Raw genomic sequence first — 44,353 nt, 5'->3', positions numbered from 1 at the left:
TCGAATCGGATGGCCATCCGGTTCGAGGCTCAGTCGCTTCCATCGCACAAATCTCTGTCCGTGCAGATACAAGGGGTGTTCCAGCTTGGCGATAAGATTGAAATCGCCGCCGCCTCATTCCTTCCAGCACGCCTCATCCGACCTCGCTGCGCGAGGCCACCTTCTCCCGCAAGGGGAGAAGGGAAAGCCGGCGCCCACCCCGCAGGAATCGGGTGGCCGATGCTCATCCTTCGCCCCACTTTGACACCAAGCGAAGGAGCCAACCCATGACCATCCATTCCCTCAACACCAAACGCGCCAGCCGCTCCGCCGAATCCCGCGTCGCAGCACAAGATTGGCGCGCGCTGGTCTCTGAACTCAACGCCCATGGCTGTGCCGTCATGCCCGGCATGCTGTCGGCGGAAGAATGCGCCGATATCGCCGCGCTCTACCCGCATGAAGAGCATTTCCGCAGCCATGTCGTGATGGCGCGCCACGGCTTCGGCAAGGGCGAATATCGGTATTTCAAATATCCGCTGCCGGACCTGATCGAGGGCCTGCGCACCACGCTCTACCCGCGCCTCGCCACGGTCGCCAATGACTGGAACGAGAAGATGGGTGTTGCCCAGCGCTATCCGGCCGAGCACGCCGCCTTCCTGAAACGCTGCCACGATGAGGGCCAGGTAAAGCCGACGCCGCTTCTGCTGCAATACGGCCCCGGCGATTTCAACTGCCTGCACCAGGATCTCTACGGCGAGCTTGCCTTTCCGCTGCAGGTGGCGATCCTGCTGTCCGAGCCCGGCGAGGATTTCACCGGCGGCGAATTCGTGCTCACCGAGCAGCGCCCGCGCATGCAAAGCCGCGCCGAGGTGGTGCCGCTCAAGCGCGGCGATGCGGTAATCTTCGCCGTGCACAACCGGCCGGTGGAGGGCACGCGAGGTTACTATCGCGTCAACCTGCGCCACGGCGTTAGCCGCCTGCGCTCAGGCGGGCGACATACGCTCGGCATCATCTTCCATGACGCGAGGTGACACTCCCCGAGGCGGCGTTTTTTTCTACGCTCCCGGCCGCCGATAACGGATCGATTTCGCCCTGCCCAGCGCGTCCATCGTCTCCTCGACGCTGAGGAGGACGGTGGTCTCGCAGGAGCTGAGCGCCCCTCCGGCACCGATGGCGAGCACGACGGACGCCATCGAAACATTGTCCGGCGCCTCCCACAGGTTCCAGCCGTCGTGTTCGCCGAACGCGTACCAGAATCCGTGCAGCTTTCCGCCCACCGATTCTATGTATGAGCTGGCTGCCTTGCGGCGATCTTCGGGGTTTTCGATCATTCGCGCCCATGTCTCGGGCGTGTAGCTGAAGCGCGTCAGGTACATGGCCATGGTTGACCTCCCTTGCCAGAGCCCATCAAGTGGTTGGCTCCAGCACTAAGCGCTCGATCTGTCGGCGACGCGAATCAATTTTACCTCGGCTGGTTCTGCCTCAAAGGGAATACGCCGAGCGCGGCATGCGGCGCTTCTGCCTCTTCCCCTCGTGCCCGCATTCGCGTAATGCCCCGGGCAAATCCCCGCCACGTCAGCGCAGTTTCCCGGACCGTCCCATGATCCGTCTCGAAAATATCGGCAAGCAGAACGGCCGACAGATCGTCTTCATCGAAGCTTCCGCCGCGTTGCAGAAGGGCGAGAAGATCGGGCTGGTCGGCCCGAACGGCGCCGGCAAGACGACCCTGTTTCGCATGATCATTGGCCAGGAGCAGCCCGATGAAGGCCAGGTCTCGGTCGATCGCGGCGTCACCATCGGCTATTTCAGCCAGGATGTCGGCGATATGGGCGGCTTGAGCGCCGTCGCCGAAGTCATGGAAGGCGCCGGGCCGGTCAGCGCGGTCGCCGCCGAGATGCGCGAGCTCGAGCACGCCATGGGCGATCCCGACCGCGCCGACGACATGGATCAGATCATCGAGCGCTACGGCGAGTTGCAGCACCGCTTCGAGGAGCTTGACGGCTATGCGCTCGATGGCCGGGCGCGCGAGGTGTTGGACGGCCTCGGCTTCAGCCAGGAGATGATGGACGGCGACGTCTCAAAACTCTCCGGCGGCTGGAAGATGCGCGTCGCGCTTGCCCGCATCCTGTTGATGCGGCCCGACGTCATGCTGCTGGACGAGCCGTCGAACCATCTCGACCTCGAAAGCCTGATCTGGCTGGAGAAGTTCCTCAAGGATTATGACGGCGCGCTGCTAATGACCTCGCACGACCGCGAGTTCATGAACCGCATCGTCAACAAGATCATCGAGATCGATGCCGGCGCGCTCACCTCCTATTCCGGCAATTACGAATTCTACCAGGAGCAGCGCGCGCTGGCCGACAAGCAGCTGCAGGCGCAGTTCGAGCGCCAGCAGGCGATGCTGGCCAAGGAGATCGCCTTCATCGAGCGTTTCAAGGCGCGCGCTTCCCATGCGGCCCAGGTGCAGAGCCGCGTGAAGAAGCTCGACAAGATCGACCGTGTCGAACCGCCGAAGCGCCGCCAGACGGTGACTTTCGAATTCCAGCCGGCGCCGCGCTGCGGCGAGGACGTGGCGACGCTGAAGGGCATCCACAAGGCCTATGGCAGCCGCAATATCTATTCGGGCCTCGACTTCCAGATCCGCCGCCGCGAGCGCTGGTGCGTGATGGGCGTCAACGGCGCCGGCAAGTCGACGCTTCTGAAGCTGGTCGCCGGCGCCTCCGAGCCGGACGAGGGCTCCGTCGCGCGGGGCCCGAGCGTCAAGATGGGCTATTTCGCCCAGCACGCCATGGAACTGCTCGATGGCGAGCGCACCGTCTTCCAGACGCTGGAGGACTCGTTTCCGCAGGCAGGCCAGGCGCCGCTCAGGGCTTTGGCCGGCTGCTTCGGTTTTTCCGGCGACGAGATCGAAAAGAAGTGCCGCGTGCTTTCCGGAGGCGAGAAGGCCCGGCTGGTGATGGCGCTGATGCTGTTCGATCCGCCAAACCTGCTGGTGCTCGACGAGCCGACCAACCACCTCGACATAACCACCAAGCAGATGCTGATCGAGGCGCTGTCGCAATATGAAGGCACGATGCTGTTCGTCTCGCACGACCGCCATTTCCTGGCGGCGCTGTCGAACCGCGTGCTCGAGCTGACGCCCGACGGCGTCCACACCTATGGCGGCGGCTACACCGAATATGTCGCCCGCACCGGCCAGGAGGCGCCGGGACTGAGGGGGTAGGGCGAGACCCTACGCAATTGGCGGCGGCGCATTCCCCCTGTCGGGGCGAGCGCCGGCGCTTACCCCCTCGCCAGCCCGCGATCGATCAGCCGCGCAAGCCGCGCCGAGAACGCCTTGGCGTCGGCCGGCTTGTCGCCGTCGAGCACACGTGCCTCGTCGTAAAGCAGATGCGCGGCGTCTTCCTTGAACGCCTTCTCGTCGTCGCCGAGCTTTGCCAGCGCCGCCACGCGCTCGTGGCGCGGGTTGATCTCGAGGATTGGCTTGGCCGCCTTGTCGAGCCGGCCGGCGGCGTTGAGCAGGCGCTCGAACTGGCGGTCCGGGCCATGCTCCGGCGCGACAAGGCACACGGCGCTTTCGGTCAGCCGGTCCGAGGACTTCACGTCCGAAACCTCCTCGCCAAGCGTCGTTTTCACGAAAGCCAGGAAGGCGGCGATATCCGACGACGTCTCCGCGTCGGGCTTCGCCGCATCTTCGGGCAGCGCGATATCGGCGAGCTCGGCCGCGCCCTGCGTCACCGACTTGAACGGCTTGCCGTCGAATTCCGGCGCCATCGTCACCCAGAAGCTGTCGACGGGATCGGTGAGGAGCAGCACCTCGATGCCGCGTGCGCGAAAACCTTCGAGCTGGGGCGAGGCTTCGAGCCGGGCGCGATCGTCACCGGCCATGAAGAAGATCGCTTTCTGTCCTTCCTTCATCGCTGCGACATAGTCGGCAAGGCTGCGCCAGCCTTCGCCTGAGGTCGTCGAACGGAAGCGGGCAAGCTTCAGCAGCTGCTCGCGTCGCTCGTAATCCTCATAGAGACCTTCCTTGAGGACGACGCCGAAATTTTCCCAAATTTTGGCGTAGGCTTCGGCATCGTTTTCGGCCGTCTTGGCGAGGTCGCCGAGAACGCGGTTGGTCACGCCCTTGCGGATCGCTGCGAGCAACGGGCTTTCCTGGATCATCTCGCGCGAGACATTGAGCGGCAGGTCGGCGGAATCGACCAGGCCGCGCACGAAGCGCAGGTAGCGCGGCAGCAGATCGGCTTCGTCGGTGATGAAGACGCGCCGCACATAGAGCTTCATGCGGCCCTTGCGGTCCTGGTCGAACAGGTCGAACGGCCGCGATCCCGGGACGAAGGCGAGCACGCTGTATTCCTGCCGGCCCTCGGCGCGGAAATGGATGGTCGAGGCGGGCTCGTCATATTGGCCGGCGATGCTGCGGTAGAAGTCGGTATATTCCTCCGGCTTGATCTCGCTCTTTTGCCGCACCCAAAGCGCCGTGCCGTCGGCGATGTCGCGCGGTTCGGCGCCGGGCTTTTCGACAAATGTGATTGGCACCGGCACATGCCCGGACTGAGACTTCGCCAAACCCTCGAGCCGATAGGGCGTGGTGTAGGACGAGGCGTCCTCCATCAGATGCAGCACCACGCGCGTGCCGCGCTTGGGTGCTGCCTCGAGCGGCACCGGCGCGATCTCGTAGGTGCCCTTGCCGTCGGACGACCAGCGGAAGGCCTCGTCGCTGCCGGCCTGGCGGCTGATGACGTCGACACGGTCTGCGACCATGAAGGCCGAATAAAACCCGACGCCGAACTGGCCGATGAGCTGCGTGTCTTCCGCCGCCTTGCCGGCTTCGACGCGCTCCATGAAGGCGCGGGTGCCGGAGCGCGCGATCGTGCCCAGCGCCTCCGCCATCTCGTCGCGGCTCATGCCGATGCCGTTGTCCTCGACCGAAAGCTCCTTGTTGTCCGGATTGGCGGCAATCGTGATGCGCGGCTTGGCATCGTCGCCCAGAAGCTCTGGCCGGCTCACCGCCTCGAAGCGCAGCCTCTCGCAGGCATCCGCCGCATTGGAGATCAGCTCGCGCAGGAAAACGTCTCGGTCCGAATAGACCGAGTGCACCATCATGTGCAGCAGCCGCGAGACGTCCGCCTCGAATGTCCTGGTTTCCTTCGCCTTGGTGTCCGTCGTCATTCAGAATTCCTGCGCTCGTTGCGTTGTCCGCCGCGCCAGCACGCGCCGGGTTTCAAATTTTCAGCCATTGTTGCTTGTGGATGCGCGCCCTGCCAGCGCTGCGGGCGCCAGCGAAACTATGTCCGGCGCCAGGATATCGTGGCGGCGGGCGAAGGCAACAAGGGTTGTCCGCACCATTTCCGCGTCGATCTCGCCGGCAATGCCGGCTCTGCAGGCGTTGAGCGCGATCGCATATGCGCTGCTCCTGCTCGCAGCCGGCCAATCCTGCAGCAGGGCATAGGCTTCCATCATGGTCTCGAGCCGGACCGGCAACCCCATTGCGACAAGGATGGTGACAGGGTCTTCAAAGCGGTCGTGGCTCATGGTCAGAACCCTCATTCGGGTGGGTGCTCATGGCGCCCGGGCGAAGGCCGGTCGTCCCGGCCAGCACATGTCGACGCGGGTAGGGCGGTTGCAGGACGATGCCGTGCGGCCGCGGCTGGCCTATGCCGTTGAACGCCTGCACAACCACCGGGCCCGCCGGCGTGTGCGTCGCTGAATTCTGCCGGTTAAGGCGCGGCGGGGGCAGCGCCTTGTGTGCCTTGGCGAGGGCCTCGATCCAGGCGGCGACCGCCAGCGGCACCGGCGCGCGCCCCTCGAGCCAGCGTGTCACGTCGTTTCTGGGCCAGCCAAGTTCCTCGGCGACGTCGGCAGCTTCCCATCGCAAGATTCTCAGGCATTCGCGCAATCGTCCTGCAATCATGGCAATCCTCGTCCGTTCGCAGTCACATGGGCCCCGCCTTGGAGGCGGGGCCCGATTTTGCTAGCCGCCCCCGGATGTTTCGGTGGCCGACACGTGCTGTGCGGCAAGAAACATCAGCGTTGAGGCGACGGTCCGCCGGTTCCACCCGGCGGATTCGGCCGTGTCGAGCAAGCCTGCCAGCAGCGGCTTCAATGCGCTTCGGCATTCGGCTTCATAAGCGAGGAATTCGCTTGCCGGGCGCGTCGGCGCCGGAACCGAGCCATTGCCGCTCATCATATCCATAATGGCCTCCCATCGTGCATTTCGAAACGCCCGCTCCCGTTGCCGGAAGCGGGCTCCCGTCGGCGTCTCAGAAGTCCATGCCGGCGCCAGCCGGCATGGCCGGAGCGGCCTCCTTCTTCGGCTTCTCGGCCACCATGGCCTCGGTGGTGACGAGCAGTCCGGCAACCGAGGCCGCATCCTGCAGCGCGGTGCGCACGACCTTGGCGGGATCGATGACGCCCTGTTTGTAGAGGTCGCCATATTCGCCGGTCTGGGCGTTCCAGCCATAGGCGAATTCGGTCTTCTCGCGCAGCTTGCCGACGATGATCGAACCTTCCGACCCGCTGTTCTCGGCGATCTGGCGCGCCGGAGCCTCGATCGCGCGCCGCACGATATCGACGCCGTATCTCTGGTCCGGGTTGTCGACGGCGACTGTGTCGAGCGCCTTGGCCGCCCTGAGCAGGGCAACGCCGCCGCCGGGCAGGATACCTTCCTCGACCGCCGCGCGCGTGGCGTGCAGCGCGTCGTCGACGCGGTCCTTCTTCTCCTTGACCTCCACTTCCGTCGCGCCGCCGACGCGGATCACGGCAACGCCGCCGGCGAGCTTGGCCAGCCGCTCCTGCAGCTTCTCGCGATCATAGTCGGAGGTGGTCTCCTCGATCTGCGCCTTGATTTGCGTGATGCGGCCCTGGATCTCCTCCTTCTTGCCGGCACCATCGACGATGGTGGTGTTCTCCTTCTCGATCGCGACCTTCTTGGCGCGGCCGAGCATCTCCAGCGTGACGTTCTCCAGCTTGATGCCGAGATCCTCGCTAATGGCCGTGCCGCCGGTCAGGATGGCGATGTCCTCCAGCATGGCCTTGCGGCGGTCACCGAAGCCCGGAGCCTTGACGGCGGCGACCTTAAGCCCGCCGCGCAGCTTGTTGACGACGAGCGTGGCCAGAGCCTCGCCTTCGACATCCTCGGCGATGATCAGCAGCGGCTTGCCGGACTGCACCACGGCCTCGAGCACCGGCAGCAGCGCCTGCAGATTGCTGAGCTTCTTCTCGTGGATCAGCACATAGGGCTCTTCGAGCTCGACGCGCATCTTGTCCTGATTGGTGATGAAATAGGGCGAGAGATAGCCGCGATCGAACTGCATGCCTTCCACGACTTCCAGCTCGGTCTCGGCCGTCTTGGCTTCCTCGACGGTGATGACGCCTTCGTTGCCGACTTTTTCCATAGCCTCGGCCAGGAAGCGGCCGATCTCGGCATCGCCATTGGCCGAGATGGTGCCGACCTGTGCGATCTCGTCGTTGCTGGTGATCTTGCGGGCGTTGACCTTGAGTTCGGCGACGACAGCATCCACCGCCTTGTCGATACCGCGTTTCAGATCCATCGGGTTCATGCCCGAGGCAACGGCCTTAGCCCCTTCGCGAACGATCGCCTGGGCAAGCACGGTGGCAGTGGTGGTGCCGTCGCCGGCGATGTCGCTGGTCTTCGAAGCGACTTCGCGGACCATCTGGGCGCCCATGTTCTCGAACTTGTCCTCGAGCTCGATCTCCTTGGCGACGGTGACGCCGTCCTTGGTGATGCGGGGCGCGCCGAACGACTTGTCGATGACGACGTTGCGACCCTTCGGACCGAGCGTCACCTTCACCGCGTCGGCGAGGATGTTGACGCCGCGCAGCATGCGCTCGCGGGCGTCGGAATGGAATTTGACTTCCTTGGCAGCCATTGGATCACTCCTTGTTTAGGCAGCTTTCATTGACTGGGTTGCGGTTCTATCGAAGCCCCGGTCAGGCGGCTTTCTTCAGCGTCGCGGCCTGCTCGATCACGCCCATCACATCGCTTTCCTTCATGATGAGCAGATCCTCGCCGTTGAGCTTGATCTCGGTGCCGGACCACTTGCCGAACAAAATGCGGTCGCCGACCTTCACGTCGAGGGGCACGAGCTTGCCGCTCTCGTCGCGGGCCCCCGGGCCGACGGCGATGACTTCGCCTTCCTGCGGCTTTTCCTTGGCAGTGTCGGGGATGATGATACCGCCGGCCGTCTTCTCTTCGGCCTCGATGCGGCGCACGAGCACGCGGTCATGCAATGGACGGAACGTCATATCGTTCTCCTTCAGGACAAACAGATTGCGAGCAGTTCCTCCGCTCCGGACCGGCAGGACCGGAGCGGGGCTCGCGCGACCCTTTCGGCATCGCGCGCATGTCGAGCTAATTTTGCCTTCATCTACTTTCAAGGGGGTACCGCAAATTTTTTGGCACTCTCGACCGTTGAGTGCTAGCGCGCTGAAAACATGCGGTAAATTGGCCCGCTCCGATAACGGAGAGGCTTGAATTCGCGATTGAGTTGAACAAGATTATCGGTGCCCGGCAGCGCCGGGACCGGTGAGAAATTGGAACCCGAAGCAAGGAGTTTTTGGAGACGGAGGACAGAAATGGACCGACAGACGCTTTCGCCGATCATTCCTTCCCTAGCTCCCGAACTATCAGACCTTTCGCTCGACCGGCTGCTGTCGCCGGCCAGGCATTTTCAGCACCCGCGGGATGTGCTGGAGGACGGCTCGCTCGATATATGGGAAAAGCGGGCGATCCTTTCGTCCTGGGCGTCCGATGCTTGCGCCGTGGAATCGATGCCGGCGCTGCGCCAGCCGCCGGGCACCGAGCGGCCGGTCTCCTTCGACGACATCATGGATGCGCTGCGCCGGCTTGATGCGCTGGCTCCGCCGCCCAGCGGCCCTGCCGATGACGACCACCGGCAGGTGGTCGACCGGCTGAGCGCGTGAAGGCCCGAAGGCGATGGCGGTCAGCAAGGAATTCCGCTTGCAGATGAATGGGTATGGCTTGACCACTGCCGAGATCCATTATCATCTGCCCGACCATCCCAGCCTGCTCCAGCTTTACGTCTGGCAGGACTATGATCTTGCCCCGGATTTCCCGGCGCTGAGGGGCTTTCTGGGCTTTTGGCAGCGCGAGCTGGCTGGCGCCTTGCATTCTGTCCGTGTCGCTCACCATCGGCTCATCAGGGCGTCGGAGTGGCGGGCCGTCGACGGGATCATCGCGATCCATTGAAGATCAGCTCCCCGAGGCGGTCGTGGTTGTGCGGCCGCCTCCAACTCATGATTCGCCTGCCTGCATGCAGACGAAGGGACTGACTTTCACGACCTTGAAGGCGGCTTCGGAGCGGGGCCTTGACGTGCCCGTGTTGAATTCCCAGATCGATTACGCCGGTGCTTGAGAGACCGGCAAGGTCAAGGGGCGCCGCTTCCTTGGCGCCCCTCGTATCTATGTTGCTCAATGGAGGATGTAGCTATGAGAACCACGTTTGACTTCAGTCCCCTGTTCCGGTCGAGCATCGGCTTCGATCGAATGCTGAACGCGCTCGAGACGGCGAGCCGGATCGAGACCGTCGATAATTGGCCACCCTATGACATCGCCAAGACCGCAGACGACGACTACCGCATCAGTATGGCGGTGGCTGGGTTCTCGCAGGACGAACTGGCCATTACCCAGGAGCAGAACATGCTCATGGTCTCTGGCCAGAAAGCCGGCGAGGACAAGGGCGAGTACCTGCATCGTGGCATCGCCGGCCGTGCATTCCAGCGCCGCTTCGAGCTTGCCGACCACGTCAAGGTCGTTGGCGCCAGCTTGGTCAATGGGCTGCTGACGATCGATCTGAAGCGCGAAATTCCAGAAGAGATGAAACCGCGGCGGATCGAGATCGCGGCCGACAAGGCAACGCTCAAAGGCACGACAAAGAAGATCGAAGGCGAGAAGCACGCCGCCTGAGGGCTTCTGTGAGCGCATCCGCGCTACGCGCCGGGCACTGCGCGGCGCGTAGGAGCTTTTCGAGCCGATGAACAGAAAGGAGCAAACCATGAGTGTCCGTGATCTGATCCCCTGGGGCCGGAGCAACGGCAACCAGCTTCCAAGCATATTCCGCGACGGTGAGCGCGATCCGTTCCTGTCGCTGCATCGCGAGGTGAACCGCCTGTTTGACGACGTTTTCCGCGGCTTCGACAGTCGGTTGCCGTCACTTGGCGGTGTCTCCGCCCTCGGCGCCGGTTGGCCGAGCGTCGAGATCTCCAACGGCGAGAAGGAGATCAAGGTGATGGCCGAGGTGCCTGGCCTCGAACAGAGAGACATCGAGGTCCTGCTCGACGACGGCGTGCTGACGCTGAGAGGCGAGAAGCGCTCCGAGACGGAGGACAAGGATAGGCAGTTCTCCGAGCGCTATTACGGCCGCTTCGAGCGCCGCATCCCGGTCGGCTACGAGGTCAAGGAAGACGAGGTGGATGCCCGCTTCAAGAACGGCGTGCTGACCGTCACCTTGCCGAAGAGCGAGAAGGCGCAGTCGCAGGTCAAGCGCATCGACATCAAGAGTTGATGCACCGACGCGGGAGGTCGGCCCATCCGCCTCCCGCGTCGACTCCCATAGAGCCACGGCAACCGGATGCTCGCGCAAGCAACTCCACTCGATCGATCATGGGCGGCCGAGGAAGAGAAAATTTATACGGCGGGAGCTTCTTTTTTCCGTCCAGAAGTCTTCGCATCGCTCATCTGAATGATGACAAGCAGCTCGCTGTCTTTCCCTTCTGCTGCGCATGCTTTCAGCACCTATCCGGAGAGAAAGCTAACATATGTTAGGAACGGGAGAGGGGCTCACCTAGCGCGGATCCGCATCAGATTGGGACCGGCGATAACCTTAATTTTGGTTTCCTTTGCACAGGCTTCCCGAACGGAAGGTAACGCGATAGATTAGTAATTCGTTAAGTACGCCCGGGGGCGAGCGTAAAAGATGTGTCGTCGAGCGTAAGGGATGTGCCGTGATGAATTTCAAGTCTCTGATCAAGCGGGCCGAGGACGTCGATAAGGAATTTCAGGAACTCCAATCGGATCTGGCGGAGGCGTTCGAGGACGTCCTCAAAGATGACGAACAGCCGCCGTCGGAAGACGACGCCGTCGCCGGTCGGGAACTGGTTGCAAGCGACGAGAATCCGCCGGCCGAAGAGCCGTCCGACGCATCGGCATCGCGGCTGACACCGCATACCCAGACGCGGCTGGCCGCCCTGGAGGCCGTCACCGGGCTTTTCCGGGACGGGCAGGGCCATCTGCAGGAGATCGAGGCAAAGCTGGCGGAGATCGCCACTGCACATCATATGACGCGCGAAGTCCTCAACGTCTTCCATCGCGACGTGTTGCGCTCCAACGAGCTGGAGCTGGCAAACCTCGCTCTCACCGCCGAACACAAGACATTGTCGGAACAATTGCTTGACGCCGCCCGCCGGCAGCGCGAACGCGACGGCGCGGCCGAAGCGTGGCAGCAGCGCGAGGCGAGCCTCGTCCAGGACCGGGAGCAGCTGCGCTCGGCGCTTGCGGCGGTGCGCCTGGAGCTGGTGGAGATGGGCAATGAGACCGCCAGGCGCGAGACGGAGTTCGGCGAGATTGTCAAAGCCCTGACGGCCAAGACCGTCGAAGTCGACAGGCGCGGCGCCGAGAACAAGCTGCTGCGCGAAAAGCAGGTCGGCCTTTCGGTCGATCTGGAGCAGGCGCAAAAGCGCGAGGCGGAGGCCCGGCACAAGTTCGACGAGTTCGCGGCAACCCACGCCAGCGAAACCGCCCATATCGCCGAGCTGATGGCTCAAATCGGCAACCACGAAAAGGAAGAAACCCGGCTGCAGAAAGCGCTCGAGGCAGCGCAGGCCAGGCTTGCCGAAACAATCGAGGCGGCGCGGATCGCCGAGAGCGACAGCACCGCCGAATTGGCACGCAGCCACGCGGAAATGCGCGGTTTGCGTGCCGAGATCCAGGAACTGCAGTCGCGTCTGGATAAGGTCTCGACCGACAATGGCGAAGCCACGGACGAGATCACCAGGCTAAAGGCGCAGCTGAACGACGCCGTCACCGAACGCCAGATTGCGGAGAAAAGGCTCGCCGTTCTCAAGGACGAGAGCGAAGCCGACAAGAAGAACCTGTCCGAGGTCAGCACCAATTTCTCACGGCTTTCGCTGCAGCAGGCGTCGGAGCAGATCCAGCTCGATATCCAGAAGCAGGAATGCGAGGATTTGCGCGCCGAAGTCGAAGCGCTCAACGCCCGCATCCGGGAATTGCTGCCTTACGAGCGCCTGCATCGGGTGACCGACGCAAGGTCGCGCATGGATGCCGCGCCTCAAACCAACGGGATCATCGCGGAAGCGGCGCGCCCCGTCGCGCGGCGCGTTTCTCGGCGCAACATGCGGGCGAACGGAGGCTGAGGGTTTCGAGCGGCTCGGCTTCGACAGCGCCGGCCCGCTCTATCTCTATGGTTTGAAACCGCTCCACTTCGAGAGCCGCTGCGCTTTCCTGGAATTGCCCTGGCGGACTATTTCCCAGCCATGTCGTCGGCAAGGTCCTGCGCCTGCTTGAGCAGCGCCGGGAAGGACGGGTCGCCGGGCAGGCGCTGGGCCATGCAGGCGCGGTAGTCGGCGTCGCCCTTTTCCCAGGCGGCGTTGGCGGGATCAGAGGCCTGCGGATCGTCCTGGTCCGAACCCTGATCGGCCTGCTGGGCTTTCTGCGCGGCGGCGTCGGCGGCTGCCCAGATTGAATCGCAGGCCGCGATCTTCGGCACGGCGGGCGAGGCGGGTGCCTCGGCAATCAGCACGCGGTCACCTTTGACGACTGCCACGACGACGTGCTGATCGTAGATCGGTCCGACGTCCTGGGTCCAGCCGCCAAGCCGCGCGACCACCGCATCGGCGCCGTCGGGCTTCTTCAGCGAAAAGTCGAGCGTGCCAGAGAATGCCGCGTCGCTGCCGATGGCTTGGGTATAAAAACTGTCGAGCTTCAACGCCGCTCCGATGTCGGCGGGCAGCTTGAAATCCGCTTCCGCTTCGGACGATTTGGACTTGAGCCAGCGCTCGGTCAACCCGCGCGTCGAGGCGACGATGCTTGGGCCGTCGTCGCTCTGCGCATATCGCAGCCCGTCCAGCATGCCGTAGCCGATATCGGAAGCGTTGAGGCTTTGAATATTGATGGTACCGGTCGCCGGAAAGCCTTTGACGGAGAGCGGACCGAGGATGGCGGCGAGGCGCTGCTGGAGGTCGGCCAGCGCCTTCTCGTTCTGGGCATCGATAGTTTCGATCGCCGTATTGGCGCTTTCCTGCGCGGTGATATCGGCGATCGCCTTGTCGCGCGCGACGATATAATCATCTTCCGGCGAGGCGGCATATGCCGCGTTGCCCGCCAGCGCAATGAGAAGCGTCAAGACCAACCGCATGCTGCAACCCCAAATTAGCGATCATAGCCCTTGGGAGCCATCGCCCGACTTGGCGGCTTTTGCGTGGCGGAAATCATGGAGAGCCAAATCTTTATTCCGCCTTGCGCTTCTCCACCTCGGCCTTCCTCAGCAAGAACCGCTGGATCTTGCCGCTCGGTGTCTTCGGCAGTTCGCTGACGAACTCGACTTCGCGCGGATAGGAATGCGCAGACAGCCGCTTCTTCACATGCTGGGCGAGTTCCTCGGCTAGCGCCTCGCTGCCCTTGAAGGCGGGCGCCAGCACTACGAACGCCTTGACGATCTCCGTGCGCTGCGGATCGGGCACGCCGACGACGGCCGCCTCGTTGACCGCCGGATGCTCGATCAGCGCGCTTTCGACATCGAACGGTCCGATGCGGTAGCCGGACGAGGTGATGACATCGTCGGCCCGCCCGATGAAGGAGACGGAGCCGTCCGTCTCATATTCCACTGTATCGCCGGTGCGGTAGTAGCCGCCCGCGATCGCCGGCGTTTCCGCCTGGTGGTAGCCGTCGAACCAGCGCAGCGGCGAGTTGGCGATATCGACCGCCAGCACGCCGGGTTGGTTGGGGCCGAGTTCGTTGCCTGCCTCGTCCAGCACCACCATGCGGTAGCCGGGCATGGCAAAGCCGGCCGAGCCGGCGCGAACCGTATGCGCCAGACCATGATGGTTGTTGACCATCATGCCGTTCTCGGTCTGGCCGTAATGATCGTGGATCGGCGCTGCAAGATGCGCGTCGAACCAGCGGATCACCTCCGGATTGAGCGGCTCGCCGGCGCTGCTCACCACGCGCAGCCTGCCCTTGACGCGGGCCGCGGCCTCGGGCCCTTCCGCCATTAGCAGGCGATAGGCTGTCGGCGAGCCGGCCAGGCTGGTGACGCCCAGACGCTCGATGATGTCGTAAGTCGATTTAGCGTTGAACGCGCCTTCGTAGAAGGTGGTGGCGATGCCGAGCTGCAAAGGCCCGGTGATGGCGTAGTAGAGCCCATAGGCCCAGCCGGGATCGGCGATGTTCCAGAAGATGTCGTCGGGCCGAAGCCCGATCGCGTCACGCATATAGGCGCCGAAGGCAAGCAGCGCGTTGAGCGGCACCGGCACGCCCTTTGGGTGCCCGGTCGTGCCGGAGGTCGACATCATCATGAACAGGTCGGTGCCCTTGCGCATGACCGGCTCGCAATCGGGAGAGGCGACCTCCAGCGCCGCGCGGAAATCGACGTCGCCTGCTGCAAGGGCATCGCCGGGCCCAACGATGGTGGCGATGCGCGGACGGTTTTCCACCTCGTCGAGCTTGGCGCGGTTTGCGGGGTTGGTCACCACCAGCTTCGCCTTGCTGTAGTTCAGGCGATGCTCGACAGCCTTCGGCCCGAAAGCGGTGAACAGCGGCTGGTAGACCGCGCCGACGCGCCATGTGCCGAGGATCAGCGCCACCAATTCAGGGATGCGCGGCAGCATGCCGGCGACGACGTCGCCGGGACCAACGCCGAGACCTTTGAGCAGGGTGCCGACGCGGCCCGCCATGTCGGCCAGATCGTCGAAGGAGTATTCGCGCAATTCACCGGCAGCCGAGATCGCGCGCAGCGCCAGCCGGTTTTCGCCGGTATAGCGGCCGCAGCATTCGACATAGGCGTTGATGCCGGTCGCCGGATCGCCGTGGAGGCGCGCGATCTCGTCCTCGATGCGGAATTGCGCAACGGCATCCTCATAGCGCGGCAGCGCCGCTGGCGTGTCGGTCATGGCAATCCTCCCTCGGCGGCGGATCATCTCCGCATGATCGCCGCCGGAGGAGATTGCATGAAAGGAGGGCGCTGGTCGATTGCGGCAGCGTCTTTCTCCCCGTTTTACGGGGAGCTCCTTATCCATGCTTCCGATAAAGGCTCAGCGTTATCTCCTTGCCCACGCCCACGGGCGTCAGCATGAAATAATCATAGACCATGATTTCGCCGCTCGGACCGACCATCCGCTTCGACCAGATCGGCGCTTCCTCGACACGCATCTCGGCCCATTGGCGCGCGAAGTCGGGGCTCAGCGCCCTGAGTGGATCGAGCACGGCGCAGATGTCGGCAGCAGACGCGTATTCGACGGTCGCGGCGCGGAATTGCGCGATCGCCGAGCGAGCTACCACTTCCCAGTCGGCGAACAGTCCGCGCCAGGCGGGATCGAGGAAGAACCGCGCCAGCAGGTTGCGCCTTGCGGGATCCTCCTGATCGAAGCCGCCGAACAAATCCGCCGCCTCGTCGTTCCAGGCAATGAAGTCCCAGGCGCGGTTGAGCGCATAGGCCGGGTTGGGCGAGAGCGTGGCGAGCAATCCGACAATGCGCGGATCGGGCGAGGGGCCTTCGAGCGGCGTCGCCTCAGGCCGCCATTCCGGCTTTGCGAGCTTGAACAGGTGCTGGTGTTCCACAGGCACGAGGTCCAACACGTCGGCGAGCGCATTGAGCACCTGCGCGGAAGGATTGGCCTCGCGGCCCTGTTCTAGCCATGTGTACCAGGTGGCGCTGATCCCTGCGAGCAGCGCGACTTCCTCACGCAGCAGCCCGCTTGCGCGCCGTCGCGTGCCGGTGCGGATGCCATGCCGTGACGGCTCGACGCGTTCGCGCATGGCGCGCAGGAAGCGGCCGAGTTCCTTACGCCTGTCCATCTCGGTGGTCTGTTCCAGCATGCTCGTGCCTCGAAGGGGGTGGCGACGCTACTAGCAGCGCCGCTCATCTTGTACCACCTTGCTACCAGTATAATGAGGCCAGCGCATCGACAATCACGCCGCGTCGGAACGCGGCGCCCGACAAAGGATTCCGCAAATGAATGCGCTGAAAAACATCAGGAATATCGACTACACCGTCCTCTTCGCCCGCGACATGAAGGAGATGCGGCGTTTCTATGAGGACGTGATGGGCTTTCGCGTCCATTCCAGCCTGGGCGAGAGCTGGATCGCCTACCAGGTCGGCTCGTGCCTCCTGGCGCTCACTGAGCGCGGCGTAATGTTCAACGACTTGCCGACCCCGGCGGGCGCGCTCTCCATGCAGCTCGCCTTCCGGGTGACGCCCAGCCAGGTTGACCAATGCGCCGAGACGTTGCGTGAGAAGGGCGTGGCGATCGAAAGTGGGCCGACCGACCGGCCCTGGGGTCACCGCACGCTGTTCTTTCGCGATCCCGACGGCAATGTGCTGGAGATCTACGCCGATATCTAGCCTTGCGGCAGTTGAATGCCTTACGTCAAGCGGCTCGTCGACTTCTACGAGACAGTCACGGGCATCAAGCTCACGGTCTACACCGAGGATTTCGCCGAGCTGCTTGCTTCACGCCGGTGACGGCGGAGGCGATTGCGAAGCTCAAGCGGTGAGAGTTCCAAGTTCCCAACACGGCGTAAGGCGGTATGCGGTTGACCACATCGACCATCCGGCCGATAGGGACGGCGAACCAGAGAACCGCAATGACCACTAATCTCAAACAGCCGGCCGCCCCCGACGCCGCCTGGCAAGCCGAAGTCCGCGCCGGCGTGCGCCATGTCCGCGACCTCGCCTCGCTGCCGCTTTCGGCCGCCGAGCGCGCCGTCATGCAAGAAGCCGCGGCGGCGCACAAGGTGCGCGTGCCCAAACCCTATCTCGACTTGATCGACTGGAGCGACGCCAACGATCCGATCCGCGCACAGGTGATCCCGTCGCCGGGCGAGCTCGTCGCCACCGAAGGCGAGCTCGACGACCCGATCGGCGATCATGTCTTCAGCCCGGTGCCCCGCCTGACGCACCGCCATGCCGACCGGGTGCTTTTGTTCCCGACCTATCAATGCGCGGTCTATTGCCGCTTCTGCTTCCGCAAGGAATCGCTGACCTCGATCGGCCGCGGCTACACAAGCGAAGCGCTGGAGCCGGCGCTGGTCTACATAGACGGGCACCCGGAAATCCGCGAGGTGATCCTGACCGGTGGCGATCCGCTGTCGCTGCCGGACAAGGCGCTGGCCGAGATCCGCGCCCGGCTGGAGGCGATCCCGCATCTGCGGCTTCTGCGCATCCACACCCGCGTGCCCGTGGCGCTGCCGTCGCGCATAACGTCCGGCCTGGTCGAGGCGCTACAGGGACGGCTGATGGTGACGGTGGTGACCCACTTCAACCATCCGCGCGAGCTCACCGCCAAAGCCGAGGCGGCCTGCCGTACGATGCGCCAGGCGGGGTTCGTGCTGCTCAACCAGAGCGTTCTCCTCAAAGGCGTCAACGACAAGATCGAGGTGCTGGAGGAGCTCTGCCGCGAGCTGATGTACCGTCTCGGCGTAAAACCCTATTACCTGCACCACGGCGACCTCGCGCGCGGCATGGCGCATCGCCGCACGACAATTGCCCAAGGCCAGGCGCTGGTCGCGGAACTGCGCCGGCGGCTCTCCGGCATCTGTAACCCGGCCTACGTCATCGATCTGCCGGACGGCGGCGGCAAGGTGCCGCTGACGGCGAGCCATGTTGAAGGGCGGGACGGCGAAACGTGGCGTATTCGCGGCCAGGACGGGAAGGCGAGGAGCTACAGCGAGGTGGTGGCGGACTGCTGAGCGCCCGCAGGTCACTCAAGCGCTGTCCGGCCGCCTCGTTGGGGCATTCTGCCGGGCCTGACCGGCCGCCGCCGGCTGCGAGTCCGAGGCGTGGGACTGCCATGTGAACGACCTGCGTTTATTCCTCTGTTTGCACGATGCGGCGTCGCACCAAAGGCGCGACACTGTCATCGATCCGTTTGGATCATCGTAAAGTCCCTTAGCTGCCTAGTCCCCAGCTGGGTTCACCCAGCGATCCTCTCGAAGCCCCGCGTGCTCCTCCCCGGAGCACGCGGGGCCCTTCGTTTGTTACCGCCGGGTCGCAACATCGCCCTCTTGCTGTGGGAACCGGATTCCGTGCCTCGCATTCTATCAGCGGGGACTAAAGGAGTTCGGCATGAAGGCTTTGTTGGGAATTGTCGGCGGCTTCGTGCTGACCCTTGCCGTGTTCGCCAGCGGGCTCGCCTTCGCCACTTGGCTGCTCGCCGCCAAGCCAGTGCGCCAGGCGACCCCGGCGATCGGCGTTTCCGAGCTCTGGACCAAGGACGCTCAGCCGGTCGATCCGCAAAAGCAGAATCTTCAGCGCATTCCTGCCCAGCAGGCTGCCGTCGCGCCCGCCCCAGCGGGCGAGCCGGCCAAGACCGACAGCGCAGTGCAGACGGCGACGCTCGCGGCGCCGACAGCACCCGCGCAGCCGCAGCAGTTGCAGCCCACGACCGCCCAGCCGAACCATCCCGCGGCCGAGCCTGACGCGACCCAGCCTTCCCAGCCGGCTCCGGCCGATCAGCAGGCCGAGCAGCAATTGCCCGTGGCTCATCTGCAATGGTGCTCGGCCCGCTATCGCAGCTACCGTCCGGCGGAAAACAGCTACCGCTCCTACAGCGGGGAGTTGCGCCCTTGCATCTCACCCTATTACGACCCGATGGGCGACCGCACCGCCTCGACCGGCTCAAACGATCGGCAAGGCCAGGGTGGCCAAGCCGTCGGGACCGATCGGCAAACCGCCGCGGCCGATGATCAGACGAGCGACGACCAGGCCGAGATGGAAGGTTACGCCCCGTCGGGCGACGGCTACGTCACCACCTACGGCGGCCCGCCGGAAGAGATCTCGCCCGAGGCCGGGGCCGTGCGGGCACAGGGCCGGCAGATCTCGGCCGCCCATATCGACGATTGCTTCAGCCGCTACCGCTCCTACGATCCGCAGGACAACACCTACCAGCCCTTCGACGGCGGCCCGCGCCGCCAGTGCGAGTAGTGTTTCTGGCCCGCGACGGCGAAGAGGTGATCGCGAAGCGACCGGAGAGGGGCTGCGACACAGGCAGGTTCGCTCTAGCCTCTCGCGCTTCCCCGCCAAACTCAGCCCACGACCTTCCCCGGATTCATCACATTGCCCGGATCGATCAACTCTTTGATCGCCTTCGCCAAATCCCGCTTCACCGGATCAGCATGCCGCTCATAGGCCTCGCGTTTCTCCAGCCCCACCCCATGCTCAGCTGAGAACGAACCGCCGGCCTCGCGCAGCCCCTCATAGAGCACGTCCTCGATCGCCTCATGCCGCTCATGTGGAACCGGCCCTTCGCAATTGAGGGAGATGTGCAGATTGCCATCGGCGAGATGGCCGTAGACATAGGGCGCATATGAGGCGTCGAGCTTCTTCAGCCTCGCCTCGATGCGCGCCACATAGGCGTCCAGCGCGCCGGCCGGCACGGAGACGTCGAACGAGGGCGCCATAGGGTGCGCGCGCTCGATCTCAACGGTCTCCTCGCGCAGCCGCCACATCGCTGCGGCTTGGCCCTCGGAGCTCGCGACCAGCCCGTCGACGATGCCGACCTCTTCCCAGATCGCCGCCAGCCCGCCCTCGAGCGCGCTTCTCGCCGCCTCGATCGAGTCGGCGCCTAGGCCCAGCACCAGCAGACAGGGCGCATCGAGCGGCAGGCTGCCCGAGGCATAGTTCAGCGACCGCTGCATGAGGGACGCAAAATTACGCCACAGGATCTCGGCGGCGGTGAGCCTCGCGCTGGTCGAGGTCAAAAAATGCCGGACGATGTGCTGGGCGCTGGCCGCATTCGGCACGCCGACAAGCGCGGTGGCACTCGCACCGGCCACCGGATCGAGCCGCAGCGCCACGCGGGTGACGATGCCGAGCGTGCCTTCCGCGCCGATGAAGAGATGCTTCAGATCGTAGCCTGCGCTGGTTTTCAGCACCCGGGTGAGATCGCAAAACAACCGCCCGTCCGGCAGCACGGCCTCCAAGCCAAGCACGCGGTGACGCATTGTGCCGTTGCGAAAGGCCATGATGCCGCCGGCGTTGGTGGAAACCATGCCGCCGATAGTGGCGCTGCCGCGCGCGGCAAGGTCGATGCCCGGGTCGAGCCCATGCTGGGCTGCCGCCTCCTGCAGCGCGCCCAGCCTCACGCCCGCCTGCACGATCGCCACGCGCGTGAACGGATCCATGTCCTCTATTCTGTTAAGCCCGCCAAGGTCGCAGATCACCTGCCCTTGGGAAGTGGCTGCTCCGCCCGCGAGCCCGGTGCGCCCGCCCTGCGCGACAAGACCGATGCCATGCGCCGAACAGAATTTCACCAGCGCCGCGACCTCTTCGACATCGCGCGGACGCACCAGAGCCGAGGCGCCGAAATTGCGGGTGTCGAAGCCAGGATCGCGCGAGGCGAGCTCGGCGGCGTCCCAGATGGTGGCGTTGGGCAGGGCGGCGCGGAGAGAGGGGAGGAGGGCCATGAAATGGATCCGGCGTCGGACGTGAAGCTCGTCCTATAGAGGAACCGCAGCCCGGGAGTCACGCCGGCACGCCCATCGAATCGCCCGGTCCACAACCATACCCGCTCGGTTCAGGAACATTCCGCGTTTGGCGGAGTTGACAGGACGGCCCGCTCGTTTGAGGCCACACCGGTTCATGGCGGGCTTCGGGAGGAAGCTATGATCCATGCCACCCCTTCACTTCATGTTTCTCGCCGCGGCGCATTGCAAATTGGTCTTGGAGCGACGCTCGCTTCAGCGACCGGCGTCGCCACCGTTTCGCCTGCTTTCGCACAAGATGACATAAAGGACGAAGACATTTTCCGGTTCGCGCTGAACCTGGAATATATGGAGGCCGAATACTACCTGCGGGGCACCACAGGAAAAGGCATCGACGATTCAGATGCCGGTTCCAAGCCCGGCGACGTCGTCGGCGGCAAGAAGGTTCCCTTCGAAACACCCGCACTGGCTGAATTTTTGCGGGAAGTCGCGGAAAATGAACTTGCCCATGTCAGGTTCTACCGCAAGACCCTGGCGTCGAATGCGGTGGACCGGCCGGCGATCGATTTTGATGCCGGCTTTGCCGCGGTCGCCAAGGCGGCCGGGCTCGGTGCCGACTTCGACCCCTTCGGCAACCAGATGAACTTCGTGCTTGGCGGCATGCTGTTCGAGGATGTCGGCGTCACCGCCTACGCCGGTGCGGCAACCGTCCTGAAGAACAAGGAATTCCTCGCAGCCGCGGCTGGAATTCTCGCGGTCGAGGCCTACCACATGGGGATGGCGCGGTCGTCGCTCTATCGCATGGGCGAGAAGGCCTGGAAGGCGGCGAATGCAATTTCCGACGCACGCGACAAGACCGACGGGCCCGATGACAAGGACCAGGGCATTCGCGTCGACGGCAAGGCCAACTTCGTTCCTTCGACGCCCGATGCGATTGCCTTCACAAGGACCCCGCAGGAGGTGCTGCGCATTGTTTATCTGACCGACCAATCGGGTGTCAGCAAGGGCGGCTTTTACCCGAACGGGATGAACGGAACGCTCAAGAGCACCTAGCCGCGAGGATGGAGCCGGTCACGATGACCTACAACCCGCGCTGCGCAGCATTGGTCGCTGGCCGTCCAATATCGTCTCGACGGGGTGCGCGATGAACGTCAGCAGCGAAGCGACCAGATCATTTTGGATGCTCGACGCCAGCTTGCCCGGCGCTCCCCGCCTCGAGCAAGACGAGCATTGCGACGTGGCCGTCGTTGGTGTCGGCATCGCCGGGGTTTCGATTGCCTATGAACTGGCGCTGGCCGGACGCAAGGTGGTGCTCGTGGATCGCGGCCCGTTGATCGGAGGCATGACATCGCGCACGACCGCCCATCTGGCGCCGATCTGCGACGATGGCTTGAGCGCGCTGATCGACATGCGCGGCGAGGCTCTGGCGCGCGGATTTCAGGAGAGCCAGCAAGCCGCCGTCAACCGCATCGAGCGGCACGTTGCCAGCCTGGAGATCGACTGCGATTTCCGGCGGCTGGACGGCTTCCTTTTCCCGGCAGCATGGATGGACGAGAAGCAGGCCGCCAGAGAATGCAATAAGGAGTATGCGGCTGCGGCTAAGATCGGCGCCGAGGCTGAACATGGCAAAGGCGTGCCGCTCAAGGGTCATGAATCGGCGCCCATCCTGCGCTACCCCGGACAGGCCGCCTTCCACCCGCTGAAATATTTGCGCGCCCTGCTGGCTGATTTCGAGAAGCGAGGCGGCAAGGCATTCGCCGACAGCGCCGTCATCGAGATCGAGGAGGGGGAGCAGATTCGCCTGAAATGCGATGGCGGCTCCACCGTTACCGCTTCGAACGCGGTGTTTGCCACCAATTCCCCGATCAACACATGGGTCAAGATCCATAGCAAGATGGCGCCTTACCGCACCTATGCCATGGCTTTCGAGATCGCCAGGGGAACCCTCCCGGATGCCCTCTACTGGGACATGGACGATCCCTATTACTACGTCCGCCTCAATCCCGGCCCCGGCAAGACGGACTGTCTCATCGCCGGCGGCCGCGATCACAAATCGGGCGAAGCGGATGACGGCGAGGCGCGCTTTGCCGCGCTTGAAGCATGGATCAGGGCATTGGTGCCCGATCTTGGCGCGGAAAGAGCGCGGTGGTCCGGTCAGGTTCTCGAAACGATCGATTATTGCGGCTTCATCGGCCGAAGCCCCGGAAACGGCAACGTCTTCATGGCCACCGGCGATTCCGGCCAGGGCATGACGCATGGTGCAGTGGCCGGACTGCTGATCCGCGATTTGATCGTGGACGGATCGAACCCCTGGGAAGCCGTCTATGCTCCCGACCGGAAGCCGCCCGCCGCGCTCGCGCACTACGTCAATGAGAACCTTACAACAGTGAAGAACCTCGCCGGCTACTTACTGCCCGGTGAGGTCAAGTCGGCCGGCGGCCTCAAGCCTGGCGAAGGCGGCATCCTTCAGGACGGCTTGAGCAAGTTCGCCGTGTGCCGCGACCGCGACGGCAAGCTGCACCGGCATTCGGCCAGTTGCACGCATCTCGGCTGCATCGTGCACTGGAATTCGACCGAGCAATGCTGGGATTGCCCCTGCCACGGCTCGCAGTTCGCGCCGGACGGTACGGTGCTCAACGGCCCGGCCATCCGCGGCTTGGCCCGGTCGGAGGGTCGCGGGTCTCGCGCGGAGCCCAAGGTGGCGTCCGGGGAGTGACCTGTTTTAACGCAAACGCCTCGGAGGAAGCGGTGGCCGGACGACGATATAGCCGCTATGTGCCCGGATTTTCGGTGGCCTTTTTCTGGGCCAAGCCTGTCGTCGTGTAGACGGCTTTGGTTGTGGCGGATGGGACCGAAAAAATAATCCCAGGGAAGTTCAAAAATGTTTGGGCGAAATAATCCGAAGATTTCAGGAATTTGGTAAGCGCCTGCAAATCGATTTGCCGCTTTTCAGGCCCGGACCCGAGATTTCTATTTACCCGGGAAAAAAATAATAGACGCGTAAGTCTTGCTTTGAGCGCAATTGAGGCGCATACAAAAAGTGTTGATTTGGTTGAGTTTGGCTTTCGCCCCGTCGGAGCCGCGCCAATCCTTTTCCGAATTTTCGATAGCGAAGCGTTGCGCCGGTCCGGCGCGGCAGCTTGCTCGTTTGAACCTGGAACGACGCAGGGCGCTGACCACGGATGTACTGGCAGCACCGCAAATCGTTCCAGCGGTTCGACTGAAATAACGCGGAAGCCCATCCTAGCAAGTTTTCACGGGAAAGCCGCAATCGTGGCCATTCGCATCGCGTCCACCGTCGTCGTCTGCTTCGGCTCTCCTTGGTGCTGCCGCGCTTCAGGCGCGCCGCGACCGCAGAGTATCTACCGATCTCGAGGAGGAGGCCCGGAAGGGTCTTTCCCGCGACGCAACGCGGCCTCTTTCATTCACCTGCCGGCGATTCTCCGCACAATGGGGTTCGCACGGTAAAAGCATCGATCAACCGGCCTCTCTCGAGACGGCGCTGAAGACGACCGGAGACAACCATGACAAGCCTTATGCAGCGCAACACACGGCCGATACGGCACGGCGCCCCGCCGCGCTTGTTCGACATCGGACAGGCGGTCCGTCTGAAGGGAGATTTCCGGACATTGGCCTCGGAGGTCTACCACGTCACCGGCACGCTGCCGCCAAAAGAAAACTCGCCGCAATACCGCGTCCGCAGCGACACCGAACCTCATGAGCGCGTGGTGACCGAGGACAGGCTGGAATCGGCCGGAACCCCGGCCTCGGATCCCGGCCTGATGCTGATCGAAAGGACGTTCGGACATGGCCAAGGGACGGCAACGCTCCAATCGCGAAATGAGGACGCCGAAGCAGGGAAGAATTCCGACCAGGCCTGAGAGCCCGTTCAATCAAGGCGCCGGCCTCGGCGCGAAGGGCTCTATGCCATCGCGCGGCGGGTCTCGATGAAGGTCGTGATCGAATTCTATCGCACGCGCGTCAGCGATGACGCGCATGCCGTCATCGGCCGCGAGACGGTGCTGGCAACGGGTCTCGAGGATGCAATCGAGATCGCGCGGCTTCTGGCGAGGACGCTGAACATGCCGCAGTGGCCGGATGCGGTCACGATTTCCGAAGCTGACGGCGCGGCGCTTTATTCGGAGATTGTCGCCGCGCAGGCAGGCGAGGAAAGACAGGTATGAACAGGTCCATGGCCAACGGCGAGACCGAGGCAGGCCACAAGGCCGTATCCGGCTGTTCCCCAAACAACAGAGGCTTGTCGGGTCATGCCTTCAGGAATCATCAATACGGCCGCCGCGTCGAAGCGGATCATTCCTGGACCGTCTGCCATGTCTTCACCGGAATTCCGGCGCATGTCGACGGCGCTCCGATGGTCGGGCTGACGCGTGCGCATGCGACGACGAGCATGCTGGATCTCAACCGTCGCAATGTCGAGGCTCGAAAGGAATGGAATAGAACCCGGCCGGCAGCAGCTGAACACGCTGAAACACGGGTGGGCACCCCATGACGCTCGCCTTTCCAAATCCCAGCCGGAGTTTCGATCAAACGCGCCGCGCCGTCTGCTTCATTGGCCATGACGGTATGTTCCAGGTCCGCTTCTTCGTCGAGGTCGAGGTCCTTGGGACATTTGGCGATGCTGGGGGCAAGGAAACGGCCGAGATGGCATATCTTTCGGCATTCGACGCCTTGCGCAGTTCCATCCAGGATGCCGCCAGCAAAGCATATGCGCGCGAGCGCCGAAACTCCTACACGCTCACGGCTTCCGGCTTCCGATAGGCAGGAAGCCAATGTCGCAGGCAAAAGCGCGCAGCCCCGAATAGCCTTGGCCTTGGCTGCTACAAGAAAGGATAATGCCGATGCGTTTCATGAAAACCCCCGAGGCCCCGCCCGCCGCGATCAAGCCGATCGTCAGGTCCTCAATCATCATGTCCGCGCGGCCGACGGTCAGGAAGGACGAGGCAGCAAGGCGCAAGCTCGCCGACACTGACGGCACCTTGCGGCGGGCACGTCAGATCGCAGAACGCAATCGCCTGATTTGACATGATGGCCGCCTGACAAGTGCCTCTTGCTTGGGCCTTATGTCTCGCGAACTGTCTTTCCCGCTCCTGGGCATGTCCAAATCCCAAGGCGCAAATTGCCTAAACCGGAAGAAACACCATGGCGATGAAACCCAACTACCGATACGAGCGCAGCAAACGCGATCAGGCGAAGGCGGCAAAGAAAGAGGCGAAGCTCGCGGCCAAGGTGGCGAAAGAGAAAGTGGTGGATCCGGAAGACGAGCGGGAGGGGAGCACTGATAACGGATAATGTCGCGTTAGGCAGGCCGGCCTTGGAACCGCAATGACACAACGAGAGTCCGATCACTTCGAAATCGATGTGGAGTGCCCGCGGTGCCATTACCAGGCGAAAACGCGTGTGGGCTGGATACGCGCTCACACCCAGATGGAGTGTGAAAATTGCGGCGAGATCATCGACATCGAAAGTAAGAATTTCAGACCGCGCGAGCAGCCTTAAGGCGTCACGAGAATGGCCGCCTCGCGGGCGGCTGCTATGAACGCCTTGCGCGCGAATGAAGCCGGTCGGCGCCCGCTGTTTACATCCGTGCAGGCCTGAATGGCTGCGCGGTGCTTGTCGCTTCGCTTGCCGCGCCATCTTCGAAGCAGGAAGTCCAGGCAGGCGGCGGCATCGCCGATTGCCTCCCGTCCGCCGGCCGGATCAACGATGATCGTCACCGACTGGTCGAATTTTTCATTTGCCATCACTGCGCTTAGGCCGCGGCGCGCAACATGGCAAGCACTGTTTGTTGTGGGCGAACGGGTGGGCGAACGCAAAGATAGGCTTGAGTGATACGACACGAGGCAGTCGGCGGGAAACCAGCCGCAAGCAAAGGCCCCGCTCGCATGCAAGACCAAGGAGAGGCTCCTGGACAGCCCGACCCTACTCAGCAAGAGATCAAGCCGGACTGTCCTCGCCGCACCAGCGAGATCGTATCGTGCGCCTTTGTTTCCTGTCTGGCCAGCCAAACCGCTGCAAATGAGAGCCGTTGAGCTGCCGACCGCGATTTGTGCAGAGGTTCGATCGCCGATCGGCAATTCGCTTCTCTAGCTGCTGCTCGCCCAGATCGAGCAGCCGACTTTCTGTCCCGTCGCCGGGTCCCGCGCGGTCTTCGCGAACACCCGCCTCAGACCCGCCCTGTTGGATGCGACGTCCTTGCTTGCGAGGTAGGTCGGGTCGCCGACTTCCCAGTGGTAGCGCGTGTTGGCAGGCGCCTGCTTCCAGGTGAATTTCGAGCGGTAGGCCACCTGGCCTGGCGCGGTGTTGTCGAACCGGCAGTCGATGGTCGCCGGCATCATTCCCTTGGCGCTCATCGCGCTGACGACCTTGTCCGCATCTGACGTCGTCAGCCATTGGTCTGTGCTGCTCGTCTGGTATGCGTCTATTCCGCTCGGCTGGTGCGTCATGCATCCTGCAAGCACCATCAGGACTGCCATTGCGGCACCTGTCTTGCCTGCTCGCTTGCTGTCTAGCCGATCAATGCCCATGCCCGTCTCCTCCCTGAAGAGAGTGGAAAGTTCCGGGCAAGAAGATGGTCCGCGCGCGTCGCTTCGTATATTAGGCGCTTCACACGCCTGGCTCGTCGGAGCCTCGATCTTCGGCGAATTGCGGGGCGGCGGCTGGTCTTGTGACCGCCCGGCCACAGCAGTTAGCCGCGTCAGCTATTAACGGCTCCAATCCCCAAAATTAACCTTTTGTTAACCATTAGCCCGGCACCCTTTAACCATTGAGTAAGGATTCGCCCGGTCGTGACCTTCGCCGCCCCTTTGCACAACAAATCGATCCGTTTTCGTGCCCGTTCCTTCGTCGCTTTCACGCTGACGCCGGAAGCGCCGATCGCCGACTGGCTGGAGGGGTTGGATCACTGGATCGCCAATTCGCCCGGCTATTTCAACGGCCGCCCGGTGGTGCTGGATTTGAACACCTTGCAACCGGGGCCGGAGGAGATCGCAGCACTTGTCGGCGTGCTCGGCTCGCGCGGCATCCGCGTCTATGCCATCGAGCTCGAAGGCGCCGAGCTCGGGTCTGAATTGCCGCCGCTCTTGGCCGGCGCCAAGGAGGCGACCGCCGAGGGGCTGCTGGGCCGGGCCGCGCGCAAGGCGCGGGCGGAAGAGCTGGAAATGGCCGTCGCTGGGGAGCGGGACGAGGTGATCCGGGAAACGATCCAGGCGGCGGCGCCTGCCGAGGTTCTGCAGGCGACCGGCGATGAGCCGGTGGATCCCGAACTGGCGAGGCTGGAAGCGGTCAGGATCGAGCCGGCCCAGACCGAACCGGAAAAGCCAGGGCAGGGCGCCGTGCCGGCGCCTGCCGCCGGCACGCTGATGATCAAGGCGCCGATCCGCTCCGGGCAGTCGGTCTTCCATCCGCATGGCGACGTGATCGTGCTGGGCTCGGTCGCGTCCGGCTCGGAAATCGTCGCCGGCGGTTCGATCCATGTCTATGGCACGTTGCGCGGCCGGGCGATCGCCGGCTCGGAAGGCAATATTTCGGCGCGCATTTTCTGCCGCAAGAACGAGGCCGAGCTGCTCGCCGTCGACGGCTGGTACACCACGGCCGAGGAGATGGAAGGGGTGTCGCGCGGCAAGGCCGTGCAGGCCTTCCTCGACAATGATGCGTTGTGCGTGGTGCCGCTCGGCTGAGTTCTTGGCCGCAAGCTTCGGACCGGTTTCGCGTGCGAAGGTTATCAGTGCATGTCGCCCCCAGTTGCAGCGGTCTTGGGAGAACGATGTGCACCAAAAGCGAAAGATCCCGCCGTGCCTGGCACGGCCAGAGAATAAAAACCGCCAATGGAGGCTGGATATATGGGCAAGGTAGTCGTGGTCACATCGGGCAAGGGGGGCGTCGGCAAGACAACCTCGACGGCCGCGCTCGGCGCCGCCGTGGCCAGGACAGGCAAGAAGGTGGCGCTGGTCGATTTCGACGTCGGCCTGAGAAACCTCGACCTCATCATGGGCGCCGAGCGCCGCGTGGTGTTCGACCTCGTCAACGTTATCCAGGGGACGGCGAAGCTTTCGCAGGCGCTGATCCGCGACAAGCGGCTGGAGACTCTCTACCTGTTGCCCGCCTCGCAGACGCGCGACAAGGACGCGCTGACCGAGGAGGGTGTGGCGGAAGTCATCGCCCGGCTGCGATCGGTATTCGACTATGTCTTCTGCGACAGCCCGGCCGGCATCGAGCGCGGCGCCCAGCTCGCCATGCGCTTCGCCGACGAGGCGGTCATCGTCACCAATCCGGAAGTCTCGTCGGTGCGCGACTCCGACCGCATCATCGGCCTGCTCGACGCTCGCACCATGAAGGCCGAGCAGGGCGAGCTGGTGCAAAAACACGTGCTGGTCACGCGCTATGACGCGGCGCGCGCCGCGCGCGGCGAGATGCTGTCGATCGACGACGTGCTGGAGATCCTCTCGACGCCGCTACTCGGCATCATCCCGGAAAGCCAGGATGTGCTGCGGGCCTCTAATCTCGGTTCGCCCGTCACGCTCTCGGAACCGCTCAATGGTGCCGCAAAGGCTTACCTCGAAGCGGCAAGACGCCTGGAAGGCGAGGACCTGCCGGTGGTCGTCCCCTTCGAACGTAAGGGCTTCCTCGACCGGCTTCTCGGAAGGAGGGCCGCATGAGCATCCTCGATCTCTTCAAGCGGCGCACCAGCGCGCCGGTGGCGCGCGAGCGGCTGCAGCTGCTGCTCGCCTATGAGCGCCAGAGCCGCGGCCAGCCGGATCTCGTCTCCATCCTGCGCGAGGAGATCATGGCGGTCATCGCCAAGCATGTGCAGATCGACCAGGACTACCTCCAGGTCTCGATGGACCGCGGCGCGACCATGTCGACGCTGGAGATCGACATCCAGATCCCCAACAAGAGCGCCGCGCCGCTCGCCATGGCGGGATAACGCCGGCGCATTTCTCTCCCTCGCCAAACGCGGGGGAGAGGTGGCCGCGCAGCGGCCGAGTGGGGCCTGCGCTTACGCTTCGTCATCCTCGGCTTGACCCCAGGATTCACGGCGTTACCTTCGCGCGGCGGTCCAGAATTCCGTACGCGTTGCAACGCGTTAGCGCCATGGCATGACCCTGCGCGCGTCGCTTCGCTCCTTGCTCCGCGCCAGGATGACGAAGGCGTAAACCTCACTCTCTTGTCCCACCATCCGCCCCGTACTGCCTCACGACAGCGCGGTGCCCGCGCCCTATCTCCATTCCCGAACCAGGGATGGAGCCAGGATTGACCTCGACGCAGACCGCGAAGCCGGAAACCCATGTCGGCGCAATGCCCGTTCTGGGGCTGCTCGGCGCCATCCTGTCCGTTCAGGTCGGCGCCGCCTTTGCCAAGGGGCTGTTCCCGGTGCTGGGCTCGGAAGGCACGACCATGCTGAGGCTCGCCATCGGCGCGCTGATGCTGGCTGCGGTGCTGAGGCCCTGGAAGGTGCTGCCCTCGCGGAAAACCCTGCCTTGGCTCGCCGCCTACGGCATCACGGTCTGTGCCATGAACATGCTGTTCTACGCAGCGCTCCAGCGCATTCCGCTCGGCATCTGCGTGGCGCTCGAATTCACCGGGCCGCTGTTCGTCGCTATGCTCGGCTCCCGGCGCATGCTCGACCTCGTCTGGGTGGCGCTTGCGATAATCGGCATCGTGTTGCTCTCGCCCTTTGCCGATGCCAGAAGCGGGCTCGATCCGCTGGGGGTGGTGCTGGCGCTCGCAGCGGGCGCCTGCTGGGGGCTCTACATCATCTTCGCGCAGAAGGCCGGCGCCGAGCTCGGCGTGCGCACCTCCGCCTATGGCATGGCGATCGCCGCTGTGCTGGCGCTGCCTTTCGGCTTCAGCGCCGCTCAACCCTATCTCGCCGACCCGCACATCATGGCGGGCGCGGCCGTGGTCGGCCTGTTCTCCAGCGCGCTGCCCTTCTATCTGGAAATGCTGGTGCTGGCGCGCATGCCGGCCAAGGTCTACGGCATGCTGGTTTGCCTGGAGCCAGCGGGCGGCGCGCTGACCGGCTTCCTGTTTCTGCATGAGAAGCTCAACCTTTTGCAATGCGCGGGCGTCGCCGCCGTCATTGCCGCCGCCTTCGGCACCGCGGTCGCGGCGCGGCGGCCGGTGCCTTTGCCGGCCTGAATCCATCTTTCGGACCGGGGCAATCCCGGAAAATGCGCGAAACGGCAGGCTCGGCGCCTCGCAGCGGTAATCCATCCTGAGCTGCTTCGAAACAAGGACGTGCGATGGTTTGCCGTTTCCGTGAAACGGTGAACCGCTTCGACACCCGCAGCTCGTTAAGGGATTGGTCGGCTTTGGAAAAACACCCCCCGTGGCGGCAACATCCGACCGCATCCGGTGGTTGAAATAAGACCTAAGTCCTATAACAAAATTGCAATAGGTCCGAGTGGACAAGACATGGGTCGTGGGCCACTTCCTTATGCACTGCTGATTGGGGATGCTTATGCTGCGATATTGCCGGTGGGGTAGTTCGGCCGACGGGCTGAAAGGCTGGCATGGGGAGAACCGAATGCGCGCATCGCGCGGGGGCTGCAGGCTAGTCTTGCCAGCGCTGGCTGCGTTGGCGCTTGTCGTCGCGCCTGTCAGTCTCTCCGTCGATGGTCTCGTCGTGACCAAGGCCTATGCCGACAAAGGCGGCGGTGGTCATGGCGGCAGCGGTGGTGGAAACGGAAGCGGCGGCGGCAACAGCGGGAACGGTGGCGGCAATAGCGGCGGCAACAGTGGAAACGGCAATAGCGGCGGCAACAACGGAAACAGCAATAGCGGCAGCAACAACGGCAAGAGCAATAACGGCGCGAGCAGCAGCGCGGCAGGCACCGCGGATGTCGATAGTCATGTGAACGCCGTTACCGGCGACAAGGTCGAGGCCACCAGCAGCAGCATCCAGGTCACGCACCGCAATGGAATGAAGGAAACGATCGAGAACGGCCGGTTCAGGATGGAAGACAAGTACGGACGCACCATCGTCGACCGCAGGGCCACCATGGCCGATCTCAATCGCCTGAAGAATTTGTGAGACAGAGTTTGTGGGAGTGAGGTTTTATCCGGATTAGATCTTAAGGGACCGAAGGTCAGCGCTGCAAAATCAGGTTGCCACCTTTTGCTTCGTCTCTGCGGTCCTGATCGTCTTGCGATGGAACTTGGCTACTCACCTTGCCCCCGCCTTCGTGCGGGGGTAATTTTTTGCGCCGGCAAAGCCTGTCCGTTGCGACATTGGTCAGCTATGGCGCCCGAAATGGTCCGACGGGTGGGGGCAAGGGTCGTGGGCCGCTTTCGTCGCCCCGCCGGAATGTGAATTCTCGCCGGATCAACACACCGGTTCCGCCTCGGCATGCCGCGAGCGGAATTTCGGCATGCCGAGGCGGAACCGGAACGAGGAGAAAAGATGCAAAACCTTCCCTTCGGAAAGCTCGTCTGGTTCGCCTTGCGCGCTTCGACCGCACTGGCGCTGACCGTGGCGCCCTATCACCTGGCGCTCGACGGCGCCAAGCTGGTCCCGTCAGCGGCTTACGCAGAGGGCGAAGGTGGCGGTGGCGAAGGTGGCCATGGTGGTGGCGGCGATGGCGGCCATGACGGTGGCGGCGATGGCGGCCATGACGGTGGCGGCGATGGCGGCCATGACGGTGGTGGCGACGGCGGCCATGACGGCGCCGACCATGACGGCGGCGACCATGATGGCCAGGGTGGCGACCATGATGGCGATGGCGACGACCACGGCGAACATGATCATGGCGAAACCGCCGACGATCAGGGTGATGACAATGATGATCAGGGCGAAAACGACGACGGCGCCGTTGCGCCTTTGATCGCGCCCAACTAGGCCATGAAGGCGACCAGGTCATTCAGGATGGTCTGGTTTTTCCTGCGCGCTTCGAGCGCGCTGGCGCTGGTGCTTGCGCCATGGCATGTCACCTTTGGTGGCGTGCCCGGGATCGTCGCCGCCACGGCCTATGCCGGCAACGGCAATGGCAATGGAGGCGGGAACGGCGGCAATGGCAGTGGCGGCAATTCGGGTTCCGCCGGCGGCTCGAATTCCGGCAATAGTGGCGACAACGGCAACAGCAATGGCCAGGGCGACAACGGCAATAGCAATGCCGGCGCGAGCAACCCCAATGCCGGGCCGGGCAACAACAGCGGCAAGGGCAACACCAATCCCGGCGGCAAGAATAGCTACACCAATGCCGCGACCGGCGACACGCTTTCGATCGACGGCGATAAGGTCACCGTCATTCATCGCAACGGTATGAAGGAGCAGGTCCAGAACGGCCGTTTCGAGATGACGGATGCGCAAGGCCGCACCATCATCGAACGGCAGGCGACGGAGGAGGACCTGTCGCGCCTGCTGAACTTGTGAGCGTTGAGAGTTGAAGAACTGGGGAATTGAAGAACTGAAGAACTGAAGAACTGAAGAACTGAAGAACTGAAGAACTGAAGAGTCCTCTCTTATCCAGTTCCCCCGATTCCTCAATTCCTCAATTCTTAAATTCCCCAGTACCTTAGTGCCTTTCCCTCGCCTCATGCATCAGCAGCGCCGCCTCGGTGCGGTTGCGCACGTTGAGCTTGGCGAGCACCCTGGTCATGTGATGCTTGACCGTCTTCTCCTGCAGCGACAGCCGGGCGGCTACCTCCTTGTTGCTCAGCCCTTCGGCGACCAGTTTCAGGATCTCGGCCTCGCGGCCGGTGAGCTGACTGAGCGGATCGGGCTTGCTGCCGGTGGGCTGCAAAAGGTCGGAGAGCAGCCTGGCCGAAAGGCTCGGCGATACGTAGCTCTGGCCGTTGGCGACATCGCGCAGGATCTCGGCCAGCGCCTTGGAGCCCACGCCTTTCAGTACATAGCCGCGCGCGCCGGCCTTCAGCGCCTGGGCGACATCGGCATTGGTTTCCGATACCGTGAGCATGACGATCTTCTGTTCGGGCATCGCTGAAAGGATACTGGCGAGCGCGTTGAGACCGCCGCCCGGCATGCTGATGTCGAGCAGGAGAATATCGGGCGTGCTGGCGCGCGCCAGCCTTTCGGCGTCCTCGGCGCTGGCGCCTTCGCCGACAAGCTCGAAGCCGCCGATTTCGCCGAGGCTGCGCGCCACGCCCTCGCGAAACAGGGGGTGGTCGTCCACTATTGCGATGCGGATGGATGTGCTCACGGTTGCTCCTCGACAGACAAGGCAATCACCAGTCTTGTCCCTTCCGGGCCGGACAGCGTCTCGAACTGCCCGCCTATGCTTTCGATGCGTTCCCTGAGACCCGCAAGCCCAAGGCCCTCGCTTCGGGCCGGGTCAAAGCCGGGACCGGAATCCATCACCTCGACCAAAAGCTTGCCGCCTTTCGTCGTGGCTCTGACCTGCTGGCCCTTGCCCTTGCCATGCCGGAAGGCGTTGTTCAGGCCTTCCTGCACGAAGCGATAGACGCTTATCTTTTCCGAGGTGCCGAGTTCCGGCAAGCGCTCAGGCAAGGTTAGCAACACTTTGGTGCTGGTGCGGCGCTCATGCTCGGCTACCGCCAGCCGCAAAATGTCAGCGATGGCCTGCGCCTCGATCTGCGGCAGCACCAGCCCGTTGCAGATGCCGCGTATCTCGCGCATCGCTTCGCCGAGCGTCTTGTGTATGCCGGCGATCTCGGCTTCGCGCAGCGTGCTCGACGTGGCCGGGTCGACCAGCGCCGGGCTGTCCATCCTCAGCGCGGCAAGCGCCACCAGTTGCGCCGGTCCGTCATGCAGGTCGGCGCCGATGCGCCTCAGATACCGCTCGTTGATCGCTGTGGCGCGGCGCGAGGCGCGTTGGACGCGCTGGCGCAGCGACGAGTTCTGCGCTAGGGCCGTCTGCAATTCGGAAACCTTGGCCTCGAGCGCAGCCTGTTGAGTGACGATGGTGCGGCTGCCGCGGAAAACGATGCCGGAGAGCAGGGCAAGCGCCGCGGCGGTGGCGGCCGCCACCACCAGCCATGTCCACAGCAGAGCTGAGTGGAGCGATTCCTCGAAGTCGCCGGATAATTCGTAGAATTCGCTGACAGCCACGACCTCGCCGGACCACGGCTCGCGCACCGGGTTGTAGATTTCGAGCAGCGGAACGCCCATCGACCGCTCCTTGTCGTCTTCCTCGTCCTCGAGCCTGTTGTATTTGACCATGACGTTGCCGGCGAAAGCGGCGATGAGGTTGGCGTTGGGCCTGATCTGCTTGCCGATCAGGCTGGCATCCTTGGAGTAGAGGATCGTTCCGTCGCGCCGCCACAGCTTGAACGAGACCAGCCTTTTCCCGAGCGCGCCCTGGCCCAGCGTCTCGTCCAGCGCGCGCTTGACGGTGTCGTCGAGTTCCTGGCTCTTGCGCATGTCGGGCAGCAAGGGTGCGATCACGCTGTCGACATAGAGCGCGGTGGTGGCGGCGGAATTGTGCAGGACCCCGTCACGGATCTGCGATGTCACCCACAGCCCGACCACGAGCATCACCGCCAGAAGGCCGATACCGCCCGCGATCACGAACTGCCAGGCCAGAGAGAGCCCGCTCCAGATTCGTGCAGGTCGTGTTAAATACCTCCCAAACATCGGCACCATTCACCCACCCGTCCGCGACAGTATAGGTGAGGGGAGGCAATTGCGACACCGACCTTGGTCCGTGCCCGTGGGAAAGGTTAATGGCAGAGCAGGTTTGGGCGCACGCCGACGGGCGGGCTTTGATTCGCAAGCAAGGAGGCTGCTTGCTCCGCCGGGCGGCAAAGCCAGCGCCATTCCTGTTGACGGAGGAGACGCGGGCCGGCTGCCACCTGAAATCGCGGGTTCTTTTGCAATGCCGCAACCACCAATCAAGCCCCGGCTCCGGACCAACGGCATATGCCCCGCGGGATAAAGCGCCACACCGCTGATGCCTTGGCCTGGTGCGGTTTCTTCATCGATCGTTGTGGATGTAGACATATAGCGGCGACCTCTCGCGGGCGGCCCGGCTTGCAACCGTCCATATCGGCGGGCTGGCCCTCTTTCCCGACATGAACTGCGGACGTCGCGGCAAAAATTTGCCCCCAAAAGAAGTCAGGATCAAGCTGTTGATGGGTCGAACAACCGCCGCATATACAATGGGCTTCATCACGCTGTTGGCAACGCAGTATGGACGTCGGCGAAAAAAAGCAAAAAAGAAACCAGCGGTTGTCGATTTTTGAGCTCGAGGCGCTGCGGGAAGCTTTCAGGCAGTCCGTTCGCGAGAATGACGTCGCGGAAGCGGAATGGGCGCAACACGCCGAGCTTTTCGTCAAAAGAGCGCTTCAAGAAGACGGCCGTCTTACACGAGTTTGAGCGCTCGGGCGCCTGAAGCAATTCCAGGAAGGTCTGCGCGGTTTTCAGCCTTGGAATTGCGGCACCGCGGCTTCCAACCGGTCGGACCATTGCGCCGGCGCGTAGGACCTCAGCAACAATTGCGGGCGCAGCGGGAAACCGACACTCTATCCCTGCGCCGGCTCCCCCCAAGGAAACCCAAAGGTCGGCGCTTCAGCCCGGCTTGCCAGTCAAAGAGCCGTACTCTTTTACCGCCAAGGCAAGCCGGGCTACCCCAACCGCCGGTCCGGCACTTTCCGCTCGTTTGTCGCATCGGGAGCAACTGGCAGCCTTGGCCCCACGGGTCATTGCAATGCGCAGAGGGTCATCCGCTTTCGCGGAACGAAAAGGGGAGTCGGCGCGTTTTCCGCCGCGATGTCGAGGACTCCTCACCATCACAAGGCCGAAAGCCCTTTTCAGGCTTCCGAGGCGGAGCGCCTGGCGCGTGCGCAAAAGAATGCCAGGCTGAAGGATCTTCGCACCCACGCTTCATGGCTCGTGCTCGATCCGCAGGCTCACTTCCAGGAGGTGATCGACTGTTCGGCATTGCTCGGCGACTTGCCGACCCGAAAGGTCGCCCTCGACGATTAGGAATTCCGTGCCTTTCAGGCTTCAGGCGGGCTGTAGCCGGACGGCGTCCTGTCGGGATATCTCGATCAGTCGCGCGATCGCCAATGGCGCCATCAGCGCAAAGAACGCCGTGACATCGAAGAGGATCGACCGCGCCAGATCGAACCCGCTGTGGTCGTAGCAAACTGCGAATTGCATCACGCTTGACCTTTTGAGCCTACACACTGCGCATGTGGTTTCGCGCGCGCCAAAAGCATGACCCTGATTTACAACAAATACAAGATGTCGCTAATCTAAAGATGGCCGCGCCAGGCCAATGCAATCGACGCCGTCTGGTCGGGCCCCGAAGCATTCAGGCTGGCTTTGGCCAGAACAGCCAAGTGAGCGCCAGCGCCGCCAGCACCCAGAGCGCGATCATGAAGGCGAGCCCGGCCTTGCTCACCGGCTTCTCGCGTCTCACCGCCTCTTCGCGGAATTCCTGCATCAGATCGGCCGGGACCAGCTTGACCGCCAGCATGATGCCGACAGGCACGATCACCAAGTCGTCCAGGTAGCCGATTATGGGGATGAAGTCCGGGATAAGATCGACGGGGCTCAGCGCATAGGCCGCGACCGCACCCGCTGTGGCTTTTGCATACCAGGGGACACGCGGATCGCGGGCCGCAATCCACAGCGCCATCACATCGCGCTGGATCCCTCGCGCCCATTGCTTTGCCGAGTCGAAAGCCGACATGCGCCTATTCTATAGCTGTGCGGGTCTTGAGGCCATTCAGCGATGGCCGGCTCGGCCCCTCAGGCGCAATCCTTCAGTTCGACAACCTCGACGCCGAGGCGGAAGGCCTGGCCATCGGCATAGGAGCGCGCATATTGCTCGGCTTCGAATGGAAAGATGAGCGTTGTGCCGTAGGCGGTGACGCGCACCGTCCACTTCTGGCCCCTGACGAGTTCAACGCCGTGAAGCTTCGCCGTAACCATCTCACCCTCCTCAGATCCGGCACTTCAGCGACATCGGCATAACGTCGCGAAAGTCATTTGAATACAAATAATCCGACTCAATCGTGTCGTTACGGTGTCGCTTCCGACATTGGGTCGTTTGCGTCCGTGAAATGGTTCACCGACAGCAGCGCTTTTTTTGCCGGCGGGCCGTGACTGGGCGGCAAGGCCCTGCTCGGAACCGCGAGGGCCCCAGGCGGATTAGAGTCCTGGTTCACAAGGAGACCGCCATGATCCGCAAGCTGAAATCCGGTGAATACCGGCTCTATTCGCGCAAAGTCGATCCCAGAACCGGCAAGCGCCGCAACCTGGGCACCTTCAAGTCCCGCGAAGCGGCAGAAAAGCACGAACGCGAGGTGCAGTATTTCAAGCGTCACTAAGGCAGGCCACCGCTTCACGGCGAGGAGGATCGCGCCTCTGCTACCGGTTTTACCCGTGTGGTCTCGGCGGGGTGCGCGGGCGAGGGTGGCCGGGCACGTTCGAGCCGATATGGTCGAGGTCGCAACGCCTCGTCACCATTTCGACCGAGTTGGTGTCGACCGTCACGCGTCCCAGCACCTGCACGGTCGTGCGTCCGAGATCCTCGTCGACATGCACGACGTCGCCTTCGAGTCTGAGCTTGTCGCCTGGCTTGGCATTGGGCTCGGCCATCGAATAATTATGACCATCGCCGTCGAGCTTCAGCATCACGCGGTCCTTGATGCGCTCGATCACGGTGGCGATGACAGCCACCCGGTCGCCTATCTCCACTGCGGGCCGTGTCATTGCGGCCTCCTTTTCGCGCGGTCTCTGGCCGCCAGAGCCGCCTGGCCCCACGGTAGGTGGCGGCAGCCGCTAAAATAAACGGCAAACCAAGCATTTGGTTGCCCCGGGGGGCTGCCGCTCGCCGCAGCCGGTTGATCACATGAAATCGGGATTTCGCGGCAGAGACTGCCCCGCGGGCCAAGGACCTGCTGCGTCGGCGAGCATCTGCCAGCGGGCACGCTCGGCTGGGCGGCGAGTCCAGCCCTGCCGCGGGCTAACCTCGAGAGTTCGAGGCGTATTGTCTGTTGGCAATATCCTACCCTGGGGGATAGGATATTGCCATGACGATACACAGCTCCCGTCCTGATATCATCGCCCGGCTCAAGCGAGCGCATGGCCATCTCGCCGCCGTGCTCACCATGTTCGAGCAGGGCCGGTCCTGCCTTGACCTCGCGCAACAGCTCCATGCCGTCGAAAGCGCGGTCGGCAATGCCAAGCGCGAGCTGATTTACGACCATATGGAGCATTGCCTTGTCGAAGGCGGCGAACCGACCAGGGACACGCTCAAAGAGCTGAAGCAGCTCACCAAATATCTGTGAGGCGGCGATGTGGGAAAAAGCGCTCGACTGGTTCGGCTTCGGTGCGCACGGACATCATGGCGGCCACGGCCACGACCACCATGGGCCGCATGGCCATACTCATGGCGTGATCGACGCGACCATCGCCACCACAGACCGCGGCATCTGGGCGATCAAGTGGTCGTTCGTGATCCTCGCGGTCACGGCCGCGCTGCAGATCGTCGTCGTGATGCTCTCGGGCAGCGTGGCCCTGCTTGCCGACACCATCCACAACGTCGCCGACGCGACCACCGCCATCCCGCTTTGGATCGCTTTTGTGCTCGTGCGCCGCAAACCGACCAGGACCTTCACCTACGGCCTCGGCCGGGTCGAGGATCTCGCTGGCATCATCATCGTGCTCATCATCCTGGCCAGCGCGCTGGTGGCCGGATACGAGGCGATCAATCGCCTGTTCAACCCGCAGCCGGTGCATTTCCTTGGCTGGTTGGCCGTCGCCGGCATCATCGGTTTCCTCGGCAATGAAGCGGTGGCGGTTTTTCGCATCCGCGTCGGTCGCCAGATCAACAGCGCGGCGCTGGTTGCCGACGGCTATCACGCCCGCACCGACGGCCTCACCAGCCTTGCCGTCGTTGCCGGCGCGGCCGGCGTCTGGCTCGGTCTTCCGCTCGCCGATCCAATCATCGGCCTGTTCATCACCGTCACCATTTTCGCTATCGTCTGGCAATCGGCGCGCTCGGTGCTGACCCGCATGCTGGACGGCGTCGAGCCCGGCCTGGTTGACCAGATTCACCATGCTGCCGACCATGTCGCCGGGATCGAAAAGGTAGCCGACGTCAAGGCCCGTTGGCTCGGCCACAAGCTGCATGTCGACGTTACGATCGCGGTCAATGACGGCCTGTTGCTTGCCGCCGCGAACAACATCGCCGCATCGCTCAAGGCCGAGCTCTTCGCGCACATCCCGGCGCTCGACGTCGCCACGGTGCACTTTGCCGAGTGGAGACGGAGGCCGGCCACCATCATGCGCCGGATCCGTTCCTTGTCGACGGCAAGCTAGCCAGCGGGCTGCTCGAAATCGTCGACACGCCGCAGGGCGAGCGCATGCGGCTGCGCCTGTCGCGTCACGCCGAGGGCCTGCGGGCGAACGTCGCTATTGAAAGGGCGGACGGTGCGGTCGAAAGCCTGCCGCTGTCTCCGGTCGGCGGCGACCATCATTATCTGCAGAGCCTGGTCGCGCCGACCGAACCGCATGAATTCAGCGCCAGGCTGCAACTGGCGGCCGGTCCCGACACCGAGGATTTGCCCTTCGCCATGGCCGAACCGCAAGGTCACCATCACGAGCGCGCGCATGGATGATGGGGTGACGGCGCAGGCTTCGGAAAGGGCATGGCTGGTGGTGGGGGTTCGATAAGCCGGATAAAAGACGATCATTGCCCGAGCTCAACGCGATCGGCCAGGCGACGCCGAAGGGAAAGCGGATGGCTGCTATTGTACTCTTTCACTCGGCGCTGGGCCTTCGGGCGGTGGAGCATCAAGCTGCTGAGCGCATGCGAAACACGGGGTACGATGTTGTGACGCCGGACCTCTACGCAGGGCTGACTGCGGCATCGGTCGACGACGGGCTTGACTTGATGAGCCATGTTGGGTGGGAAACCATCTGCGACCGCGCCAGGGTGGCGCTCCTCCAGACTTCTCCAGACGCGGTGCTCGCTGGCCATTCCATGGGAGCTGGCGTGATCAGTGCCGTTTGGTCAGAACGAGTCGCTGCCGCCGGCATTGTGCTGCTGCATGGCCTTGCTGATATTCCCAGCAATGTTCGCCGACACGTCCCGGTCGCGGTCCACGTCGCCGACCCAGATGCATTTGCTCAGCCAGAACAAGTTGCCGACTGGTCGGCGTCGGCGAAGCGCTGCCACGTCAGGGCAGAAATTTTCACCTATCCGGGGATCGGCCATTTCTACACCGATCAAGCGCTGCCGGATTACGATGCGTCCGCAGCCGAGCTGACATGGTTGCGCGTTCAGGCTTTCCTGAAAACGATCGCACGCAAGACCGGGAGCGGTTCGGTGATTCCGTGAAACGCTGAACCGTTCTAAGCAGCGCCGGCTCGCGGAGCGGGTGAACGGAAAATCGACCATGCGGCGGCGCCGAGCGCCGCCACCATAGCGAGGATCACCGCAAGGCTCGGCAAGTGGAAGAAGATGTCGCGCCATCGTGGCTCGACGACCGCGCCGGTGCTGAAGGCCTCGCCGCTGTACTGGCACAGGATCCACGACGCGCCGCTACGCACCATCTCGGCATCGATGTCCGAGATCAGCGTCTTCGCCTCGCGCCGGGCCGCGGGCATCATCGCCATATGGGCGAGCAGCGCCTTGGCGGCGGCGAGATAGGCGTGGCTGCATTCGTTGAACGGGCTTTCCTCGTCGCCGAGGCTGCCCGGCATCAGGCCCCAGAGGCAATAAGTGAATTGCAGATTGCCGTGATTGTAGAGCCGCCGGAAGGTCGGGTCGGTCGCGGTCTGGCGCTGGGCGAGGTCGAGGATCTCGCCGCGATAGCGCGCGATGACGGCCATCTGGCCGTGGGTCAGGCTGGGGATCTGGATGCCGGGAGGAGGCGGGGCCGAGGATCCGCCATGCGCCTGCGCGGATGTGGCGGCCAGAAATGCGAGCAGCGCCGCAACCGAGCAATTCCAGGAAAAGGGTGCGGCGGTTTTCCGTCCGGAATTGCGAGAAAACGAAAGACCAAAGTGGCTCTGCGGTCGTACCGACCGTTGAGCCGCTTTGGCCGCCAGGGCGCAGAACCGTGGCGGCCAACGCATCGGTTTCAGGCGTAGCGGCGTGCCGGGCTGCGCTGGTCGCGCACCGCGACCACGCGTTCGGCAACCGCGCCGAAGCCGAGCCCGACGACGGTCCACAGCACCAACTGGATGCCGAGCGAGGCGACGCGGAATTGCCACAGCACCGTCGCCGAGAAGTTCTCCGGCACCTCGTTGATGTCGGGCAGCGCCGCCTTCACCAAAGCGAAGACGACGAGGAAGGCGAGGCCCGCGACGATCGAGGCGTTCCAGGCGCCGAGCCGGTTCCACAGCCGCTGCGCCAGGCCGACCGCCGCTACTATAGCCGCGATCGAGACGACGATCATGATGAAGAACAACTCGGTGCGGTAGCCGATGGTCTCGGCGTTGCCCACCGCGGGCGGGTTGGCCGGATATTTGAGGCCGGGCACCACGATCACGGCCAGGAAGCCGAGCAACGCCAGCAGCGCCGAGGTGCCGCGCGGTCCGAGCGAGCCTAGCCGGCCATAGGCGTAGGCGAAGACCAGCGAAAACAGCCCGCCAAGCGCGGCGCCATAGATCAGCACGCCGGTCGCCAGGCCGATGCCGGCCTGCGTGGCGCGGCTGACCATCTCGGGCTCCGGCGCCTCGCCGGCGGCCTGGGCCTGCTGTTCCTCGAAGGCGATCGCCTTGTCGACCTGCGGCTCGCCATAGACGCGGGCGAAGGCGAACGCCAGAATCCCGGCGACCAGCCCGACAAGCATGCCGCGCAGCAAAAGTTTTCCAACCATGTCACCAATCCCTCCAAGCAATTCCAGGAAAAGTGCGTAGCGGTTTTCCGTCCGGAATTGCGTTAAGCCAACCAAGCAATTCCAGGAAAAGTGCGTAGCGGTTTTCCGTCCGGAATTGCGTTAAGCCAACCAAGCAATTCCAGGAAAAGTGCGTAGCGGTTTTCCGTCCGGAATTGCGTTGGATCAGAATCGAAAGCGGGTTCAGCGATGCTGAACCGCTTTAGTGGCAGGGGAAGCCGAGCAAGTGGCGGCCGTCATGCACGAATTCGTGCACATAGGTGCCGCGGATCAGCGAGGTGGCGCCTTCTTCCGCGCCCACGAAATAGATCGCCAGCATCAAAAGCAGTCCGCCGAGGATGGCCCAGGGCAGAAGCTCGCGGACCGGAATCGCAACCGGGCCGTAGCTGGGGGCGAAGGTGGTGTCGGACATATTGACCTCCCTTGGGATACTGCGTCCCGTTGATCGAACGATGCTGCGGAATAAGGCCTGACTTTCGGCTGGTGCCGATCACAGTGGCGCGACCGTGCCGGACTCGCACCGGCTTCCAATCCCGTATAGCACTAAGACACTTGTCAGCACTTCGTTCGCCTGTCAACGACATGTAATGGCGGCACGGCTTCGTGAGGCCTGTTTTTCGCTGGGCCACGGAGTTTTTCATGCTTGTCCGCCTGACGATGATCGCAAGCGGAGCGACGGCCGGCACGCGCAAGGGCCGCTTTCCGAACGATGAGCCGCCGGAGCCGCGCGCCCTCGATCGCGCCGGCGCGCTGGCCGCTTCGCTGCGTCGCGCCGACCGTGTCTTGATAAGTCCGGCGCTGGCCGCGCGGCGGACGGCCGAGGCGCTCGGCCTTGACGCGGCGATCGAGCCGCTGCTTGCCGAGCAGGATTTCGCACGCTGGGCCGGCAAAGGTTTCGAAGAGGTGCAGGCCGAGGATCCCGAAGGCATGGCGGCCTGGATTTCCGATCCCGGCGCCGCGCCCCACGGTGGCGAATCGCTCGCCGCTGTCGCCCGGCGGGGTGCTGCGCTGATGGAGCGGCTGGCCGGCGAAAGCGGTCACACCGTCGCGGTGACGCATGCCATGCCGATCCGCGCCGCCATGGCGCATGTGCTCGGCGCGCCGCTTTCCTCGGTCTGGAAGATCGACATCGAGCCGCTGTCGCTCACCGAGTTCCGCAGCGACGGCCGCCGCTGGGTGCTGCGCGCGAGCGGCGTCACTGTCGCCGGCTGAACGCCCGGGCGTGAACGCTCCATCCGTGAACCCGGCCGGCATATCAAGCCGGCACACCACTGTTTCAGTGATCGCTAACGGAACGGAAACGCCTCGCTGCTATCGTGCTGCCCCATGGCTAGGAGGACCTTGCCTGAGGAGCCCGCCGGATATGGCCAATTTTCCCGAGATCGAACGCCGTCTTCATGCGCGCGAATTCGTGCTCAAGGAAGCCACGATCATCGCCGCCGGCGTCAGGATCGGCTGCTCGGTCAGAAATCAGCACGAGCAGGGCGCGGAATTGCGCGTCGGCGCCAATGTGGAGATCCCGGACCGCTTTCTGCTCGAGGTCCCGGCCGACGATACGGCCTATCGCGCTTTGGTGCGATGGCGGCGCAACGACCGCGTCGGCGTGGCGCTCTACAGCAACGCGCCAAAGGACTGATGCTCAAAGATAGCGGCGCACGCCCGCCCTGTAGGCGCGGTAGGGTTCGCCGAACTTGCGTTCCAGATAGGCCTCTTCGCGCAGCACCACGCCGTAATGCAGGATGGGGAAGCTCGCGATGGTCGCGATGACGGCCCACCAACTGTCAAAGAGCAGCCCGATCCCGAGAAGCAGTCCCATCAAGCCGACATAGAGCGGGTTGCGGGTGAAGCCGAACGGGCCGCCGGTGATGATCGCGGTGG

Annotated in this window: 58 protein-coding genes and 1 riboswitch; of the genes, 33 read left to right on the top strand and 25 right to left on the bottom strand. The window is 63.7% G+C overall.

Annotated features, from left to right (window positions below; translation table 11 throughout):
- Nucleotides 1–266: 266 nt before the first annotated feature.
- Nucleotides 267–1,010 carry a 2OG-Fe(II) oxygenase gene (locus tag FJ423_RS30390; RefSeq protein ID WP_140846994.1) on the top strand — a complete coding sequence of 248 codons (744 nt, stop codon included), beginning with the start codon at nt 267–269 and terminating at the stop codon, nt 1,008–1,010.
- A gap of 24 nt (nt 1,011–1,034) precedes the next feature.
- Here the strand turns inward: FJ423_RS30390 and FJ423_RS30385 are convergent, their stop codons facing one another.
- Entirely contained in the window at nt 1,035–1,361 is a 327-nt protein-coding gene (locus tag FJ423_RS30385; protein WP_176477003.1) for a GYD domain-containing protein, read from the bottom strand.
- Nucleotides 1,362–1,579: 218 nt separating this feature from the next.
- Here FJ423_RS30385 and FJ423_RS30380 point away from each other — a divergent pair, with 218 nt between their 5' ends.
- The gene (locus tag FJ423_RS30380; protein ID WP_140846991.1) at nt 1,580–3,202 is read left to right on the top strand and encodes an ABC-F family ATP-binding cassette domain-containing protein; all 1,623 of its coding nucleotides are present in this window, start codon (nt 1,580–1,582) and stop codon (nt 3,200–3,202) included.
- Between the two features lie 59 nt (nt 3,203–3,261).
- On the opposite strand, the gene htpG is transcribed toward FJ423_RS30380, so the two are convergent.
- From htpG to groES, 6 genes are all read right to left on the bottom strand, one after another.
- Nucleotides 3,262–5,154 carry a molecular chaperone HtpG gene (gene htpG / locus FJ423_RS30375; protein WP_140846989.1) on the bottom strand — a complete coding sequence of 631 codons (1,893 nt, stop codon included), beginning with the start codon at nt 5,152–5,154 and terminating at the stop codon, nt 3,262–3,264.
- Nucleotides 5,155–5,214: 60 nt separating this feature from the next.
- The gene (locus FJ423_RS30370) at nt 5,215–5,517 is read right to left on the bottom strand and encodes a DUF982 domain-containing protein (protein ID WP_140846987.1); all 303 of its coding nucleotides are present in this window, start codon (nt 5,515–5,517) and stop codon (nt 5,215–5,217) included.
- Complete coding sequence (locus tag FJ423_RS30365; protein WP_140846984.1) at nt 5,498–5,896, bottom strand: helix-turn-helix transcriptional regulator; 399 nt, start codon at nt 5,894–5,896, stop codon at nt 5,498–5,500. The genes FJ423_RS30370 and FJ423_RS30365 overlap by 20 nt, the downstream gene beginning before the upstream one ends.
- 60 nt (nt 5,897–5,956) lie before the next feature.
- On the bottom strand, nt 5,957–6,169 hold the full coding sequence (locus FJ423_RS30360) for a hypothetical protein (protein ID WP_224610482.1): 213 nt from the start codon (nt 6,167–6,169) through the stop codon (nt 5,957–5,959).
- 76 nt (nt 6,170–6,245) lie between these two features.
- Entirely contained in the window at nt 6,246–7,874 is a 1,629-nt protein-coding gene (groL, locus tag FJ423_RS30355) for a chaperonin GroEL (RefSeq protein ID WP_140846978.1), read from the bottom strand.
- A gap of 61 nt (nt 7,875–7,935) precedes the next feature.
- On the bottom strand, nt 7,936–8,250 hold the full coding sequence (gene groES, locus FJ423_RS30350; RefSeq protein WP_040988406.1) for a co-chaperone GroES: 315 nt from the start codon (nt 8,248–8,250) through the stop codon (nt 7,936–7,938).
- Nucleotides 8,251–8,580: 330 nt separating this feature from the next.
- Here groES and FJ423_RS30345 point away from each other — a divergent pair, with 330 nt between their 5' ends.
- From FJ423_RS30345 to FJ423_RS30325, 5 genes are all read left to right on the top strand, one after another.
- Nucleotides 8,581–8,928, top strand: a complete 348-nt coding sequence (locus FJ423_RS30345) for a hypothetical protein (RefSeq protein WP_224524793.1) — start codon at nt 8,581–8,583, stop codon at nt 8,926–8,928.
- A gap of 13 nt (nt 8,929–8,941) precedes the next feature.
- Nucleotides 8,942–9,214, top strand: coding sequence for an usg protein (locus FJ423_RS30340; protein WP_140846975.1), 273 nt, complete (start codon nt 8,942–8,944; stop codon nt 9,212–9,214).
- A 240-nt stretch (nt 9,215–9,454) separates the two neighbouring features.
- A complete protein-coding gene (locus tag FJ423_RS30335) occupies nt 9,455–9,931 on the top strand; it encodes an Hsp20 family protein (RefSeq protein ID WP_140846972.1) in 477 nt (158 codons plus the stop codon).
- A gap of 88 nt (nt 9,932–10,019) precedes the next feature.
- A complete protein-coding gene (locus FJ423_RS30330) occupies nt 10,020–10,529 on the top strand; it encodes an Hsp20/alpha crystallin family protein (protein WP_140846971.1) in 510 nt (169 codons plus the stop codon).
- A gap of 442 nt (nt 10,530–10,971) precedes the next feature.
- On the top strand, nt 10,972–12,396 hold the full coding sequence (locus tag FJ423_RS30325) for a hypothetical protein (RefSeq protein ID WP_095767142.1): 1,425 nt from the start codon (nt 10,972–10,974) through the stop codon (nt 12,394–12,396).
- A gap of 107 nt (nt 12,397–12,503) precedes the next feature.
- On the opposite strand, the gene FJ423_RS30320 is transcribed toward FJ423_RS30325, so the two are convergent.
- The 3 genes from FJ423_RS30320 to FJ423_RS30310 form a co-directional block, all read right to left on the bottom strand.
- Nucleotides 12,504–13,397, bottom strand: coding sequence for a hypothetical protein (locus FJ423_RS30320; protein ID WP_140846969.1), 894 nt, complete (start codon nt 13,395–13,397; stop codon nt 12,504–12,506).
- Nucleotides 13,398–13,488: 91 nt separating this feature from the next.
- Nucleotides 13,489–15,150 (bottom strand): acyl-CoA synthetase, encoded by a 1,662-nt coding sequence (locus FJ423_RS30315; RefSeq protein WP_140846966.1) that lies wholly within the window; start codon nt 15,148–15,150, stop codon nt 13,489–13,491.
- A gap of 118 nt (nt 15,151–15,268) precedes the next feature.
- Nucleotides 15,269–16,075: a helix-turn-helix transcriptional regulator gene (locus FJ423_RS30310; RefSeq protein WP_140846963.1), complete on the bottom strand. Its 807-nt coding sequence runs from the start codon at nt 16,073–16,075 to the stop codon at nt 15,269–15,271.
- A 136-nt stretch (nt 16,076–16,211) separates the two neighbouring features.
- Here FJ423_RS30310 and FJ423_RS30305 point away from each other — a divergent pair, with 136 nt between their 5' ends.
- The 3 genes from FJ423_RS30305 (at nt 16,212) to FJ423_RS30295 (ending at nt 19,181) form a co-directional block, all read left to right on the top strand.
- Nucleotides 16,212–16,601 carry a VOC family protein gene (locus FJ423_RS30305; protein WP_095767204.1) on the top strand — a complete coding sequence of 130 codons (390 nt, stop codon included), beginning with the start codon at nt 16,212–16,214 and terminating at the stop codon, nt 16,599–16,601.
- A gap of 242 nt (nt 16,602–16,843) precedes the next feature.
- The gene (locus tag FJ423_RS30300; RefSeq protein ID WP_140846960.1) at nt 16,844–17,947 is read left to right on the top strand and encodes a KamA family radical SAM protein; all 1,104 of its coding nucleotides are present in this window, start codon (nt 16,844–16,846) and stop codon (nt 17,945–17,947) included.
- 376 nt (nt 17,948–18,323) lie between these two features.
- Nucleotides 18,324–19,181 (top strand): BA14K family protein, encoded by an 858-nt coding sequence (locus tag FJ423_RS30295; protein ID WP_140846957.1) that lies wholly within the window; start codon nt 18,324–18,326, stop codon nt 19,179–19,181.
- Nucleotides 19,182–19,282: 101 nt separating this feature from the next.
- On the opposite strand, the gene FJ423_RS30290 is transcribed toward FJ423_RS30295, so the two are convergent.
- Nucleotides 19,283–20,662, bottom strand: coding sequence for an FAD-binding oxidoreductase (locus tag FJ423_RS30290; protein ID WP_140846954.1), 1,380 nt, complete (start codon nt 20,660–20,662; stop codon nt 19,283–19,285).
- A gap of 198 nt (nt 20,663–20,860) precedes the next feature.
- On the opposite strand from FJ423_RS30290, the gene FJ423_RS30285 reads away from it, so the two are divergent.
- Nucleotides 20,861–21,733, top strand: coding sequence for a ferritin-like domain-containing protein (locus FJ423_RS30285; protein WP_140846952.1), 873 nt, complete (start codon nt 20,861–20,863; stop codon nt 21,731–21,733).
- 91 nt (nt 21,734–21,824) lie between these two features.
- On the top strand, nt 21,825–23,396 hold the full coding sequence (locus FJ423_RS30280) for an FAD-dependent oxidoreductase (RefSeq protein ID WP_140846949.1): 1,572 nt from the start codon (nt 21,825–21,827) through the stop codon (nt 23,394–23,396).
- 55 nt (nt 23,397–23,451) lie between these two features.
- On the opposite strand, the gene FJ423_RS30275 is transcribed toward FJ423_RS30280, so the two are convergent.
- Entirely contained in the window at nt 23,452–23,922 is a 471-nt protein-coding gene (locus FJ423_RS30275; protein WP_140846946.1) for a hypothetical protein, read from the bottom strand.
- A 282-nt stretch (nt 23,923–24,204) separates the two neighbouring features.
- Between FJ423_RS30275 and FJ423_RS30270 the strand changes: the two genes are divergently transcribed.
- The 6 genes from FJ423_RS30270 to FJ423_RS33790 all read left to right on the top strand — a co-directional run bounded on the left by FJ423_RS30270 (nt 24,205) and on the right by FJ423_RS33790 (nt 25,990).
- Entirely contained in the window at nt 24,205–24,561 is a 357-nt protein-coding gene (locus tag FJ423_RS30270; RefSeq protein ID WP_181174954.1) for a hypothetical protein, read from the top strand.
- Between the two features lie 66 nt (nt 24,562–24,627).
- The gene (locus tag FJ423_RS30265) at nt 24,628–24,864 is read left to right on the top strand and encodes a hypothetical protein (RefSeq protein WP_140846944.1); all 237 of its coding nucleotides are present in this window, start codon (nt 24,628–24,630) and stop codon (nt 24,862–24,864) included.
- A gap of 8 nt (nt 24,865–24,872) precedes the next feature.
- The gene (locus FJ423_RS30260; protein ID WP_140846938.1) at nt 24,873–25,190 is read left to right on the top strand and encodes a hypothetical protein; all 318 of its coding nucleotides are present in this window, start codon (nt 24,873–24,875) and stop codon (nt 25,188–25,190) included.
- Nucleotides 25,187–25,459, top strand: a complete 273-nt coding sequence (locus FJ423_RS30255; protein ID WP_140846928.1) for a DUF1488 domain-containing protein — start codon at nt 25,187–25,189, stop codon at nt 25,457–25,459. The genes FJ423_RS30260 and FJ423_RS30255 overlap by 4 nt, the downstream gene beginning before the upstream one ends.
- A gap of 74 nt (nt 25,460–25,533) precedes the next feature.
- Nucleotides 25,534–25,722, top strand: a complete 189-nt coding sequence (locus FJ423_RS30250; protein ID WP_246680354.1) for a hypothetical protein — start codon at nt 25,534–25,536, stop codon at nt 25,720–25,722.
- Between the two features lie 118 nt (nt 25,723–25,840).
- The gene (locus FJ423_RS33790; protein ID WP_095770103.1) at nt 25,841–25,990 is read left to right on the top strand and encodes a hypothetical protein; all 150 of its coding nucleotides are present in this window, start codon (nt 25,841–25,843) and stop codon (nt 25,988–25,990) included.
- Between the two features lie 203 nt (nt 25,991–26,193).
- Here FJ423_RS33790 and FJ423_RS34425 read toward each other — a convergent pair whose 3' ends face one another.
- Together FJ423_RS34425 and FJ423_RS30240 are read right to left on the bottom strand one after the other, a co-directional pair.
- Nucleotides 26,194–26,595 (bottom strand): DUF982 domain-containing protein, encoded by a 402-nt coding sequence (locus tag FJ423_RS34425; protein ID WP_224607387.1) that lies wholly within the window; start codon nt 26,593–26,595, stop codon nt 26,194–26,196.
- A gap of 189 nt (nt 26,596–26,784) precedes the next feature.
- Entirely contained in the window at nt 26,785–27,225 is a 441-nt protein-coding gene (locus FJ423_RS30240; RefSeq protein WP_140846917.1) for a hypothetical protein, read from the bottom strand.
- Nucleotides 27,226–27,486: 261 nt separating this feature from the next.
- On the opposite strand from FJ423_RS30240, the gene minC reads away from it, so the two are divergent.
- The 7 genes from minC (at nt 27,487) to FJ423_RS30205 (ending at nt 33,071) form a co-directional block, all read left to right on the top strand.
- Nucleotides 27,487–28,377, top strand: a complete 891-nt coding sequence (gene minC, locus FJ423_RS30235) for a septum site-determining protein MinC (RefSeq protein ID WP_140846905.1) — start codon at nt 27,487–27,489, stop codon at nt 28,375–28,377.
- A 162-nt stretch (nt 28,378–28,539) separates the two neighbouring features.
- Nucleotides 28,540–29,355, top strand: a complete 816-nt coding sequence (minD, locus tag FJ423_RS30230) for a septum site-determining protein MinD (RefSeq protein WP_095770099.1) — start codon at nt 28,540–28,542, stop codon at nt 29,353–29,355.
- Nucleotides 29,352–29,624: a cell division topological specificity factor MinE gene (gene minE, locus FJ423_RS30225; protein WP_042638296.1), complete on the top strand. Its 273-nt coding sequence runs from the start codon at nt 29,352–29,354 to the stop codon at nt 29,622–29,624. The genes minD and minE overlap by 4 nt, the downstream gene beginning before the upstream one ends.
- Before the next feature lie 326 nt (nt 29,625–29,950).
- The gene (locus FJ423_RS30220; RefSeq protein ID WP_246680353.1) at nt 29,951–30,838 is read left to right on the top strand and encodes a DMT family transporter; all 888 of its coding nucleotides are present in this window, start codon (nt 29,951–29,953) and stop codon (nt 30,836–30,838) included.
- A gap of 388 nt (nt 30,839–31,226) precedes the next feature.
- The gene (locus FJ423_RS30215; protein ID WP_140846878.1) at nt 31,227–31,733 is read left to right on the top strand and encodes a hypothetical protein; all 507 of its coding nucleotides are present in this window, start codon (nt 31,227–31,229) and stop codon (nt 31,731–31,733) included.
- A gap of 369 nt (nt 31,734–32,102) precedes the next feature.
- Nucleotides 32,103–32,537 carry a hypothetical protein gene (locus FJ423_RS30210; RefSeq protein WP_140846864.1) on the top strand — a complete coding sequence of 145 codons (435 nt, stop codon included), beginning with the start codon at nt 32,103–32,105 and terminating at the stop codon, nt 32,535–32,537.
- Between the two features lie 27 nt (nt 32,538–32,564).
- Nucleotides 32,565–33,071 carry a hypothetical protein gene (locus FJ423_RS30205; protein WP_224633252.1) on the top strand — a complete coding sequence of 169 codons (507 nt, stop codon included), beginning with the start codon at nt 32,565–32,567 and terminating at the stop codon, nt 33,069–33,071.
- 142 nt (nt 33,072–33,213) lie between these two features.
- Here the strand turns inward: FJ423_RS30205 and FJ423_RS30200 are convergent, their stop codons facing one another.
- The 3 genes from FJ423_RS30200 to FJ423_RS30190 form a co-directional block, all read right to left on the bottom strand.
- Nucleotides 33,214–33,858 carry a response regulator transcription factor gene (locus FJ423_RS30200; protein WP_095770095.1) on the bottom strand — a complete coding sequence of 215 codons (645 nt, stop codon included), beginning with the start codon at nt 33,856–33,858 and terminating at the stop codon, nt 33,214–33,216.
- Complete coding sequence (locus FJ423_RS30195) at nt 33,855–35,252, bottom strand: sensor histidine kinase (RefSeq protein WP_140847000.1); 1,398 nt, start codon at nt 35,250–35,252, stop codon at nt 33,855–33,857. The genes FJ423_RS30200 and FJ423_RS30195 overlap by 4 nt, the downstream gene beginning before the upstream one ends.
- 534 nt (nt 35,253–35,786) lie before the next feature.
- Nucleotides 35,787–36,083, bottom strand: coding sequence for a hypothetical protein (locus tag FJ423_RS30190; RefSeq protein WP_140846839.1), 297 nt, complete (start codon nt 36,081–36,083; stop codon nt 35,787–35,789).
- A 303-nt stretch (nt 36,084–36,386) separates the two neighbouring features.
- On the opposite strand from FJ423_RS30190, the gene FJ423_RS30185 reads away from it, so the two are divergent.
- Nucleotides 36,387–36,602: a hypothetical protein gene (locus tag FJ423_RS30185; RefSeq protein ID WP_140846827.1), complete on the top strand. Its 216-nt coding sequence runs from the start codon at nt 36,387–36,389 to the stop codon at nt 36,600–36,602.
- A gap of 21 nt (nt 36,603–36,623) precedes the next feature.
- Here the strand turns inward: FJ423_RS30185 and FJ423_RS33785 are convergent, their stop codons facing one another.
- The 3 genes from FJ423_RS33785 to FJ423_RS30175 form a co-directional block, all read right to left on the bottom strand.
- Complete coding sequence (locus tag FJ423_RS33785; protein ID WP_181174953.1) at nt 36,624–36,779, bottom strand: hypothetical protein; 156 nt, start codon at nt 36,777–36,779, stop codon at nt 36,624–36,626.
- A gap of 154 nt (nt 36,780–36,933) precedes the next feature.
- Nucleotides 36,934–37,314 carry a YkvA family protein gene (locus tag FJ423_RS30180; RefSeq protein WP_140846817.1) on the bottom strand — a complete coding sequence of 127 codons (381 nt, stop codon included), beginning with the start codon at nt 37,312–37,314 and terminating at the stop codon, nt 36,934–36,936.
- Between the two features lie 59 nt (nt 37,315–37,373).
- Nucleotides 37,374–37,556, bottom strand: coding sequence for a hypothetical protein (locus FJ423_RS30175; RefSeq protein WP_036258067.1), 183 nt, complete (start codon nt 37,554–37,556; stop codon nt 37,374–37,376).
- Between the two features lie 248 nt (nt 37,557–37,804).
- Between FJ423_RS30175 and FJ423_RS30170 the strand changes: the two genes are divergently transcribed.
- Complete coding sequence (locus tag FJ423_RS30170) at nt 37,805–37,954, top strand: hypothetical protein (protein WP_095770090.1); 150 nt, start codon at nt 37,805–37,807, stop codon at nt 37,952–37,954.
- A gap of 49 nt (nt 37,955–38,003) precedes the next feature.
- On the opposite strand, the gene FJ423_RS30165 is transcribed toward FJ423_RS30170, so the two are convergent.
- A complete protein-coding gene (locus FJ423_RS30165) occupies nt 38,004–38,339 on the bottom strand; it encodes a hypothetical protein (RefSeq protein WP_140846805.1) in 336 nt (111 codons plus the stop codon).
- A gap of 320 nt (nt 38,340–38,659) precedes the next feature.
- On the opposite strand from FJ423_RS30165, the gene FJ423_RS30160 reads away from it, so the two are divergent.
- The 4 genes from FJ423_RS30160 to FJ423_RS30150 all read left to right on the top strand — a co-directional run bounded on the left by FJ423_RS30160 (nt 38,660) and on the right by FJ423_RS30150 (nt 40,971).
- Nucleotides 38,660–38,917, top strand: a complete 258-nt coding sequence (locus FJ423_RS30160; protein WP_140846793.1) for a metal-sensing transcriptional repressor — start codon at nt 38,660–38,662, stop codon at nt 38,915–38,917.
- Between the two features lie 7 nt (nt 38,918–38,924).
- Nucleotides 38,925–39,950: a cation diffusion facilitator family transporter gene (locus FJ423_RS30155; RefSeq protein WP_348642945.1), complete on the top strand. Its 1,026-nt coding sequence runs from the start codon at nt 38,925–38,927 to the stop codon at nt 39,948–39,950.
- Entirely contained in the window at nt 39,890–40,249 is a 360-nt protein-coding gene (locus FJ423_RS34865) for a hypothetical protein (protein WP_348642944.1), read from the top strand. The genes FJ423_RS30155 and FJ423_RS34865 overlap by 61 nt, the downstream gene beginning before the upstream one ends.
- A gap of 74 nt (nt 40,250–40,323) precedes the next feature.
- Complete coding sequence (locus FJ423_RS30150; protein WP_224638387.1) at nt 40,324–40,971, top strand: dienelactone hydrolase family protein; 648 nt, start codon at nt 40,324–40,326, stop codon at nt 40,969–40,971.
- A 14-nt stretch (nt 40,972–40,985) separates the two neighbouring features.
- Here FJ423_RS30150 and FJ423_RS30145 read toward each other — a convergent pair whose 3' ends face one another.
- The 3 genes from FJ423_RS30145 to FJ423_RS30135 all read right to left on the bottom strand — a co-directional run bounded on the left by FJ423_RS30145 (nt 40,986) and on the right by FJ423_RS30135 (nt 42,887).
- A complete protein-coding gene (locus FJ423_RS30145; protein ID WP_140846779.1) occupies nt 40,986–41,465 on the bottom strand; it encodes a hypothetical protein in 480 nt (159 codons plus the stop codon).
- A gap of 251 nt (nt 41,466–41,716) precedes the next feature.
- On the bottom strand, nt 41,717–42,457 hold the full coding sequence (locus FJ423_RS30140) for a CbtA family protein (RefSeq protein WP_140846768.1): 741 nt from the start codon (nt 42,455–42,457) through the stop codon (nt 41,717–41,719).
- A 220-nt stretch (nt 42,458–42,677) separates the two neighbouring features.
- On the bottom strand, nt 42,678–42,887 hold the full coding sequence (locus FJ423_RS30135) for a CbtB domain-containing protein (RefSeq protein WP_095770085.1): 210 nt from the start codon (nt 42,885–42,887) through the stop codon (nt 42,678–42,680).
- Nucleotides 42,888–43,031, bottom strand: a riboswitch (adenosylcobalamin (AdoCbl) riboswitch).
- 83 nt (nt 43,032–43,114) lie between these two features.
- Between FJ423_RS30135 and FJ423_RS30130 the strand changes: the two genes are divergently transcribed.
- Entirely contained in the window at nt 43,115–43,687 is a 573-nt protein-coding gene (locus tag FJ423_RS30130) for a histidine phosphatase family protein (protein ID WP_140846755.1), read from the top strand.
- Between the two features lie 151 nt (nt 43,688–43,838).
- Entirely contained in the window at nt 43,839–44,111 is a 273-nt protein-coding gene (locus tag FJ423_RS30125; RefSeq protein WP_140846743.1) for a PilZ domain-containing protein, read from the top strand.
- A 3-nt stretch (nt 44,112–44,114) separates the two neighbouring features.
- Here the strand turns inward: FJ423_RS30125 and FJ423_RS30120 are convergent.
- The coding region (locus FJ423_RS30120; RefSeq protein WP_281409024.1) for a methyltransferase at nt 44,115–44,353 on the bottom strand (239 nt) is incomplete at its 5' end.

Origin of the sequence: Mesorhizobium sp. B2-8-9 (assembly GCF_006439475.1) — a bacterium.
In the GTDB taxonomy this organism is placed as follows: Bacteria; Pseudomonadota; Alphaproteobacteria; order Rhizobiales; family Rhizobiaceae; genus Mesorhizobium.
Note: the sequence above shows the minus strand (reverse complement) of the source record. Positions and strands in the feature narration are given on the sequence as shown.

Excerpts from the sequence above, each read along its gene's own strand:
- FJ423_RS30390 (WP_140846994.1), top strand. The coding sequence starts at position 267 with ATGACCATCCATTCCCTCAACACCAAACGCGCCAGCCGCTCCGCCGAA.
- FJ423_RS30385 (WP_176477003.1), bottom strand. The coding sequence starts at position 1,361 with ATGGCCATGTACCTGACGCGCTTCAGCTACACGCCCGAGACATGGGCG.
- FJ423_RS30380 (WP_140846991.1), top strand. The coding sequence starts at position 1,580 with ATGATCCGTCTCGAAAATATCGGCAAGCAGAACGGCCGACAGATCGTC.
- htpG (WP_140846989.1), bottom strand. The coding sequence starts at position 5,154 with ATGACGACGGACACCAAGGCGAAGGAAACCAGGACATTCGAGGCGGAC.
- FJ423_RS30370 (WP_140846987.1), bottom strand. The coding sequence starts at position 5,517 with ATGAGCCACGACCGCTTTGAAGACCCTGTCACCATCCTTGTCGCAATG.
- FJ423_RS30365 (WP_140846984.1), bottom strand. The coding sequence starts at position 5,896 with ATGATTGCAGGACGATTGCGCGAATGCCTGAGAATCTTGCGATGGGAA.
- FJ423_RS30360 (WP_224610482.1), bottom strand. The coding sequence starts at position 6,169 with ATGAGCGGCAATGGCTCGGTTCCGGCGCCGACGCGCCCGGCAAGCGAA.
- groL (WP_140846978.1), bottom strand. The coding sequence starts at position 7,874 with ATGGCTGCCAAGGAAGTCAAATTCCATTCCGACGCCCGCGAGCGCATG.
- groES (WP_040988406.1), bottom strand. The coding sequence starts at position 8,250 with ATGACGTTCCGTCCATTGCATGACCGCGTGCTCGTGCGCCGCATCGAG.
- FJ423_RS30345 (WP_224524793.1), top strand. The coding sequence starts at position 8,581 with ATGGACCGACAGACGCTTTCGCCGATCATTCCTTCCCTAGCTCCCGAA.
- FJ423_RS30340 (WP_140846975.1), top strand. The coding sequence starts at position 8,942 with ATGGCGGTCAGCAAGGAATTCCGCTTGCAGATGAATGGGTATGGCTTG.
- FJ423_RS30335 (WP_140846972.1), top strand. The coding sequence starts at position 9,455 with ATGAGAACCACGTTTGACTTCAGTCCCCTGTTCCGGTCGAGCATCGGC.
- FJ423_RS30330 (WP_140846971.1), top strand. The coding sequence starts at position 10,020 with ATGAGTGTCCGTGATCTGATCCCCTGGGGCCGGAGCAACGGCAACCAG.
- FJ423_RS30325 (WP_095767142.1), top strand. The coding sequence starts at position 10,972 with ATGAATTTCAAGTCTCTGATCAAGCGGGCCGAGGACGTCGATAAGGAA.
- FJ423_RS30320 (WP_140846969.1), bottom strand. The coding sequence starts at position 13,397 with ATGCGGTTGGTCTTGACGCTTCTCATTGCGCTGGCGGGCAACGCGGCA.
- FJ423_RS30315 (WP_140846966.1), bottom strand. The coding sequence starts at position 15,150 with ATGACCGACACGCCAGCGGCGCTGCCGCGCTATGAGGATGCCGTTGCG.
- FJ423_RS30310 (WP_140846963.1), bottom strand. The coding sequence starts at position 16,075 with ATGCTGGAACAGACCACCGAGATGGACAGGCGTAAGGAACTCGGCCGC.
- FJ423_RS30305 (WP_095767204.1), top strand. The coding sequence starts at position 16,212 with ATGAATGCGCTGAAAAACATCAGGAATATCGACTACACCGTCCTCTTC.
- FJ423_RS30300 (WP_140846960.1), top strand. The coding sequence starts at position 16,844 with ATGACCACTAATCTCAAACAGCCGGCCGCCCCCGACGCCGCCTGGCAA.
- FJ423_RS30295 (WP_140846957.1), top strand. The coding sequence starts at position 18,324 with ATGAAGGCTTTGTTGGGAATTGTCGGCGGCTTCGTGCTGACCCTTGCC.
- FJ423_RS30290 (WP_140846954.1), bottom strand. The coding sequence starts at position 20,662 with ATGGCCCTCCTCCCCTCTCTCCGCGCCGCCCTGCCCAACGCCACCATC.
- FJ423_RS30285 (WP_140846952.1), top strand. The coding sequence starts at position 20,861 with ATGATCCATGCCACCCCTTCACTTCATGTTTCTCGCCGCGGCGCATTG.
- FJ423_RS30280 (WP_140846949.1), top strand. The coding sequence starts at position 21,825 with ATGAACGTCAGCAGCGAAGCGACCAGATCATTTTGGATGCTCGACGCC.
- FJ423_RS30275 (WP_140846946.1), bottom strand. The coding sequence starts at position 23,922 with ATGGGCTTCCGCGTTATTTCAGTCGAACCGCTGGAACGATTTGCGGTG.
- FJ423_RS30270 (WP_181174954.1), top strand. The coding sequence starts at position 24,205 with ATGACAAGCCTTATGCAGCGCAACACACGGCCGATACGGCACGGCGCC.
- FJ423_RS30265 (WP_140846944.1), top strand. The coding sequence starts at position 24,628 with ATGAAGGTCGTGATCGAATTCTATCGCACGCGCGTCAGCGATGACGCG.
- FJ423_RS30260 (WP_140846938.1), top strand. The coding sequence starts at position 24,873 with ATGGCCAACGGCGAGACCGAGGCAGGCCACAAGGCCGTATCCGGCTGT.
- FJ423_RS30255 (WP_140846928.1), top strand. The coding sequence starts at position 25,187 with ATGACGCTCGCCTTTCCAAATCCCAGCCGGAGTTTCGATCAAACGCGC.
- FJ423_RS30250 (WP_246680354.1), top strand. The coding sequence starts at position 25,534 with ATGCCGATGCGTTTCATGAAAACCCCCGAGGCCCCGCCCGCCGCGATC.
- FJ423_RS33790 (WP_095770103.1), top strand. The coding sequence starts at position 25,841 with ATGGCGATGAAACCCAACTACCGATACGAGCGCAGCAAACGCGATCAG.
- FJ423_RS30240 (WP_140846917.1), bottom strand. The coding sequence starts at position 27,225 with ATGGGCATTGATCGGCTAGACAGCAAGCGAGCAGGCAAGACAGGTGCC.
- minD (WP_095770099.1), top strand. The coding sequence starts at position 28,540 with ATGGGCAAGGTAGTCGTGGTCACATCGGGCAAGGGGGGCGTCGGCAAG.
- minE (WP_042638296.1), top strand. The coding sequence starts at position 29,352 with ATGAGCATCCTCGATCTCTTCAAGCGGCGCACCAGCGCGCCGGTGGCG.
- FJ423_RS30215 (WP_140846878.1), top strand. The coding sequence starts at position 31,227 with ATGCGCGCATCGCGCGGGGGCTGCAGGCTAGTCTTGCCAGCGCTGGCT.
- FJ423_RS30210 (WP_140846864.1), top strand. The coding sequence starts at position 32,103 with ATGCAAAACCTTCCCTTCGGAAAGCTCGTCTGGTTCGCCTTGCGCGCT.
- FJ423_RS30205 (WP_224633252.1), top strand. The coding sequence starts at position 32,565 with ATGGTCTGGTTTTTCCTGCGCGCTTCGAGCGCGCTGGCGCTGGTGCTT.
- FJ423_RS30195 (WP_140847000.1), bottom strand. The coding sequence starts at position 35,252 with ATGTTTGGGAGGTATTTAACACGACCTGCACGAATCTGGAGCGGGCTC.
- FJ423_RS30190 (WP_140846839.1), bottom strand. The coding sequence starts at position 36,083 with ATGGTCCGACCGGTTGGAAGCCGCGGTGCCGCAATTCCAAGGCTGAAA.
- FJ423_RS30185 (WP_140846827.1), top strand. The coding sequence starts at position 36,387 with ATGTCGAGGACTCCTCACCATCACAAGGCCGAAAGCCCTTTTCAGGCT.
- FJ423_RS33785 (WP_181174953.1), bottom strand. The coding sequence starts at position 36,779 with ATGCAATTCGCAGTTTGCTACGACCACAGCGGGTTCGATCTGGCGCGG.
- FJ423_RS30180 (WP_140846817.1), bottom strand. The coding sequence starts at position 37,314 with ATGTCGGCTTTCGACTCGGCAAAGCAATGGGCGCGAGGGATCCAGCGC.
- FJ423_RS30175 (WP_036258067.1), bottom strand. The coding sequence starts at position 37,556 with ATGGTTACGGCGAAGCTTCACGGCGTTGAACTCGTCAGGGGCCAGAAG.
- FJ423_RS30170 (WP_095770090.1), top strand. The coding sequence starts at position 37,805 with ATGATCCGCAAGCTGAAATCCGGTGAATACCGGCTCTATTCGCGCAAA.
- FJ423_RS30165 (WP_140846805.1), bottom strand. The coding sequence starts at position 38,339 with ATGACACGGCCCGCAGTGGAGATAGGCGACCGGGTGGCTGTCATCGCC.
- FJ423_RS30160 (WP_140846793.1), top strand. The coding sequence starts at position 38,660 with ATGACGATACACAGCTCCCGTCCTGATATCATCGCCCGGCTCAAGCGA.
- FJ423_RS30155 (WP_348642945.1), top strand. The coding sequence starts at position 38,925 with ATGTGGGAAAAAGCGCTCGACTGGTTCGGCTTCGGTGCGCACGGACAT.
- FJ423_RS30145 (WP_140846779.1), bottom strand. The coding sequence starts at position 41,465 with ATGGCCGTCATCGCGCGCTATCGCGGCGAGATCCTCGACCTCGCCCAG.
- FJ423_RS30140 (WP_140846768.1), bottom strand. The coding sequence starts at position 42,457 with ATGGTTGGAAAACTTTTGCTGCGCGGCATGCTTGTCGGGCTGGTCGCC.
- FJ423_RS30135 (WP_095770085.1), bottom strand. The coding sequence starts at position 42,887 with ATGTCCGACACCACCTTCGCCCCCAGCTACGGCCCGGTTGCGATTCCG.
- FJ423_RS30130 (WP_140846755.1), top strand. The coding sequence starts at position 43,115 with ATGCTTGTCCGCCTGACGATGATCGCAAGCGGAGCGACGGCCGGCACG.
- FJ423_RS30125 (WP_140846743.1), top strand. The coding sequence starts at position 43,839 with ATGGCCAATTTTCCCGAGATCGAACGCCGTCTTCATGCGCGCGAATTC.